Here is a 56,547-nt window from a genome sequence, read left to right as displayed (position 1 = left end):
GCGTTGGCGGCGTTCCGCCATTGTGCCGACGCCCGATGCAGGCGGTCCTGGTGGCCGCGCGGGAACAGCTTGAGGACGGTCGGGAGCGTCATGTCCCACGCGAGTTGTTCCGCGAGTGAGCCGAAGTCGAGGTATCCGCTCCCGGAGGCGGATGCGGGCCGGTGGTAGGTGAAATCGTGGAACTGCGGGACCGGCTTCGTCGCCGGCCCCTCGCCCGCGCCGTGCCGGGAGTGCCACTCGGCCGTGACGAAGTTGTTCGCCGTGACGGTGAGCCCTTCGGTGACGCCACCGAGGGCCATGACGAGCTTCTCCCACGCGATGACGATCTGCTGGGCGATCGGGTCGTAGAAGGCGCCGAAGAATTCGCCGACGTAGTCCTTGCCCGCCATGTCGTGGTTGCCGTGCAGGGCGCGGGAGACGTCCAGCATGGCCTTGCCGAACGCGTTGCCCACGTGGTGCATGGTGTCGGCCGCCGCGTAGACGCGAGGGGGATCGACGTCGAAGACGCCCGTGCGGCCGCCGATCTCACTTGGCGACCGGTAGGTCGGACGCTGCGGACCGTGCTGCTGCGGCGGCCGGGTGGACGGGCTCGGCGATGGCGAGGGGCCCGTGGTGACGGGTGGGTGCGGGGTCTGAGTGGCGGGCGGGTTGCCACCGCCGCTCGGCTGGGGGGACGGTGCCGGTCCGCTCGTCGCGGGCGGGCCGGGGGACGGACCGGTGGTCGCGGGCGGCCCCGGCGAGCCGGGGGGACCGCTCGGTGGTGCCGGGGAGCCCATGGGGCGGTCCTCCGTCGCAGCGCGGATTGCGGGGCGCGATCAACGGGACGGTAGGGATTCCTGACACCGACCGTCAAGGCATTTGCGGCATATGTTTCACGTCAGGGGGAGGCTCCTGGTTGTTGGACTTGCCCTGGGTGAGCTGGTACGGCGGTAGCGGGTCGCTGGAGGAGATTTCGCGAGGCGATTCCGGTTCGTCGGTTTCGGACGGCTCTGGCTTCGGCTTCGGCTGGGCGGTGTTGGTGAAGGCTTGGGTTATGGCTTGGAGGGCGGTGGTCACCTCGCTGGGGATGACCCAGAAGGTGCTGCCCTGGCCCTCGGCCAGCTTCGGGAGGGTCTGGAGGTACTGGTAGGCGAGGAGCTTCGGGTCCGGGTCGGCGGCGTGGATGGAGGCGAAGACGCGCTCGATCGCCCTGGCCTGGCCGTCGGCCTCCAGCACGGCCGCCTGCTGGGCGCCCTCCGCCTTCAGGATCGCCGACTGCTTCTCGCCCTCGGCGGTGAGGATCTGGGAGGCGCGGGCGCCCTCGGCGGTCAGGATCGCGGCCCGCTTCCCGCGCTCGGCGCGCATCTGCTTCTCCATGGCGTCCTTGATAGACGCGGGCGGCTCGATCGCCTTGATCTCCACGCGGGTGACGCGGATGCCCCACTTGCCGGACGCGTCGTCCAGCACGCCGCGCAGCGCGGTGTTGATCCGGTCGCGGGAGGTGAGGGTCGCCTCCAGGTCGAGGGTGCCGATGACGTTGCGCAGGGTCGTCGCGGTGAGCTGCTCGATCGCCTTGATGTAGTTGACGATCTCGTAGTCGGCCGCGCGGGGGTCGGTGACCTGGAAGAACAGGACGGTGTCGATGTGGACGACGACGTTGTCCTCGGTGATGACCGGCTGCTTCCTGAACGACACGACCTGCTCGCGCAGGTCGATGAGCGACTTCACCCGGTCGACGAACGGGAGCACGAAGCTGATGCCGGGTTCGAGGGTGCGGTGGTAGCGGCCGAGCCGTTCGACGTTGCGGGCCCGCGCCTGCGGCACGATCCACACCGACCGCATCACCGCGGTGGTGACCACGGCCAGGACGGCGACGGCGACGACCAGGAGGGCTATGGCGATATCGGTCATGGTGACTCCTCGACCGGCCCGCCCGGGACCGGGTACAGCAGGGCCGTGGCCCCTTCGATGGCGAGGACGTCGGCGGCGGCGCCCGCGGGGATGACGAGGTCGGGGTCGTAGGGGCGGGCCGACCACTCCTCGCCGCCGATCCGGGCGCGTCCGCCTGCGCGGGACACCTCGGTGAGGGTGAGGGCCTCGCGTCCGACGAGGGCGGCGGTGCCGGTGCGCAGCGGGGGCGGCTGCCGGATGTGGCGGTGCGCGATGGGGCGGACGACCGCGATCCCGGCGACGGAGCCGGCGGCGAAGACGGCGAGCTGCCCGGCGAGCGGGAGGCCGAGGGCGCCGGTGAGGCCGGCGGCGAGCGCGGCGACCGCGAGCAAGCCCAGGGCGAACGTGAGCGTCAGCAGCTCGGCGATGCCGAGCAGCGCCGCGATCAGCAACCAGACGGCCCACGCGCCCATAGCAGCTCCCTGAGGCTGCCGGAAGTCCTCATCAACAAAGTAACCCCAAAGACGGGAAATGGCGCCCCCGGCGAGAAAAGGCCAGAATGGAGTTCGGTCCCACAGGAGGAGCGTCTACATGGGCGACCGCACGGCCTTCCGCACCTGTCCCCTCTGCGAGGCCCTCTGCGGGCTCGAGCTGACCCTCGACGACGCCGGCGCGGTGACGCGCGTACGCGGCGACAAGGACGACCCGTTCAGCAAGGGTTTCCTGTGCCCGAAGGGCGCGACGCTCGGGGTCCTCGACGGCGACCCGGACCGGCTGGGCGAGGCGCTCGTCCGCGACGGCGAGGCGCATCGGACGGCCGGGTGGGACGAGGCGTTCGAGACCGTCCGGCAGGAACTGGCCCGGGTCATCGAGCGGTACGGGCGGGACGCCATCGCCGTCTACATCGGAAACCCGACGGCGCATTCGATCGCGGGGCCGCTGTACGCCGCGGCGATCGTGAAGGCGCTCGGCACCCGCAACCTCTACACCGCGAGCACCGCCGACCAGATGCCGAAGCACGTGAGCTGCGGGCACATGTTCGGCGACCCGCTCGCCATTCCGGTGCCGGACCTCGACCGCACCGGGTACCTGCTGATGCTGGGCGCCAACCCGCTGGAGTCCAACGGCAGCCTCGCGTCCGCGCCCGACTTCCCGGGACGGCTGAAGGCGATCCGGGAGCGCGGCGGGAAGGTCGTCGTGGTCGACCCGCGCCGCACCCGGACGGCCGCGCTCGCCGACGAGCACCTGTTCATCCGTCCCGGCACCGACGCGTTCCTGCTGATGGCGCTCGTCCACACGCTGTTCGCCGAGGACCTGGTCACCGTGCGCCTCGACGGGCGGGTGAACGGCCTGGACGACATGCGCGCCCTCGCCGTCGACTTCACGCCCGAGCGCGTCGCGCCGGTCACCGGCGTGCCCGCCGCGACGATCCGCCGGACCGCGCGCGAGCTGGCCGCCGCCGAGCGCGCCGCCGTCTACGGGCGGATCGGCACGTGCACCCAGGCGTTCGGGACGCTCAACAGCTGGCTCGTGGACGTCCTCAACGTGCTGACCGGCAACCTGGACCGGCCCGGCGGCGCGATGTTCCCGCGTCCCGCGCACGCCCCCGTGTACCGGCGCAAGAGGCCGTTCACGACCGGGCGGTGGCGCAGCCGCGTCCGGGACCTGCCCGAGGTGAACGGCGAGTTCCCGGTCGCGACGCTGGCCGACGAGATCGAGGCGCCCGGCGACGGCCGGATCCGGGCGCTGGTCACCATCGGCGGGAACCCGGCGCTGTCCGCGCCGAACGCCGCCCGGCTCGACCGCGCGCTCGCCGGCCTCGACTTCATGGTGAGCGTCGACCCGTACCTGAACGAGACGACCCGGCACGCGCACGTCATCCTGCCGCCGCCGCGTCCGGTGCAGACGCCGCACTACGACATCGCGCTGACCGGGTTGGCCGTCCGCGACTACGCTCGCTACTCGCCGCCGATCGTCCCGCTGCCGGACGGGCGGCCGAGCGAGTCCGGCATCCTGGCGCGGCTCGCGCTGGCCGCGTCCGGCACCGACGGCGACCCCGCCGCGCTCGACGAGATGATCATCACGTCGACGCTGCGGAAGGCGACCGAGATGCCCGCTTCGCCGGTGCATGGCCGCGAGCCCGACGAACTGCGCAAGATGCTCAACGAGAGCGGCACCCCCACTGAGCAGCGGCTCGACATGATGCTGCGGCTCGGCCCCTACGGCGACGGCTTCGGCGCCGACCCCGCCGGCCTGACGCTCACCCGGCTGCGCACCGAGCACCCCCACGGCCTCGACCTCGGCGCCCTCAAGCCCCGCATCGACGAGGTGCTGTGCACGACGTCCGGACGCGTCGAGCTGTGCCCGTCCACGTGCGCCGCCGACGTCGACCGGCTCCACTCCGCGCTGCGCGAGCACCGGCCGCCGGAGTTCGTGCTGATCGGGCGGCGGCACCTGCGCTCCAACAACAGCTGGCTGCACAACGTCCCCGAGCTGGTGCGCGGCTCCAACACCTGCACGCTGCAGCTCAACACCGGCGACGCCGCGCGGCTCGGCGTCGCCGCCGGCGACACCGTCCGCGTCGACTCCCGCACCGGCTCGGTCGAGGCCGTCGCCGAACCCACCGACGCCGTCATGGCCGGCGTAGTCAGCCTCCCGCACGGCTGGGGGCACGACCGCCCCGGCACCCGCACGGCCGTCGCGCGCGAGCACGCCGGCGTGAACGTGAACGCCGTCACCGACGAGCAGGAGATCGACCCGCTGTCCGGCAACGCCGTGTTCAACGGCGTTCCCGTCACCCTGACACCGGTGCGGGCCTGACCTTGTTCCCCTGGGGGGCGACCCCCTGGAGCCGCTGTGCTCGCTCCGCGTGCACGCCCGTTGCACGATGTGTTTAGCCCCGGCGCGTCCAGGTAGGTATCCCTCGCCGCGGGCGGTTCGGGCCGCCTCGAACGTCACTTGGGGGATCGACTAACCTCGCAACCAAGCGTCCCATTACGGCCGTCTCTAACCAGTGGGCCGGACGGAACCGATGGGTCCGGGCGCCGCCCCAGGCGGACCGGCTGCACGCACCCGAGGGAGGGACATGAACCGGCGGTCGAGCAACATCTTCCGGCGCGGGGCACGGGCGCAGGCGTCCCAGCGGCTGGCGGACGCGACGGAGACCCTGGAGCACGCGCGCGGCCTCGACCGCACCATCCGGGTGCTCTCGACCGCGGTCCGGAGGACGCTCCGCCCCGGGCCGCTGAAGGACACCCTGCACGGCGTCCCGTTCGGGCACCCCGCGCACACGCCGCTCACCGACGTGCCGATCGGCTGCTGGATGTCGTCGGCGATCCTCGACCTCATGCCGGGCACGGCGCGCGCCTCCCAGGCGCTCGTCGCCGCCGGGCTCGCCGGGGCCGTCCCGACCGTCCTCACCGGCATCGCCGACTGGTCCGCGCTGCACCGCGAGCAGCAGCGCGTCGGGCTGGTGCACGCGTCCGCGACGGCCACCGCGAGCATGCTGTACTCGGCGTCCCTCGCCGCCCGCTACCAGGGACGGGACGGCGCCGGGAAGGCGTTCGGGTTCGCCGGGCTCACCGTGCTGCTCGGCGGCGCCTACCTCGGCGGCCACCTGGCGTTCCGGCAGGCCGCCGGCGCCAGCCACGCCGACCAGACCGCCCACCTCGTCGGGACCGGCTGGCACGACCTGTGCGCCGTCGACGAGCTCCCCGACGGCTGGCCCGTGCACCGCCGCCTCGGCTACATCAGCCTGTTCGTGCTGCGCGAGGGCGACGACATCAACGTCCTCGCCGACCGCTGCAGCCACCTCGCCGGGCCGCTGCACCAGGGCCGCATCGTCACCGACGACAACGCCGACACCTGCATCGTCTGCCCGTGGCACGGCAGCACGTTCCGCGTCCGCGACGGCTCCGTGGTGCACGGCCCCGCGACCGCCCGCCAGCCCTGCTTCGAGACCCGCGTCACCGACGGCATCGTCCAGGTCCGCCCGCTCGGCTAGCCAGGAGCCCGGCGCCGTCAGGAGCCGGGCGCGGCGTCGTCGGGGTGCGCGTCGGCGTTCGGGTACTCCACGAGGGCCAGGACGCGGCTGGCCATGAAGCGGGCCGTGCGGACGGGGGTCCCGGTGCGGGTGACCTCGCTGACCTCCACCACGCCGCGGCGGGTCGCGACCTCCACGCGGCGGCCCGCCCGGGCGGCGACCACCTCGTACGTCCGCGTCCCCTCGCCGCCGGCGTCGATCACGATCTCCACCCTGTCGCCCTTCATCGGCGCGAACCTCCGGTTGTCGAACGTATATTCGACTTATACCCCGAAACCGCTCGAACGAATCGCCGCGAACAGGGCGAAAACGCTGGTCAGCGCAGCAGATTGACGATCGCGACGACGCCCACGACGACGATGACGCCGCGCAGCACGAGGGGCGGGATGCGGCGCCCCGCCTTCGCGCCGATGAACCCGCCGACCGTGGAGCCGGCCGCGATCAGCAGCACCGCCCACCAGTCGATCCCGGTGTCGGAGAACAGCCAGGTGAGGATGAACAGGATCGCCGCCGTGCCGTTGACGATCGCCGACAGCACGTTCTTGCTCGCGTTCAGCCGCTGCAGGTCGTCGTCCAGCATGATGCCGAGCAGCGCGATCAGGATGATGCCCTGCGCGGCGCCGAAGTAGCCGCCGTACATGCCGGCCAGCAGGACGCCGATCCACAGCCACGGCCCGCCGTGCGCGTGGCCGCCGCCGTCCTCGCGGCGCTCCCGGATCCACTTCTGCAGCCGCGGCTGGACCACCACCAGCACCAGCGCGATGACGATCAGGATCGGGACGATGAACTTGAACGCCGAGGCGGGCAGGCCGAGCAGCAGCAGCGCGCCGATCACCGCGCCGACCAGCGAGGCGCTGCCGAGCCGCAGCAGCCGGGCGCGCTGCCCCTTCAGCTCGGCGCGGTACCCGTAGGCGCCGGTCACCCCGCCGGGGACGAGGCCGATGTTGTTGGACACGTTCGCCACCACGGGCACGTAGCCGAGCGCCACGAGCGTCGGGAACGTGATCAGGGACCCCGAGCCCACGACCGTGTTGATGCCTCCGGCGGCGACCCCGGCCGCGAACACCGCGACCGCGTCCAGCAGGTTCAAGAGGGCCCCATCCCAGCGCTAGCAGTTGGCAACGGCGCTCATGATGGTAGGGACAGTGCAGCTCAGGACGCTAATGGGGGTGGCGGTTCCGTGACGGTTGGTCCGGAAAGGCCGGGTGATCGCGGCGCGAACCGCCGAACGGCCCGGTCAGCGGCAGGGTCAGCGGACCGCGCGCGCGTACCAGCGGCCGTTCTGCCGGTCGATCGCCAGCGGCAGCCCGAAGCAGGCCGTCAGGTGCTCGGGGGTGAACACCTCGTCGACCTTGCCCTGCGCGACGAGCTCGCCCTTGCGCAGCAGCAGCGCGTGCGTGAAGCCGTCCGGGACCTCCTCGACGTGGTGGGTCACCACCACCATCGTCGGCGCCGCCGGGTCGTCGGCGAGCGCGCCGAGCCGGGCGACCAGGTCCTCGCGGCCGCCGAGGTCGAGGCCCGCGGCGGGCTCGTCCAGCAGCAGCAGCTCCGGGTCGGGCATCAGCGCGCGGGCGATCTGCACCCGCTTGCGCTCGCCCTCCGACAGCGTGGTGAACGTCCGCGTCATCAGGTCGGCGCAGCCGAGCGCGTCCAGCAGCGCGACGGCGCGGCTGACGTCGGTGGAGTCGTACTCCTCCTGCCAGCGGCCGAGGATCGCGTACGAGGCGGTCAGCACCAGGTCGATGACCTTCTCGCCGGCCGGCACCTTCTCGGCGAGCGCGGTGCTGGCGAGGCCGATACGCGGGCGCAGCTCGAACACGTCGGTGCGGCCGATCTCCTCCTCCAGGATCTCCACCGCGCCCTCGGTGGGGTGCATCATCGCGGCGGCGATCTGCAGCAGCGTGGTCTTGCCCGCCCCGTTGGGGCCGACGACGACCCACCGCTCGCCCTCGTTCACCGTCCACGTGACATCGCGCAGCAGGGCGGACCCCCCGCGCCTGACCCCGACTCCGCGGAGCTGAAGTACCTCGCCGGCCATCGCGCGCCTTCGTCCCCATTCCCGGTGATCCCACCGGTCCCGGTCCGGACCGGTCCGTTGTCCAGGAAAGAACCTATGCGATACCGGGTCCCCGCCGCCCCCCGGCTCCCCGACGGCACCGCCGTCCCGGCCGCGGGGGGAAGCACGGAACGTCCCGCGCGCCCGATGGCACAGGCGATCCGAGCGCTTATGGTGGATCGCATGCCCATTGGGGAGTGTTGGACGGGATGAGCAAGGACGTGGCGACCGCGCTGGTCGCGTGGGGCAATGCCTGGCTGACCGGAAGCGTCGGCCTGGACGAGGCGGTGGACGCGGTTGAGGAGGCGGCCGGCCCGCAGATCCTCGGCGGCGAGCCCGCCGAGGTGACGCTGCGCCGCGGGCTCGGCGACCTGCGGGTCGGCGGGCTGACCGCGCTGCGGCTGGCGCTGCCCGAGCCGGGCGACCCGCTCGGGCTGACCGGCCCCGCCGAGTTCAACCGGACCGCGATCGACGCCGGTGCGGCGGTGGTCGCGCTGCTCGGCGACCGGGCGATCGGGCTGGTCCCCGAGGAGGACCGGCGCGGCTCGTCCTACGTCGGGGTGCGCTGGACCACGCACGACGCGTCCGCGAACCCGCCGGACGTGCCGGGCCTCGCCGACGCCGACCGGCAGCTGACGCTGGCGATGCGGGACGCGACCGAGGCGCTGCTGACCGTGGACGACGTGACCGGCGTGCCGCCGGAGATCGCCGACGCGCTGGTCGACCTGCGCGACCCGCAGCGCGGCCATCCGCTGGCCCCCGGCTACCCGCCGCGCGCGCACCGGCTGGCGGCGCTCGCGACGCGGCTGTCGATGGTGGTGGACCTGGCGCGGCGGATGGACGAGCGCGGCCTCACCGCCGACCAGATGCACCGCCGCGGCGAGGCGCTGCGGCTGCTCGACCGGGCCGTCCGGCGGGCGCTGGTCGCCGCGTGCAACAGCGCGTTCGACCCCGTCCCGTAGCCGGGGCCGCGGGGCGCCGGGAAACGGAAAACGGGACGTCCCCGGAGGGACGCCCCGCTCAACGCGTGCCGTGCGCTCAGGCGCGGACGACGAGGGTGTTGCAGATCTTGTCGGCGAAGGTCTGCTTGCGCTCGTCCCACAGCGGCCAGAGGAAGCCGACATCGCAGGCGATGCTGTCGGCGAAGTGGGCCAGGCGCCGCACGAAGGCGCCGCCGAAACCGAGGACCTGGCCGGTCTGGGCGCTGACCACCTTGATGCCCATCTGGCGCTTGCCGAGCGTCTGCCCGGTGGTGCCCTCCTGGTAGATCATCCACAGCCCGCCGCCGAAGCCGATGACCACGGCGATCAGCAGGAACAGCAGGCCGATGACGACGCCGCCGCCGCTCCCGGAGCCCATCAGCAGGGCGGCGATGAAGTAGAGGATGCCGACCGGCGCGCCGATGACGAGCCCGTCGATGATGGTGGCACCGGCACGCGAGCCCCACTCGGCCAGCTGGCCGGTCGAGCCGTAGTGGTGGTGGTGCACCTCCTGGTAGCCCGGCTGCGCCTGGGCGGGCACCTGCGGGGCGCCGTAGCCCGGCTGCGCCGCGGGCGGCTGGCCGTAACCCGGCTGCGCGGCGGGCTGGCCGTACCCGGGCTGCTGCTGCCCGTACCCGGGCTGCGCCGGAGGCTGGCCGTAGCCCGGCTGGGGCTGGCCGTACCCGGGCTGGGCGGGCTGCTGGCCGTAGCCCGGCTGCGCCGGAGGCTGGCCGTACCCGGGCTGCTGCTGTTGCCCGTACCCAGGCTGCTGCTGCTGCCCGTAGCCCGGCTGCTGACCGTACGGGTCGTAGGGGTTACCCACACTTGCTCCTTATTGATTGACCCTGTGGATATGTGACGCCCGCCGGACCCGGAGGGCTCCGCAAGTCTGACCGACGACCGACCGCGGCTCAAACCCGCAGAACACCGAACCGGACGAGCCGCCACAGCTCCGACCCGGCGAGGGCGGTGCCGAGCATTCGGGCACGGGTCTTCGGCTGGAGTGCCCACCACCGTCCCCAGGGCCCCGGAGGGGCGAGGGCGACGGCGATCGCACCGGTCAGGGCCGCCGGGTCCGCCTGCGCGCCGCGGGCCGGACGGCCCGTGACGAGGTCGGTGAACGCGGCGGTCCCCCCGCACAGGGGACGCGGGGGACCGGTGAGCGCCCGCCAGGGGCGGAGCACGCCGGGGTCGTGGAGGCGGTGGATCCATGAAACGCCGACGGCCGCAACGGCCATCGCCGCAACGCGCAGCATCGCGCCTCGTGGGCCGCGCCGCGCTGCGGTGAGGGTCCGGCTGACGAGCCTGCCGAGCGCACCGTCCGGTGCGCCGGTGGCCGCCGCCCCGGGCGCTCCCCCCAACGAATCCTCCGCCTCGAAGACATACAGCTGAGTGACCCGTATACCGGGTTCACCCGGAGGCGGGTCAAGTCCGGGCAACGATCCGCGACGGGACCGTTACCGAGGGCATGCTGAGTCCACCTCGGAGCAAGAGTAGGACAAACCGGCAGCTATGCGGGCACGCTTTACGGGTACCGATGCACGAATGACTCCGCGAGGGCACCGGGAGACCCGGCGGAGGCGGCCGCGGACGGAGCCGCGGAGAAGGTTGCGGGCAGGGCCGCGGGCGGGACGGGGCGAGCCGGAATGCGGAGGAGACCGGTTCGGCCGGAGCGGATCCGGATCAGGACTGGGACGACGCGGCGGCGCCCACGACCGCCGGGCCGCCGGCCTCGGAGTGGTACTCCGCCTCGACGACGTCCGCCACCACCGCGGTGATGTTGTCCGGGCCGCCGTTGGCCCGGGCCTCCTCGATCAGTGCGGCGACGGCCCGCTGCGGATCGGCCTCCGCGGACAGCAGCTCGTAGATGCGCTGCGCCTCGACCGGGCCGCTCAGGCCGTCCGAGCAGAGCATGTAGCGGTCGCCGAGCCGCGCCTCCCGCAGCCGCAGGTCGGGTTCGCGGTCGTCCCGGCCGTCCAGCACCCGGTACAGCACGTGCGACAGCCGCGAGGTCTCGGCCGGGTCGGCGGTCTGCCCCGCCTGCTCGGCCTCCGCCTTCAGCAGCTCGTCCATCGTGTGGTCCTGGGTCATCTGGAAGAGCTCGCCGTCGCGCAGCAGATAGCCGCGCGAGTCGCCGATGTGCGCCAGGGCCACCGACTCGCCCGACCACAGCATCGCGGTCAGGGTGGTGCCCATCCGGCTCAGGTCGGGCCGCTCCTCGCGGACGATGCGCAACTTCTCGTTGGCCTCCGCGACCGCGCGGCCGAGGCTCTCGACCAGATCGTCACCATGGGCGCCGGTGTCCAGCGAGCGCAGCGAGCCGATGACGGTCGAGCTCGCGACCTCGCCGCCGGCATAGCCCCCCATGCCGTCCGCGACCGCGATCAACCGTGCACCGGCGTAGCCCGAGTCCTCGTTGTTCTCTCGGTTGCACCCGATGTCACTGCCTGCTGCGTACCTGATTGCTACGTTCATACCGATTTCGATGACGATCCTGTCAGAGGAGTTGTATCACTCACGGGCGGCCTGCCCGGCCCGGTCCGCACCGTCCTCCCGGCCGGCGCCGTCCTGGCCGCCGCCGTTCTGGCCGATGCCGTGCCGGACGGCGTACAGCGCCGCCTGCGTCCGATCCTGCACTCCCAGTTTCATGAGCAGATTACTGACGTGCGTCTTGACCGTCTTCTCCGAGACCACGAGCGCGCGGGCGATCTCCCGGTTCGATCTGCCGCGCGCGATGTGCACGAGCACCTCCCGTTCCCGTTCGGTGAGCGCGGCGAGGCCGCGGTCGGCCGGCTCGCGCCCGGACTCCGAGCGCAGGACCGCCTCCGCCGCGTCCGGCGCGAACAGCACATGACCGTCGTGCACCGCCCTGATCGCCTGGACGAGGGCCCGCGGGTCCACGTCCTTGTACAGGTAGCCGGCCGCGCCCGCCTGCACCGCCGGCAGCACGTACCCGCGCTCGGTGACGCTGGTCAGGATCAGCACCCGCGCCCCCACTCCCCGAGCCCGCAGCTCCGTCAGCGCGGTCACGCCGTCGGCGCCCGGCATCTTGAGGTCCATCAGCACGATATCGGGCTCCAGCGATTCGGCCAGCGTCACGGCCGATGTGCCGTCCGCGGCCTCCCCGACCACCTCGATGTCGTCCTGGATGCTCAGGAACGTGCGCAGCCCCTGCCGGACGACCGGATGGTCGTCGGCGATCAGCACCCGGATCGGCGCCGGGGTCGGCGGGGCCGGCGAGGTCGGCGGGGTCGCCGGGGTCACAGCGGCACCTCCAGCCGGACGGTCGTGCCGCACTCCGGGCCTGCGCCGACCGCGAACGTCCCGCCGATCGAACACGCCCGGTCGCGCATCGACGCGAGCCCGAGCCCGCCCTGCTGCTCGCCGTCGAGCGCGTCGAAGCCGGACCCGTCGTCGGCGACCTCCAGCACGGCGCGGCCGTCGTGCACGGTCAGGCTGACGTCGACCGTCCGCGCCCCGGCGTGCCGCAGCGCGTTGTAGACGGCCTCCTGCGCGATCCGCAGCACGACGGCCTCGTGCTCCTCCGGCAGGACGACCGGTTCGGCGGCGGTGAACCGGACGGCGGTCTCGTGCGCCCGGTCCAGCACCTCGGCGTGCTTGCGCAGCGAGGCGACCAGGCCGTCGGCGAGGTCCGCCGGCCGCAACTCGAAGATCACCGCGCGCAGCTCGGCGAGCGCGTCGGCGGCGAGCCGCTCGACCTGCTCAAGCTCCTGGACCGTCCGCACCGGGTCCTTCTCGGCCAGCGCGGACGCGGTGCGGGCCGTCAGCCGCAGCGAGAACAGCCTCTGGGCGACGGCGTCGTGCAACTCGCGGGCGAGCCGGTTGCGTTCGGCGACGACCGTCAGCTCGCGGTTGTGCTCGTACAGCCGGGCGTTCGCCATCGCGATGGCGGCGTGCGCGGCGAACAGCGCCAGCAGGTCCTGGTCGTCCTGCGTGAACCCGCCGGGCCGCCGCTTGTTCGCCAGGAAGATGATGCCGAGGACGTCGTCGCCGTCCTTTATCGGCACGCCCAGAAAGTCTTTCAGGACGGGATGCGCGACCGGCCAGCCCTCGAACTCCGGCTCCTTGCGGATGTCGGGCAGCCGCTTCGGCGTGTCGCCGTGCAGCATCGCCGCGAGCATGCCGTGCTGGCGGGGCAGCGGGCCGATCCGCTCCCAGTCCTCGTCGGAGACGCCCTCGACGACGAACTCGGCGAAGGACCCCTCGTCGTCGGGCACGCCGAGGGCCGCGTACCGGGCGTCCAGCAGCTGCGCCGCCGCCCGGACGATGACCTGGAGCACCTCGTGCACCGACAGGTGGCGGGTGACCGCGAGCACGGCGGAGCTCACCGCGTGCAGGGTCGCGCCCTGCCCGGTTCCGAGCCCTTCCGCGTCGCCCATCGCGGCTTCTCGCCTCCCCCTTCGCGCGCCGTTCGGCGCGCACATGTGAAGACCGTACTCGGTTTTGCGTCCGCGCCTCCGGACGCGGGCCCCGGCATGGGGGTCCGGGGTCCTACGACCATTTGCGGAGCGGGCTCGGGGGCCGATGGCCGATGCCGGAAACCGTGCGGGTTCCTAACGTCTGAGGCATGAAGACGGCCGGCACGAAGACAGCACTGATCACTGGAGCGTCGCGGGGCCTCGGGCGGGCGCTGGCCCGCGAGCTGGCGGGGGACGGCTGGAGCCTCGTCGTCGACGGGCGCGACGCGGCGGTGCTGGACGCGGCGGCCCGCGAGATCGGCGGCGATGTGACGGCGATCGCCGGGGACGTCGCCGACGCCGCACACCGCGCCGACCTCGTCCGCGCCGTCGCCGGCGGGCTCGACCTGCTCGTCAACAACGCGAGCACCCTCGGGACGACGCCGCTGCCCCGGCTCGCCGACCAGCCCGTCGCCGACCTCGCCGAGACGTACGCGGTCAACGTGCTGGCGCCGCTCGCGCTGATCCAGGCCGTCCTGCCGGCGCTGCGGGAACGGCACGGCGCGATCCTCAACGTCACCTCGGACGCGGCGGTCGAGGACTACGCGACGTGGGGCGGCTACGGGTCGTCCAAGGCGGCGCTGGAGCAGCTGTCCAACGTCCTCGCGGCCGAGGAGCCCGACGTGCGCGTGTGGTGGGCGGACCCGGGGGAGATGCGCACCGACATGCTGCGCGCCGCCGGCGAGGACGCCGACGCCGCGCCGCCGCCCGAGGAGGCCGCCGCCGCGTTCCGCAAGCTGGTCGACGGCCGGCCCGCCAGCGGCCGGTACCGCGCCGCGGACCTGGCCGGCGCACGATGACCACCGTGATCGAACCGGAGGAGGCGGCCGCCGGGGAACGGCCGCGCCAGGGGGTGATGAGCGGCGGGTACCGGGTCGCGACCCTCGGCATCGTCCTCGTCGTCACCCTGCTGGCCTTCGAGTCCATGTCGGTCGGCACCGTCATGCCCGCCGTCGCCGGCGACCTGGACGGCCTGTCGCTGTACGCGTGGGGCTTCAGCGCGACGCTGATCGCGAGCCTGCTGTCCACCGTGCTGGCGGGCGGCTGGGTCGACCGGTTCGGCCCGGCCCGCCCGTTCATGGTCGGGCTCGCCGTGTTCGTGGCCGGGCTCGCCGTCGCCGGGGCCGCGCCGACCATGTGGCTGTTCGTCGCCGGACGCGCGATCCAGGGCCTCGGCTCCGGCGTCCCGATGGTCGCGCTGTACGTGGTGATCGCCCGCGTCTACCCCGAGCACCTGCGGTCCCGGGTGTTCGCCGCGCTGTCGGCCGCCTGGGTGCTGCCGTCGCTGATCGGCCCCGCCGTCGGCGGCGCGGTCGCCCAGCACATCGGCTGGCGCTGGGTGTTCCTCGGCCTGATCCCCCTCGTCATCCCGCCCGCGCTGCTGCTGATGCCCACGCTGCGCGGCGTCCGCCGATCCGGCGCCGCGCCGGACGCGGCGGGCCGCGCCCGGTACACCGCCGCCATCGCCGCCGCCGCGGGCGCCGGGCTGCTGCTCTACGGCCTCGGCCGCACCGGCTGGACGATGGTCCCCGCCGCCCTGGCCGGCCTCGCCGGGCTCGGCTACGGGCTCCCCCGGCTGCTGCCCGCCGGGACGCTCCGGTTCCGCCGCGGGCTGCCCAGCGTCGTCCTCGTCCGGGCGCTGCTGTCCGGCGCGTTCTTCGGCGCCGACTCCTTCGTCCCGCTGACCCTCACCTCGCTGCACGGGTTCAGCGCGACCACGGCCGGCGTCGTGCTGACCGTCGGCGGGCTCGGCTGGTCCGCCGCGTCCCAGATCCAGGGACGGTCGGAGCGGTCCCGCGCGTTCTTCACGCTGCTCGGCGCGGTGCTCGTCACCGTCGGGATCGTGGCCGTCACCATCGCCCTCCAGCTGTCCGGCTGGGCGGCCGTGCCCGCCTGGATCGTCGGCGGCGCCGGGATGGGCTTCTCGATGGGCAGCCTCAGCGTCCTGATGCTGGACCAGTCCCCCGAGGACGAGCAGGGCGTCAACTCCTCCGCGCTGCAGATCGCCGACACCCTCGGCTCCTCCCTCGTCGTGGGTGCCGCGGGGGCGCTCGTCACCGGCTTCGGCGCCGGCCGGCTCCACCTGGGGCTCGGCGCCGCCGGAGCGATGTTCGCCGCGATCGCCGCCGTCGGCGTGATCGCCGCACTCCGCCTGGAGGCCCGGAAATGACCGACATCATCGACTTCACCCTCCCGCGCGACCTCGAGGCCCACGAACCGCCCGAAGCCCGCGGCCGCACCCGCGACGGCGTCCGCCTCCTCGTCGGCCGCCGCGCCACCGGCGAGGTCTCCCACCACGCGTTCCGCGACCTGCCGTCGCTGCTCGACGCCGGCGACCTCCTCGTCGTCAACACCTCGTCCACGCTGCCCGCCGCCGTCCGCCTCGACCGCATCAGCGTCCACTTCTCCACGCCCCTGCCCGGCGCCGACGACCGCCACTGGATCGTCGAGCTCCGCCGCATGTCCGGGAAGGCGAGCCTCCCCTACAGCGGCGGCAGCCCCGGCGAATGGATCCCGATGCCCGGCGGCGCCACCCTCACCCTCATCCGGCGCCGCACCGACCGGCTCTGGCAGGCCCGGCTGAGCACCGACGTCGTCCCCTACCTGCGGCGCCACGGCGTCCCCATCCGGTACGGACACGTCGACCGCGACTGGCCCACCGCCGCCTACCAGACCGCCTTCGCCCACGACCGCTCGGTGGGCGGCGCCGAAATGCCGAGCGCCGCCCGCCCCTTCACCCCCGAACTGGTCACCCGGCTGGTGTCCCGCGGCGTCCTGATCGCCCCGATCACCCTGCACACCGGCGTCGCGTCCCCCGAGGCCCACGAACCGCCCTACGCCGAACGCTACGAGGTGCCCGCACCCACCGCCGCGCTGGTCTCCCACGTCCGCTCCCGCGGCGGCCGCGTCATCGCGGTCGGCACCACCGCCGTCCGCGCCCTGGAAACGACCGTGGACGCCTCCGGAACCGTCCAGCCCTCCTCAGGCTGGACCGAGCACGTCGTCACCCCCGAACGCGGCGTCCGAGCCGTCGACGGCCTCCTCACCGGCCTCCACGAGCCCCGCTCGTCCCACCTGATGATGCTCACCGCCATCGCCGGCCCCGACCTGCTCGCCACCACCTACCAGGCCGCCCTGGACGAGCACTACCTCTGGCACGAATTCGGAGACCTCAACCTCATCCTGAGCCACTGACCGTCACCCCCCACCACTACCGTCCGGCCATGCGGAGGAGAACGGCCTCAGGGGCAACCAGCGCGCCGACATCCCGCCCGAAGTGGAAGAACTGTTCAGGCGTCACCGCTGATCGCTTGAGGCGGGAAAGGGGTGGCCTGATCCGGCGCGAACCGGGGGGTGGGGCGTTCCGTCCCATTAGGGTGCTGCGCAAGCTCCCGGACCGGTCAGGATCGCGATGACTCTCGATGCGGAACGCCACGCCGAAGCCTTGCGGCCGGACGATCCGGAGCGCATCGGGCCGTACCGGCTGCTTGGGCGGCTCGGGCAGGGCGGGATGGGGACGGTCTTCCTGGCCGAAGGCCCTGGCGGGGACCGGGTGGCCGTCAAGGTGATCAACCCCGAGCCGGCGGGGGAGGGCGACGCGCTCCGGCGGTTCCGGCGGGAGGTCGAGGCCGCGCGGAGGGTCCGGCGGTACTGCACCGCGCCGCTGATCGACGCCGACCTCGACCGGCGCCCGCCCTACCTCGTCACCGAGTACATCGACGGCCCGAACCTCGACCGCGCGGTGGCCGGGCGGGGGCCGCTGGCCGGGTCGGCGCTGGAGGGCCTCGCGGTCGGCGTCGCGACCGCGCTGGCCGGGATCCACCGCGCGGGCATCGTGCACCGCGATCTCAAGCCGGCGAACGTGCTGCTGTCCCCCACCGGGCCGCGGGTGATCGACTTCGGCATCGCGCGGCCCCTCGACGACTCCGGCGGGCCGACCCGCAGCGGGCAGGTCGTCGGCACGCCGTGCTACATGGCGCCGGAGGTGCTGCTCGGGGAGCCCGCCGGGCAGGCGTCCGACGTGTTCACCTGGGGGTGCGTGGTCGCCTTCGCGGGGACGGGGCGGCCCCCGTTCCAGGGCCGGACGATCGCCGAGACGTTCCATCTCATCCAGACCAGGGAGCCGGTGCTGGACGGTCTCGATCCCGAACTGCGCGGGCTCGCTCTGGCCGCGCTCGCCAAGGACCCGCGCGACCGCCCGTCCGCCGGGGAGCTGCTCGACCGGCTGGTCGGCGAGGCGCGTCCCGACGACCCGGCGACGCTGGAGGCCACCGTGCGCGCCGGGTGGACGGAGAAGCGGACGCTGGTCGCGGAGCGCGCCGGGCCGGACCGGCGTTCGCTGACGGTCGGGGCGGTGTCCGCCGCCGTGATCGTCGCGGTGGCGGCCGGGGCGCTCATCGCCCGCGGCGTGGGCTCCGGCTCGGACACCGGGCCGCCCGGCGACGTCACCCGGGTCTGGGGCGACGACTTCACCGACACCAACGCCGGCTGGCCCGGCGCCCTGGACCACATCTCCGACGAGGCCGAGGGCTCCGGTTACGGCGGCGGCTACTACGTGGTGGATTCCGGCACGACCGGCGGCAACTGGGTCCCGGCTCCCCTGGACGTCGCCAAGATCCCGGCGCACGCGCTCGTGACGGTCATGGCCAAGGGGCAGGACTTGCCGGGGACGGGCAGCGGCCGGTACGGGCTCGACTGCCGCGCCGTCGCCGACGCGCCCGGAGTGACGGGCCAGCGGTACGCGTTCCTGATCCGCAGGGACGGTCGGCAGGCCACGCTCACCAAGTCCAGTCCCGACCAGGGCGTCCAGGAGCTGGCGGAGAGCGGCCCGATGCGCAGCCTCGGCCAGGACAAGGCGAACAAGGTCCAGATCGCCTGCGAGGACGAGGCCGACGGCACGAAGGTCCGCCTGCGGCTCTGGGTGAACGGGCACCGGCTGATCGACACGACCGACGCCCGCCGGCCGCTCGGACCCGGTCGCGTCGGCCTGGAGGCCGCGCCGGGACGGGGCGACGAGCCGGCGATGTCCGCCGCGTTCGACGACCTCGCGGTCCACAAGATCGGCTGACTCGGGGCGCGTGCCGTCTCGCATGCCGGACCGGGCGCGCGAGGGGTGTCCCGCGGCCGGTACCGTTGTGGACAGCTATGGACGGGTCAGCACAGCGAACGCTGCTCATCACACTCACCGGACGCGACCGCCCCGGCGTGACGTCGCGGTTGTTCCGCACACTCTCCCAGTTCCCGCTCACCGTCGCCGACGTCGAGCAGGTCGTGATCCGCGGGCGGCTCGTCCTCGGCGTCCTGCTCGCCTACACCGAGGGCGCCGACATCGGCCGCGTGTGGAACGCCGCCGAGAAGGTCGCCAACGATCTCGACATGGAGATCGAGCTGTCCACCGGCCGCAACAAGCGGATGCCGAAGCGCGGCGGCCGGCTGCACGTCACCGTGCTCGGCGCCCCGCTCAAGCCCGCCGCGATGGCCGGGATCGCCGGGCGGATCTCCGCGCACGGCGCCAACATCGACCGGATCGAGCGGCTCGCGCAGAACCCGGTCACCTGCATCGAGATGGACGTCTCCGGCGCCGACCCCGACACACTGCGCGCCGGGCTCGCCGTCGAGGCCGCCGAGCAGCAGGTCGACATCGCCGTCCAGCACGGCGGGCTGAGCCGGCGCGCCAAGCGGCTGATCGTCATGGACGTCGACTCCACGCTGATCCAGGGCGAGGTGATCGAGCTGCTCGCCGAGCACGCCGGCTGCCTCGACGAGGTCGCCAAGGTCACCGAGGCCGCGATGCGCGGCGAGCTGGACTTCGAGGGCTCCCTGCGCGAGCGGGTGGCGCTGCTCGCCGGGCTCGACGCGGCCGCGATCGACGACGTCCGCGACAAGCTGCGGCTCGCCGCCGGCGCCCGCACGATGGTCCGCACGCTGAAGCGCCTCGACTACAAGTTCGCGATCGTCTCCGGCGGCTTCACCCAGGTCACCGACGCCCTCGTCGACGACCTCGGCATCGACTACTCCGCCGCGAACACCCTGGAGATCGAGAACGGCAAGCTCACCGGCCGCGTCACCGGCCCGGTGATCGACCGGGCCGGCAAGGCCGCCGCGCTGCGGCGCTTCGCCGCCGAGGCGGGCATCCCGGTCAGCCAGACCGTCGCGATCGGCGACGGCGCCAACGACCTGGACATGCTCCAGGCCGCCGGGCTCGGCGTCGCCTACAACGCCAAGCCGGTCGTCCGCCAGGCCGCCGACACCGCCGTCAGCGTCCCCTACCTCGACACGATCGTCTTCCTCCTCGGCATCTCCCGCGAGGAGGTCGAGGCCGCCGACGCCGCCGATGCGGCGCAGGGCGTCTGAGCCCCGGCCTGGTGGAGCGGTACGAGCTCGAGACCTTTCTGGCCTTGGCCGAGGAGCTCCATTTCTCGCGGACGGCCGAACGCCTGCACGTCTCGCCGGGCCGGGTCAGCCAGACGATCAAGACGCTGGAGCGCCGCATCGGCGGCGCGCTGTTCGAGCGCAGCAGCCGCCGCGTGGCCCTCACCCCGGTCGGCCGGCGGCTCCGCGACGACCTGCTCCCCGCCTACCGGCAGATCCAGGAGGCCGTCGCCAGTGCGACAGCGGCCTACGAGGGCATCAGCGGTGTGCTGCGCGTCGGCTTCACCGCCCCCTGGTCCAGTGACCTCGTCCTGCGGGCCGCCGATGCCTTCTCCTCGCGTCATCCCCGCTGCTCCGTCGAACTGAAAGACGTGACGTACAACGCGGCCATCGCGACGCTCCGGGACAAGGACCTCGACCTGGTGGTCGCCGAGCCGCCCGTCGACGAGCCGGGCATCACCGTGGGCCCCGTCGTGTTCTCCGAGCGCCGCGCCCTCGTGGTGCCCGCCGCGCACCCCCTGGCGGCGCGGGAGACGGTGTCGCAGGAGGACTTCGCCGCCCTGCCGCTCATCACGGCGGCGGGGGTGTCCCAGGTGTGGCGCGACGCCTTCTTCCCGCGCCGCACGCCCCAGGGCCGCCGCATCGAGCAGGGCCCGAGCGCCGCCGGCTGGCAGGCGGTGCTCACGCTGGTGGGCGCGGGCAAAGGGGCCACGGTGGCCACCGTCAGGGCAGGGCACTACCACGCCCGGCCCGACATCGCGTACGTCCCGTTCGACGACGCGCCGCCCGTCGAGTACGCGCTGATGTGGCGGGACGCGGGCGAAACGGCCGGGGTCCAGGCCCTCGTCCGGACGATCCTCGAATTCGCTCCGCGTCCCGACGGCGGGTCCTGACGCCGTCCCGGCCGTGACGTTCCCCGGTATGGCCGTCTCAGGTCGGCTCGCCCCGCGGCAGCGTCAGCGTCGCACCCGCCGTCAGCACGAGCCCTGCCGCCGCGATCAGCATGCTCCAGCGCATGCCGGTCAGGAACGTGTCCGCGCCGGCCAGCAGGGCCCCGAAGACCGCCACCGCGATCGCTCCGCCGACCTGTCGGCCGGTGTTGAGCACGGCGGACGCGGTGCCCGCCCGGTCCGCGGGGACCGCGTCGAGCAGCATCGCCGTCAGCGCCGGCACCGTCAGCGCCCCGCCGAGGCCGACCGGCACCATCAGCGCCGCCACCGTCCACACGCCGGTGTGCGCGCCGACCGTGAGCAGCGCCACCAGCCCGGCCGTCCCGACCAGCTGACCCGCCACCATCGGCACCCGCGGGCCGAACCGCCCGGCCAGCCTCGCCGAGGCCAGGTTCACGACCGCGACCAGCGCCGTCATCGGAATGAACATCAGCCCCGCGTGCAGCGCGGACTGGCCGCGCTCCTGCTGCAGATAGAGGCTGAAGATGAACACCCCGCCGTAGTAGGCGGCGTTCAGCATGAAGCCGACCACCAAGGACACCGCGACCACCCGCGAGCGGAACAGCGGCAGCGGGAGCATCGGGTGCGCGCCCCTGGCCTGCGCGGCGAGGAAGGCGGCCGCCGCAACGGCGGCCACCAGCAGCGACACCACCACGAGCGGCCGCCCGAAGCCCTGGTCGCCGCCCTCGATCACGCCGTAGGTCAGCGCGCCCATCGCGACCACCGCCGTCACCTGCCCGACCGCGTCGAGACGCGCGGGCAGCCGCGGGGAGGCGGGCACGCGGGCGAGCAGGACGAGGGCCAGCAGGCCCGCGGGCAGGTTGACGAAGAAGATCCACCGCCAGCCCACCGACGCGGTGAGCGCCCCGCCGAGCACCGGCCCGGCCGCCACCGCGACCGCGCCGCCCACGGTCCAGACGGCGATCGCCCGCGCCCGCTTCGCCTGGTCGGGGAAGCCCTGCCGGACGAGGGCCAGCGACGCGGGCATCATCACCGCCGCCGCGGCCCCCTGCACCAGCCGCGCGGCCACCAGCACGCCGAGCCCGGGCGCGAACCCGCACGCGGCCGAGGACAGCGCGAACAGCACCAGCCCGCCCCCGTACGCCCGCTTGGCGCCGATCCGGTCGGACAGCCCGCCCGCAGAGAGCATCAGGGCGGCGAACATCAGCGTGTACCCGTCCACCACCCACTGCAGGCCGGACATGCCGCCGCCGAGGCTGCGGCCGATCTCGGGCAGTGCGACGGTGACGATCAACGCGTCCAGCGAGATGAGGAAGAAGCCCAGCAGTGCCGCGCCGAGCACCACGGGAGACCCGTCTTCCCGGGCCGGCGCCGGGACCACTGCTGGCTTGGGCGGGGATGTCATCGGGACTCTCCTCACGTGCCGTCAGCCTGCCGCCCGTGCGGGCAGGTCCTTGTTGCCGTCGCCCCAGGTCGCCTTCATCGCCACGGAGTCGATCAGCCATCGGCCGCCGGTCCGGGCCAGCTCCCAGCGGTAGTCGCCGCCGAGCGTCCAAAGCGGTGCCCCATAAGGCGTGGCGAGACGGTGCGTGGCCTGGAAGGACGCCGTGCAGACGGCCCGGTCCCCATCGACCTCCACCAGGTGGTTGGCGATCAGGTGCTGGGTGGCGTCGAAGCCGCCGAGCGTCGCCGCCCAGGCATCGACGATCTCCTGCGGCGTGAGCCGGGCCGGCTCGCCGCCGTTGAGGCTCGTGTAGTCCAGAAGGACGCTGTCGGCGAACAGGCCGCGCAGGAGCGCCCATTCACGGCGGTCGGCGTGCACGGCCATCCGGGTGCAGGTCTCCGCGATCTCGATCTTGGTCTCGGACGGGGACGGCACGGCGGCCTCAAGCGGGTCGGACATGGCGAGGTGGTCTCCTGTCGGGGCGATGTGCGGGGGGTGCGAGGGGCTCACAGCGTGCGGGCGAAGTGCTCGGCCGCCGCGTCCGCGGCGAAGCCGACCTGCGGTGCCTGGTCGTAGAAGTCGAACTGGACGCCCTCGGTCCACAGGAATTCCTTCGGCCCGGCGAGGGCCTCATGGAAGCGGCGGGCACCGTCCGGGATGGCCGCGTCCTCGCTGTGCACCAGCAGCACGGGCGCGGTCACCTTCGGCGCGAGCGCGACGGCGTCGAAGTCCAGCCAGCCGGTCCAGGCCATGACGGCGAACCGGTTGGGCCACTGCGGGATCCCGCCGCGCTCCGGGTTCAGGTAGAAGTCGATGTCGAAGGGCATGGCCGCGTCCGGGTCACTGCCGCTGACCACCGGCACGTAGGCGACCTCTCCGGTCTCCTCGTACCGGCGCCGGGCCTCGGCCGCCGCGGCCTTCTTCGCCTCGACGCCCTCCGGGCCGCCGTAGTTCTCCTCGCAGATGCGGCGGTCGTGCAGCCACGGCGCCACCAGGGCGAGCGACCGCACCCTCGGGTCCGCGGCGGCGTAGGCGCTCGCGTACATCGCGCCGGCGCACACGCCCAACGCGCCCAGTTGCCCGTCGCCCACCGCCGGATGCCCGGTCAGGAAGTCGGCCGCCGCACGCATGTCCCGGACCTTCAGCTCCGGCGACTCGCAGTCCCGCGGCCGGCCTTCGGACTCGCCGTATCCGGTGAAGTCGAACGACAGCGCCGCATAGCCGCGCCGGGCCAGCTCCTCGGCGTACCGGTCGGCCATCTGCTCCTTGACACTGGTCCAGGTCCCGGCGACGACGACGGCCGACACCGGGCCGGCCCCGCCGGCGGAGTCCGGCAGAAAGAGATGCCCGGCGAGCTCGGCCTCATCGCCGGCGAAACGGACGCGTTCAGGCAGGGGCATGGCAGGACTCCTTGGGCATGGGCGGGCACCGGGCGGCGTGGGACCGATCGACGGAAGGTGAGCTCGCGATGTCCGGCGTTGATCGCTCACCGGCCTCCACGCTGGCAGCGCGCGGAGCATCGAACAACGCCCGATGCGTAACACGAGGTTGAGCGGAGCTAAACGATCCCGCCGATCAGCGCGGCCGTCCCGGACGCCCGGGCCTGCGCGGACGCCCGGGCCTGCGCGGACGCCCGGGCCTGCGCGGGCCGGAACGATCACTCTGGGGGTTTCGGGGTAGGAGTGGCGTTGTGCGGTCCCCGCAACCCGCCGGGGCCGGCGGGACGAGTCGAGAAGGCGAGCCGGAGCGGTGCTGAAGCGCGCGCGGACGGCGTACGCCCAGATCAACGGGCAGACGGCGCCGTTCTACGGGCTGGCCGCGGCGCTCGCCATGGCGATCCCGCTGCTGGCCGGGTCACTGACCGGGCGCGCCGCGCAGGGCTCGATGATCGCGCTCGGCGCGTACCTGGTGGCGCTGCGGGCGCCGGAGGGGCCGTACGGGAACCGGGCGCGGGACCTGACGAGCGGCGTGCTGATGGTCGCGATCGGCTCCGCGGTCGGCGGGCTGCTGAGCGGGCACACCTGGCCGGCGGTCGTCGTGGTCCCGCCGCTGATCGCGCTCGGCGTCGCGGTGCCGCGGATCGGGTCGACGGCGGGCCTCGCGGTGCTGCTGAGCGCGATCCGGCCGCCGTCGGCGGACGTCATCGGGGTCGGCCTGCTGGAGCTGATCGGCGGGCTGCTCACCATGGGGCTGCTGCTCGTGCCGTGGCCGGTGCGGCGGCTCCGGCCGCTGCGGGAGGCCCTCGCCGAGGCCGCCGACCGGGTCGCCGAGGCGCTCGACGCCGTCGCGCAGGACGTCGCCGCGCCCGACCCGAGCCCGCTGGACGCCGTCGAGCTCACCAACCCCGACCTGCTCGCCGTCACCCGGATGCCCGACTGGGAGGAGCGGCGGCGCGCCGCGTCCGAGGCGCTCACCGACGCCCGCGCCACCTACGGGCTGTACCGGTCGGGACGGGGCCGCGGCGAGCCCACCCGGCCGGAACGGCTGATCGACGCGCTGGGCCGCGTCCTGCACGAGACGGTCACGCTGCAGGCCGTCCTGGAGGCCGCGAAGAACTACCCGCCGGACCGCGAGTGGACGCTGGAGACGCAGACCGCGGTGTCCGCGCTCGCGGCCCGGCTGCGGCTGCTGGCCGGCGCGATCGCCACCAACGGGGAGGCGCCGCTCGGCGGGGAGGAGTCCGCCGCCGTCCGCCGGATGGGGCGGCTCGCCGAGCAGATCCGGCGCGCCGGGCTGGCCGGCGACGAGGACCTCATCGCGGTGTCGCTGATCGGGCAGGTGCGGCGGTCCATCGACCGCATCGCCGGTGAGACGTCCTCGGCGCGCCGCGTCATCGCCGGGGGCCTGCGGATCGGGATCGGGCCGCCGCGGATGCCGGGCGCCCCGCACCCGAGGACGGCACTGGACCGGGCCCGGCGCGCCGTGCACACGCGCTCCCCGCTGTTCCGGCAGGTCACCCGGGTCTACGTGACGGCCGTGGTGTCGATGGCGCTGGCCGCCGGGCTGCACATCCCGCACGGCCACTGGCTGACGATCACCGCGATGCTGAGCCTGCGCGCGACCTACGGCGAGACCGTCGAGCGGCTGATGCAGCGCGTCGGCGGCACCGCCGCCGGGTCGGTGGTCGCCGCGGTCGTGCTGACGCTGGCGCCGGTCCAGCCGGTCGTCGCGGTGATCGTCTTCGTGTTCGCGCTGGCCGGGTTCGCGCTGCGTCCGATCAACTTCACCTACTGGGGGCTGTTCGGCACGCCGCTGGCGATGATGCTGCTCGACTTCTCCGCGCCCGCCGACTGGCGCGTCGCCGGAGAGCGGATCGGGCTGGTCGCCGGCGGGACGGTGCTGTCGTTCCTCGCCGTCCGGCTGCTGTGGCCCGCCGGGCACCTGGAGCGGCTGCCCGTGCAGCTTGGCCGGATGCTGTCGGTGCACGCTGACATCGTCCGGGCGGCGGCGGACGTAGCGGGCGGCGAGCAGGTCCGGCTGCCGCAGGAGAAGGTCGTCACCGCGGAGCGGTCCGCGGAGGCGGTCGCCGAGACCGGGGACCGCCTCGGGCACGAGCGGGTGCCCGACACCGAGCTGATCAGGCGGCTGCGCGACGCGGTCCGCGCCGCGCACCGCGTCCGCGACCACCTCATCGCGGTCGCGCGGGTGACCCGGGAGGAGGCCGTCGACGCCGGGCCGGTTCCGGAGATCCTGGACCGGCTCGCCGACCAGCTTGAAGAGGCCGCCGCCATGCTGGAGGACCCGGCGGACGCCGAGGACCTGAAGGCCCGCTCGCCCGCCGAGGAGCTGGAGGAGGAGCTCGCCGACCTCGACTCCTACCTGGAGAAGCTCACCAAGCGGCGCCGCGCCGAGATCAAGTCGGGCGTCGGGCGGGAGGAGTTCACCCCGCTGCGGCACGCGCTGCTGCAGGTGTCCGGGACCCGCTACACGATCAGGTCGCTGCGCCGCGACACCGGCCGCGTCATCAACGCCTCCCTGGCGGCGGCCGGGCAGAGCTCGTGACCGGACGCGGGACCGCTCAGTCCTTCGGGGTGCGGAAGGCGGCCAGGGTGCCGAGGCCCGGCCGGACGTCCGCCCACGGCCCCGGCAGGTCGACGACCGCAAGCGCGCACGTGGGGAACTGCTCCGGCGCCCGCCCGGTCAGGTCGTGGACGAACTGGTGCACCGACGGGTTGTGCCCGACCAGCAGGAGCGTCCCGACGCCGTCCGCCGTCTCGGCGACGAGGGACATCAGCACGCCGGGGTCGTTGTCGTAGATCCCGCCCTCGAAGGCGGTGTCGGCCCGCACCGCGAGCAGGCCGAGCGTCTCGCGCGTGCGCGCGGCGGGGGAGCACAGCACCCGCCCGGGGACGAGCCCCTCGGCGCGCAGCCACTCGCCGGCCGCGGCGGCGTCGCGCCGCCCGCGGTCGTTGAGGGTCCGTTCGATGTCGGGCGTCCCGAATCCCGCGACGGCCTTGGCGTGGCGGAGCACGATGAGCGTCGGCATGCCCGCCACCTTAGTGCGGCATCCGAACGAGCTGCGCCCCGTCGCACCAGCTCACGCCGCGTGCCCGGCGCACGCCGTGTGGTGGGTCACGGCGCGACGAGCGCCGCCAGCCCCCACAGCAGGAGCAGGATGCCGAGCATCCCGCAGAGCACCAGCGCGAACCCCTTGCCCCCGGACAAGGCCGGCTTGTCGCCGCTCGCCACAGCGCCTCCCGTTTCCACTCCCGATTTCCCGCGTACAGCGTACGACCGGTCCCGCGTGCTCCGGACACCACCCGGGGTGAACGCGAAAGGGGCCGGTGGCGCGATGCCACCGGCCCCTCGGATTCCGCAGGGTCAGGACGCCCCGGCGGGGGACTCGTCGGCCTTCCCGGAGGTCGCCGCGCCGTTCGCCTCGGCGCCGACCGCGGCCCCCTCGGGCCCGGTGGCCTCCTGCTCGGGAGCGCCGGCCTGCTCGGGCGCCGTGGCCTCGATCGCGCCGCCCTCGGGCTCGTCGCCCTTGACGGCGGGCGGGGCGGGCGGAGCGGCCGCCGCGTCGCCGCCCGCATCGACCGACGGGGCGATCGGGTCGGCGCGGCGCTTGGAGACGACGATCGCCGCGACGACGATGCCGACCGCCACGACCGTCACGCCGATCCGCAGCGCGTAGTTGTCGGCGTAGGTCACGACCGCGTCCGCGATCAGCAGCGCGACCAGGTTCATCACCTTGATCAGCGGGTTGATCGCGGGGCCGGCGGTGTCCTTGAACGGGTCGCCGACCGTGTCGCCGATGACCGTCGCCTCGTGCGCCGGGCTGCCCTTGCCGCCGAGGAAGCCCTCCTCGACGACCTTCTTGGCGTTGTCCCAGGCGCCGCCGGCGTTCGCCAGGAACACCGCCATCAGCACCCCCGCCGCGATCGCGCCGCCCAGGAACGCGCCGAGCGGCGCGTACCCGAGCCCGAAGCCGACCGCGATCGGCGTCAGGATCGCCAGCAGTCCGGGGGTGGCGAGCTCGCGCTGCGCGTCCCGGGTGCAGATGTCCACGACCCGGTCGTAGTCCGGCTTCTCGGTGTAGTCCATGATCCCGGGCTTGGTGCGGAACTGCTCGCGCACCTCCACCACGACGCGTCCGGCCGCCCGGCCCACCGCCATGATCGCCAGGCCGGAGAACAGGAACACCACGGCCGCGCCGATGATCAGCCCGATCAGCACGTTCGGGTTGTCGATCGACAGGTTGATGCCGTGGTTGAACTGCGACCCGATCGCGTCCTTGGCGCTCTTGGACGCGTCCGCGAGGGCGGAGTTGACCGCCGTCCCGAACGAGCCGAACAGCGCGGTCGCCGCGAGCACCGCCGTCGCGATCGCGATGCCCTTGGTGATCGCCTTGGTCGTGTTGCCGACACCGTCCAGCCGCTCCAGGACCTTCGCGGCCTCGCCCTGGACGTCGCCGGACATCTCCGCGATGCCCTGGGCGTTGTCGGAGACGGGCCCGAAGGTGTCCATGGACACGATCACGCCGACGGTGGTGAGCAGCCCGGTGCCGGCCATCGCCACCGCGAACAGCGCGACGGTGGTGTTGCCGAAGCCGAGCAGGAACGCGCCGTAGACCGCCGCGGCGATGACGAGCGCGGTGTAGACGGCCGACTCCAGGCCCAGCGAGATGCCGGACAGGATGACGGTCGCCGGACCCGTCCGGGAGCTTTCGGTGACCTCGCGCACGGGCTTGCGGTTGGTCTCGGTGAAGTAGCCGGTCAGCAGCTGGATCGCGCTCGCCAGCACGATGCCGATGATCACCGAGCCGAGCGCCACCCAGCGCGGGTCGGCGTCCACGTTGTGGATGCCGCCGTCCAGGTCGGCGAAAGACGAGGGCAGGTAGGCGAACGCGGCGATCGCCACGAGCACCGCGGAGATGATCGCGGAGACGAAGAAGCCGCGGTTGATCGCCGTCATCCCGGACCGGTCGCCGTCGCGCGGCATCACCGCGAAGATGCCGATCACCGCAGTGATGACGCCGATCATCGGCACCAGCAGCGGGAACACCAGGCCCTGCGTGCCGAACGCCGCGGTGCCCAGGATGAGCGCGGCGACCAGCATCACCGAGTACGACTCGAACAGGTCCGCGGCCATGCCGGCGCAGTCGCCGACGTTGTCGCCCACGTTGTCGGCGATCGTCGCCGCGTTGCGCGGGTCGTCCTCCGGGATGCCCTGCTCGACCTTGCCGACCAGGTCGGCGCCGACGTCGGCGGCCTTGGTGAAGATGCCGCCGCCGACCCGCATGAACATCGCGAGCAGCGCGGCGCCGAAGCCGAAGCCCTCCAGCACCTTCGGCGCGTCGCCCTGGTAGGCCAGCACGACGATCGCCGCGCCGAACAGGCCGAGGCCGACGGTGAACATGCCGGCGACGCCGCCGGTGCGGAACGCGATCCGCATCGCGGTCTTCTCGCCGCCCTCCTCGCGGGCGGCCGCCGCGACCCGGACGTTGCCGCGGACCGCGAGCCACATGCCGGTGAAGCCGGTGACGGCGGAGAACACCGCCCCGATGACGAAGAACACCGACCGCCCGATGCGTTCGCTCCAGGAGTCGGCGGGCAGGAGCAGCAGCACCAGCGGAATGAGCACCACGAAGACGCCGACCGTGCGGAACTGGCGTTTCAGGTAGGCGCTCGCGCCGACCTGGACCGCGTGCGCGATCTCCTGCATCTTCTCGGTGCCCTGACCCGCGGCCAGTACATCGCGTACCAGGCCCGCGGCGACGGCCAGTGCCAGCAACGCGACCACGGCGACGACGACGACCAGTGACAGGTCGCCGCCGCCGAGATCCACGTCCGCTGCTGCAGTGGCCGGGCTTGACAGGGAAAGCCCAGACATCCGTCCTCCTCGACAGGGGTGTTGCGACTCGACCGTCAAAAGACGATCTTTACCGCCTACCCCGCGAGTCCTGATTTCGAACGCCTCGCACGGCAGCGCGGGTGCCGGGAGTCTACGCAGGCGAACGGCGAATGAGAAGGCCGCCAGACCCTTAATGAGGATGTCATGGAAAAGCAATCCGCATTACGCCGTAATTTGACCTTTGAACCTGGTCGTCAGCTATTTCCGCAGGTCGGTCCCGGTAAGCACGGTCTTACCCCGCGGCCACCTTGACAGGGTCGCGGCAGGCATCGTCGGACGGCACCGGGTACGGCGTCCGGTAATTAAGCTAGGCATTAACACGGAATATGTCCAGACCCAAATCCGGCATTCCAAGATCATTCCCCGGAGAGAATCTCACACGCCCTCGCCCCCTCCGTCCCAGGGGCCCCACAAACCCCGGAACTGCGGTGGCCGCCGCCCAGCAAACCGAACCCACACCCGCCCCCGGCAAACGCAAACGCCGCCCGAGCGCCTCGACCGTCCAACGCCGCCCCGACTCCCCATGAACGGCCCGCAGAGCCCGCGAGATGCCCGTGTACGCCGGCGCCGCGGCCCAGTCGTCCGGCGCGTCCGCCTCGTCCAGGCAGCCCCGCAGGACGGAGAACAGCAGCACATCGGTCACCGGCGGAACAAGCCGGCAGGAGCCCTCCAGGATCACGTGGAACCCGGCGGGCAGAGCCGCAGCGCCCAGGTGCCCGCGCGTCAGCGCGCGTCCTCGTGGACGCCGCGGGAGGGCGGCCGGGTCCCCTCGCGGGCGGCGGGCTCGGCGCGCGGTCGCTGTGCGTACTGCGGCCGGGCGGCCTCCTCGACACCGCCGTGGAGCGTGAGAGCACCGCCCCCGCGGCCGCTGCTACGGGCGGGCGCCGCTTCACCGGCATCACGGTCGAGCCCGACCACACGGCCCTCGAAGCGTTGAAGGCCCTTCACGGAGGCCGCGAAGGCGCACGGGCTCGTCGAGTCGGGGCGCGCTCCCTGGCTGTGGCGCGGGTCGGGTACGGCGAAGGCCCCGCCGGAGCGGGGCCTTCGCCTGCGGTCTGGGGGACGGGCCGGTCAGTGCGCCTCGAGGGGACCCCGACCCGGCTATGCCGGGCTCAGATGGTCGCCTCCGCCTCTGCCGGCCAGCTCATCCGGATCTGGACGCCCTTCGGCGTGGTCGCGATCTCCACGTCGTCGGCGAGGCCGGCGATGACGGCCAGCCCGAGCTCGGCGGTGCCCTCGCCGAGCCCGAACTCCAGATCGTCCTCGTCCGGGGGAGCCGGTGGTCCGCCCGCCGCGTCGTCCCCGGGAACGGTGTCGCTCACGGTGACCTCGAAGCGGCGGCCGGCGCCGGTCAGCTCGAGCCGGACCGGTTCGTCCGGGCAGTGCAGGCGGTGCGCCTCCACGGCCCGCGAGCACGCCTCGCCCACCGCCAGCCGGACCTCGTCGAGCAGCGCCTCGGCGACGCCGCTGCGGCGGGCCACGGCGGTCACGATCAGGCGGGCGGTCCGGACATGGACGGGCAGCGCACTGAAGGACAGTTCAACGGTCGCCATCGTGGTGTCAGGCCGCCTATTTCGCGCCCTTGCGCTTCTCCTCGGCCTCCGCGATCGAGTCGTGGATGCCGAAGACCTTGGTCAGCCCCGTGATCCGGAAGATCTTGAGGATGCGCTCCTGGGTGCAGACGAGCTCCAGCGAGCCGTCGTGCGCGCGGACCCGCTTCAGCCCGCCGACCAGGACGCCGAGGCCGGTCGAGTCCAGGAACTCGACCTTCTCCATGTCCACGAGCAGGTGGAACTTGCCCTTGTTGACCAGGTCGATGAGCTTCTCGCGAAGCTTCGGCGCCGTGTAGACGTCGATCTCGCCCTCCACGTTGATGACGGTGAGGCCATCGTCGGTGGTGTAGTCGTTCACCTTCAGGTCCACAAATCCTCCAGCGCCGTGCAGCACAATCCGATCCCGCCCTCCGGGCTCCGCGGCGGCGGCCCGGGCGGCGAGACATCGCCGTGATTCAACCACGCTCCGGCGCGGCGCACGCACGTTATCGACCAGTCGGGCGAAAGTTCGCGCCGTCCCGTCTGACCTGCTGATCCACAGATGAGCACAGGGGGAGCGGGCCCACCGGCGCCGGGGCGTTCCCGTAGTTTTGCCCCGGCTGGCAAACTGAAAACCTGATGGCCGCCCAAAGATCTTCAACCCCTCTCGACCGGCTGCTCGCCGACCCGTCCCGGCGGGACCGCATCACCCATGTGGAGCGCGTTCCCGCACGTGAGGGCCGCCGCGCGCCGTGGCCGGCGTGGTCGCCCCCGCTGCTGGTGGACCGGCTGGCCGCCGCCGGCATCGAAGCGCCGTGGGAGCACCAGGCGGCCGCGGCGGAGCACGCCCGCGCCGGCCGGTCTGTGATCATCGCCACAGGCACCGCGTCCGGAAAGTCCCTCGCCTACCTGCTGCCCGCCATCGAGGCGATCTATGCGGGCGAGGAGGACCACCACCGCGAGGGGACGGTCCTCTACCTGTCGCCGACCAAGGCGCTCGCCGCCGACCAGCTCCGCGCGCTGCGGGCGCTGCGCCTCACCCGGGTCCGCGCCGCGACCTACGACGGCGACACCCCCCGGGACGAGCGTTCCTGGGTCCGCCAGCATGCCAACTATGTGCTGACGAATCCCGACATGCTGCACCGGTCGATCCTGCCCGGGCACTCCCGGTGGTCGTCGTTCCTGCGCCGGCTCCGCTATGTCGTCGTGGACGAGGCGCACGGATACCGAGGGGTCTTCGGCTCGCACGTCGCGCACGTCCTGCGCCGCCTCCGCCGCGTCTGCGCCCGCTACCACGCCTCGCCCACCTTCATCCTGGCGTCCGCCACCACGTCCGAACCGGCGTCCACCGCGTCCCGCCTCACCGGCCTCGACGTCGTCGCCGTGGACTCCGACGCCTCCCCCCGCGGACCCGCCACCTTCGCGCTCTGGGAACCGCCCCTCACCGAACTGCGCGGCGAGCAGGGCGCGCCGGTACGCCGCACCGCCACCGCCGAGGCCGGTGATCTCCTTGCCGACCTCGTCGTCGAAGGTGTCCAGACCCTGGCGTTCGTCCGGTCGCGGCGCGGCGCCGAATCCGTTGCGCTCGGCGCGAAACGGGCCCTGCACGAGGTGGCCCCCGCCCTCGCCGACCAGGTCGCCGCCTATCGCGCCGGCTATCTGCCCGAGGAGCGCCGCGCTCTCGAAGCCGCGCTCCGCTCCCGCTCCATCGTGGGCCTGGCCAGCACCAACGCCCTCGAACTCGGGGTGGACGTGTCCGGGCTCGACGCCGTCCTCGTCTGCGGCTGGCCGGGCACCCGCGCGTCCCTCTGGCAGCAGGCCGGACGCGCCGGACGGTCCGGGCAGGCCGCCCTGTCCGTCCTCGTCGCCCGCGACGACCCCCTCGACACCTTCCTCGTTCACCACCCCGAGGCGATCTTCGGGACGCCCGTCGAGGCCACCGTCCTCGACCCCGACAACCCCTACGTCCTCGAACCGCACCTGTGCGCCGCCGCGTCCGAGATTCCCCTCACTGAGGACGACGCCGCGCTGTTCGGGCCGTCCACCGCCGACCTGCTGCCCGACCTCGTCCGCCGCGGTTTCCTGCGCCGCCGCCCCGCCGGCTGGTTCTGGACGCGCCGCGACAAGGCCTGCGACCTCGCCGACATCCGCGGCGCCGGCGGCGCGCCCGTCCAGGTCGTCGAAGCCGCCACCGGACGCCTCCTCGGCACCGTCGACGAGGCGTCCGCGCACACCACCGTCCACGACGGCGCCATCTACATCCACCAGGGCGACTCGTTCGTCGTCCAGACCCTCGACCTGGACGACTCCGTCGCCCTCGTCGAGGCCGCCGACCCCGACTACTCCACCACCGCCCGCGACGTCACCGACATCACCATCGCCGAACGGCTCCGCTCCACCTCATGGGGCGACGCGACCCTCTGCTACGGCACCGTGGACGTCACCAGCCAGGTCGTCGCCTACCAGATGCGCCGCGTCCAGACCGGCGAGATGCTCGGCGAGAAGCCCCTCGACCTGCCGCCCCGCACCCTGCGCACCCGCGCCGTGTGGTGGACGCTGTCCGAATCACAGGTGGAGGGGCTCGGCGACCTCGACCTCGCGGGCGCCGCGCACGCCGCCGAGCACGCCTCGATCGGCCTGCTCCCCCTCTACGCCACCTGCGACCGCTGGGACATCGGCGGCGTGTCCACCGCCGTCCACCCCGACACCGGGCTGCTCACCGTCTTCGTCTACGACGGCCACGAGGGCGGCGCGGGCTTCGCCGAACGCGGCTACGCCGACGCGTCCGCCTGGCTGCGCGCGACCCGCGACGCGATCGCGTCCTGCGAATGCGAGTCGGGGTGCCCGTCCTGCATCCAGTCCCCCAAGTGCGGCAACGGCAACGAACCGCTCGACAAGCAGGGCGCCCTGACCCTCCTGGCCGTCCTGCTGGAGGCGGCCCCCTAGTTCGGGGCGACGCGCTGGGCGGGAACGGGCGGCGGGTCGTCGAGGCCGCGCCGGGCCTGCGCCAGCGCCTGCTGCAGCTTGCGGCGCTCCATCTCCAGCGTCTGCAGCGACTCCTCGTGCTCCTCCCGCAGATCCCTCAACTCCCTGCGCATGCCCATCGTGCGCCGGAACCCCAGCGCGGCGACCCCGGCGCCCGCCATGAAGACGATGGCGACGACGGCGCCGGCCAGGAACAGGTGCCACTCCTGCGTGACGCCGGGCACCTCGTGCCCGAAGGCGGTCACGTGCACCTCGCCGGTGTTGCCCAGGATGACGGCCACACCCGCGACGATGGCGGCGAGCGTGACGACCAACCCCAAGATGATCATGCGGAGGGTCTCCTCTCCCGTGCCGGGGAAACTGGCAAGGCAGCCTAGACCCCCACCAAACCAGTCGCCACCCCCACAAACCCCAGACACCCCAGAAGAGCACGCCGGCCCGGGCGCCGCGCGGTACGCGACGCAGCCGGCCGCGACGCCCGCCATGCAACTCCTCGCCAGAGCGCCCGGCCGGCACGCAAGGCGGTCAGTCCACCGCCTCACCGGCCACCGGCGCGATCGGCTACCTGCGGCGGCGGCCTCGGCCGCAGCCGTGCAGCTCGACGGACGCCGGCGTCCCGTTGCACTACATACACGCTCGGAGCACCGGCCACGTCGCCCACGTCGGGGCAGGGGCGCCTATTTGCGCCGTCGAGTTTGGTTGATGGCCGGAGCACTGAACACGTCACCCACGTCGAGGCGTGGTCGCCGCCTTCCGGCGACGATCCGGGCCAGGGCAATCCCCCTGGTGAACACAGCGAGAAACGAAAAGCCCCGTGAACACGCCGCGCACGGCGTTCCTCGGTGACCAGGGCAGCGCGCCAACACCGGCACCAGGACACGGCGCCGAGCTACCGCGCCGCCCACTTACCGCGGCCATCACCGCGGCGTCGAGTTACCGCGGCGTCGAGTTACCGCGGCGACCGCGGCCGACGACCCTCGCCAGAGTGCTCGGCCCGTGCCCGACCGGGGCGCACGGCGGTCAAGACCCCAGCCTCACCAGCCGCCGGCTCGTTCGCCTACTTGCGGCGGCGGCCTCGGGTGGTGGAGCGGTGCTTGGTCGCGGACTTGGCGGACGCCGGCCTGCCGATCTGGACGTCCACGCCGCCGCGGGGCTTGCCGACGGTGGCCGGACGCCGGCCGGTCCGGCTCTTCGGCTTCGCCTTCTTCGCCGGGCCGATCACCATCGTGTCGCCGGCGTTCGCGCCCTTGCCTGCCGGCTTCACCGGGCCCGTCTTCGCGATGGCCTCCGCGCGTGCGATCTGGGCGCGCGCGTTCTTGACCCGCCTGCGTCCGGTTCCGCCGCGTGCGATCCGGGCCGCGGTGCCGAGGCTGCTCGCTCCCACCTGGGCGACCCGCAGCCGCCGCGTCCACATGCCGAGGTGGGCCGCGACGATCAGCAGGATCAGCGCGATCCCGACGCTCTTGCCCCACTGCAGCCGGTCGGTCGACGCGACGTTCACCGCCTTCGGCGCGTCCGTCGCGATCTTGGGCGCGGGGTAGGTGAAGCCCGGCGTCGCGCCGTCCGGCTGGACGGACGGCAGCGTGACCGGCGACTCGTTGTTGAACGGCGTCAGCGGGGTGGACGTGCTCGGCGCGGACGTACCGGACGGCAGCGACGGCGCGCTGCCGGAGGGCAGGCTTCCGGTGCCGCTCCCCGCCACGGCGCTGGCCGACGACGTGGACGAGTACAGCGAACCGCCCGTGCCGGTGGATCGCCTGGCCCGCACGCCAACAGAGACCGTTCCGCTCGACTTCGTCAGCGACAGGCTGGCGCTGCACTCCGTGCCGGAGCAGAGCGAGGCCAAGGACCCGGACTTGGAGCCGACACCGGAACCCGAGAGGGCGTAGCCGAGGAGGTCGTCCTCATAGCCACGGTTCCACTTCACCACCGCCTTGCCGCCCGACACGCTCGCGGACACACCGGTCGGCGCAGCGGGAGCGATCCGCACGGTGAAGGTGTTGGAGTCGTAGACCTGGTTGGTGATCGAGCCCTTGAGGTAGGCCTTGTACTTGCCGTTGCGGCGCAGCTCGAGCGGGGCCGAAAGGTCGCCCGCCCAGCTGCTCTCCTTGAGGAAGGTGTCGCCGATCCCGGGACCGTCGACGCGCAGCTGCATCTTGAGCGCGAAGTCGTAGTGCGCCTTAATCGTCACACTCGACCCGCTGCTGATGACCGCGCCGTTCGCCGGGCTGATCACGGCCGTCGTGGCGGCGCCCGCAGGCGCCGCACCGAGGACCGGGATGCTCATCGCAAGGGGCGCCGCAAGCGCGACTGCACCGATCCTGCGAATGATGGTCACGGCCTCAATCCCTTCGACAGCGTCCTGCATCTCCACCCGCCGAGAACGACGCTCGCGGGGCGCACTGTGCCGAGTGATGACTATGGGCTCAGGGCAGCGTAACGTACCGCACGGTAGGAAAAGTCACAGGAAGGTGACAAAGCGGTAGCAGGAACCGGCCCCACCTCAGCCACCTCCCTATTGACATTCAGTGCAACGAGTCGCACCGCGTCAGGTTACGCCGTCCCGCCCCGCGGGGCCAGCCCGGGCCTTGGACTCGACACGGAGGGCACCGCCCCCGACCGGCGCTCGCAGCGCGACCGTCACGGAGACATCGACGATCTCTCCGTGCACCACGCACCCCGCCATCCGCGCACCGGACCGGCGCGCGATCTCCCGCGCCACCCTGCACGCGGCGGCGGGCCCGTCGGCCACGCGCGCCGCTCCCGCCAGCGCGGCGAGGTCCGCGGCGGCATCGCCCCGATGCCGTGCCGCCCGCACTCCGCCCACCCCCACGGCCACCACGCCGCCGACCCAGATGACGGCCATGAAGGCCACCACCCAGACCGTCCCCGAACCCCGATCGCTCCGCCATCCCCGGCGCCACCGCCCCCAACGCCCCTCGCACATCCGCACCTCACCTCCCTCCGATTTGCCCTCGCCCACCCGACGGCCCATGTCCGCCTGCTCCTTCCTGCCGCCGTTCCCGTGCGCTTTCCACAGGGCACTTCCCGTGTCGTCCGGTCGGCGCTCGTGGCCCGGCCTGTCAGCCGTTGCTCGCGGCGCCTGGTTCCGTTGCGGCGGCGACGTGGGCGTGGACCGTCAGGGCCGGGAGCCGGGACGCCGCCGGAGCTTCGACAGGCGCGGAGACATCGACCTGCACGGTCGCGGCGTCGCGCTGGACCTTCACGATCGCGCCGGCCGGTACCGCCTTGACCACCAGCTCCCGCACGGCGGTGAGGGACTCTCCTCGTGCCGCCGCCCGGGCACCGGTCCGCGCGGCGTCGGTGCAGGTGAGCTGGGCCGACGCGACCGCCACGCCCCACAGTGCGATGGCCGTGACCAGCACCAGGCTCGGCAGTGCTACCGCGATCTCGGCCGTCACCATGCCCCGGTCTCCGCTCAGCCGGCCTGTTGCAGGGCCTTCTTGATGATTCCGGTGAGCATCGTGTGCACCTCCGGACTCTGGACGATCTTGAAAAGCAGGGCCGCGAACGCCGCGGCGGCAATGGTGCCGACGGCGTATTCGGCGGTCGACATCCCGCGGTCTCCGGAAAGGGCGCGCCATCTCCGCACCACCATCTGTATCGCCCGCATGGGGCCTCCTCGTTCTCCTCGTGGACGCCCGATCGCGTCCATTCCCAGGCTCGGGCGCACCGCGTCCGACCACCAGGCGAACCGCGTTCTGTGGATAACTCCGCTGGCGGATCACCGCCCGCGCCCTACAGGGCCGCTCTTCGTCCTGGCCCTAAGGGCCAAGATGGCGACCGACCCCATCCGGCAGACTTGCGCGCGACGCTTCGCCCATGAGCGCGGAGATCGACGTGAACGCCTGGGCCGACCGCTCCGGCGAGCGTGGATGGGCAAGGACGACGAGGGCCATCGTGGACCTGTTCACACCCGATGCCGCCTACCGGTCGACCCGCTGGCCGATCCCCACGTCAGCCGCGTCTTCGTCGCCGCGTACTGGCGGAAGGTGACCCGGACGCAGGAGGACTTCGACCTTCGGTTCGGCGTGCCCGTCTTGCCGGACTGTCGCGCGACGGTGGAGTGATGGGTGACTATGCGCGACGACGACTGGTACCCGGCCCAAAAAGCCCGCCCGAAGGCGTGACCTTGCCGGGTTGTGGTCCTGGCCTTCACGCCCGACGGCCGGTGCGCTGCACTGCGCAAGCACTACAACCCAGGCTTCGGACCCCTTCAGGCCGCACCGGACGGCTGGGGCGGTGGAAGCCGCCGGATGCGGCCGACCGCGGCGCGTTCACCTCTACATGGCCCGGCACTTGGTAGTCGTACGCACGCTGACAGCACGGGGCACTACGGCAGGAGGATCGTCGATGCGATTCCGGCGATCGCAGGGACCACTCCGAGCAGGACGAACGCGGGCAGGAAGCACAGCCCGAGCGGAGCGAGCACGCGGATGCCCGCGGCCCGGGCGCGTTCGGCCGCCGCCGTGCGGGCGACCCGCCGCTGGTCGCGGGCGAGACGTCCGAGGGACGGGGCCAGGGCCGCACCGCTGGAGACGGCGCGAACGGCCGTGCGGGCCAGCGGCGCCAGGCTCGGCTCTGCGGTGAGCGCGAGCCACGCCTCCACCGGATCGGCACCGAGGCGGATCTGGACGGCCACACCCCGCAACTCGTCCCCGAGGGGACCGGCCACTGCGTCCGCGACCGCTTCGACCGCGTTATGCCATGGAGCGCCGCCGCGCAGGCACGCGGCCAGAAGGTCCACCGCGACCGGAAGGTCCGCGATGAGACGGGCCCGGCGCCGCCTTCGATCGGCGTTACCGAGTCGGCCGAAGGAGTACCACACGGCCGCTGCGACCACGGCACCGATCACCCCGCCGACGAGGCCGCCGAAGATCACCCAACACATGACGCCGGCCAGCAGGGACGCACCCCGCCGGAGCACCTTCTCGCGCCGTCCGCTCTCCGCTTCTCCTTGGCCGCGCTCACCCGCCCGTCCGGCGGTCCGCTTGTGCAGAGGAGGGGCGCCACCCGAGTGGAATTGCCGATCAAGTGCACGACCGGGGCTCGTGTCGTGGAGCGGATGCACGGCCTCGGCCGACTGCAGGGCCTCTCGCCGGTCCGCTCGAAGTCGGGCCGGGTGTCCGCGTGGCGCGGCATGCCTCGGTGATGCCTTGGAGAACTGGTCGTCCAGCCTACGTCCGGCCGGGTTCGCGCCCTTCGGCAAGAGAAAGGCCGCCACTGCCGCGCAGAGCACCGCCATTGACGTCACCATCATTCCTCCATGTCTCTTCGGGGCCCCTTCAGCCCGTCGTCGCCGTCCCTGGTGGCGCAACTCCCCCGCGCCCCGCCTGCATGGCCGGGAGAGACCGCCGCCCGTGTTAGCCCAGGTAGGGCCGACGGCTCAGCCCGCCGGCTTCCGCGCCGCTCCCTGACGCACCGCGGGAACCTTCGGAGCAGCCCGCTTGGTTTCCGCGCCGCGCCGGACGAGCCGCGGGCCCGCCTCCCCTCAAGCAACAGCTGGCGGGGCGGCCTGCCACCTTCTGCGGCGTGCCGGAACGCACCGCAGGGCCGCCTTCCCCATAGCAACAGCCAGCCGGGCGGCCTGCCGCCTTCCAGCGGGGCATCGGGACGGGACCCGTAGTCCGCAGCTCCGACCGGCGCGAGCAGCGAGGCACCTTGCCGATTCCGAGCCGCGTCAGGACGAACCCGCAAGCCCGTGCTCGGCCAAGTGCCGCCGCTGAGAGGGCCGCTGGTTTCCGCCCCAGGACGGGACAGACCGCTGTCCCGTCCCCGTCAAGCAACCGCCAGCTCGGCGGCCCGCCGCTCTGCACGGCGCGCCGGGATGGGCTCCGTATTCCTAAGCGGCGAGGCGGCCTGCCGCTTCCGGGACGGCCCCAAGCCAGTGCTCTGTCAAGGCGCCGGGTGCCACGTTGCATCGGGTCGGGACGGGAGGCCCGTGCGCCGTCACATCTGATGGCGCGGCCTTGTCGGATTCAGGGGCACGCTGGACGGGCCGCAGGCCCGTCTGCCGCCGAGGGGGCTGTGGGGCTGGTTTCCGCCTTGCGTGCTGGTTCGGACGGGTGTCGCGGGGTTTTGTTGTCAAAGGTGGGCGAGGCCGGGCGGTGGGTCGGATGCCGCCTGGTGGGTCGGGTTGCCGCCTTGCGTACTGGGTCGGGCGGGTGTCGGGGACTGTGTTGTCAAAGGTGGGGTGGGCAGTTTTCGCCTTGCGTGCTGAGTTGGGGCGGGTGTCGCGGGCTGCGTCTGTCGGGGCGGTCGGTTCATTGGGCTCGTGGGTTTGGTGAGGTCGGTCAGGTTGGGGTCTTGGCGGATTCGGCTAGGCGGTGGGTCCAGTAGAGGCCGGTCGCGTTGAGGGCGATGCCGGTGCTGAGACAGGCCAGCCCGGGGAGAGAGCCGCAGAGGAAGGCGAGGGGGTGGGCGCCCAGGGCGGCGGCCATGCCGGTGCCGAGCAGTGGCAGCGCGGCGAGCAGGCGCGCGGTCGCGCGGGGGCCGGCGAGTTGGACCGCGACGTCCTGGCGTTGGGCCTCTTCGTCGCGGAGCGCGGCGGCCAGACCGTCCAGGACGGTGGCGAGGGTGCCGCCGCGTTCGCTGCCGATGCGCCAGCAGGCCGCGAGGAGGCGCAGGCCCTCGGCGCCCGGCTTGCTCGCCAGGTCGGCGAGATGGGCGGGGAACGACGGGGGCGCCCGCTTCGGGTCGAGGATTTCCGCGGACACGTGCGGGTCGAGGACGGCGGCGGACAGCGCGAACGCCTCCTCCGGCGTCCGACCGGCGGTCAGTTCCGCGGCCATCCCGTCGCAGAGTTCGATGACCGAGGTGCGGCGGCGGCCAGGACGGCCCCTGCGCTCCTTGATCGCCTCGACGCGGGACCTGAGGGCGGGAAGTGGACCGCCGGGTGCAGGTTCGGGGCCGAGGAGGCGGTCCAGCCGACGGCCGGCGGTGGACGGCCCGAGCAGCAGCCAGGCGGAGGCGGCGCAGCAAAGGGCGGCGGGCGCAATGACGTCGATCATGGCGCCCACCGGTTCTGGAGCCGGGCCGCGAGGGCGCCGGCCCCCTCGGCAGCGATCATCCGTCCGGTCGTGGTGAAGGTGACCGCGGGCAGCACGCCGACCAGGCCGTCTGCGGCGCGGCGCAGCAAGCAGACCTCGGCGACGCGGCGGCGCCCGCCGCCCGGTTCGCGGACGAGGTGGACGACCACGTCGAGGGCGGCGGCGAGCTGGCTGTGGACCGCCTCGCGGGACAGGCCTGCCGCGCAGGCCAGTGCCTCCAGGCGCGCCGGGACGTCCGCGGCGGCGTTCGCATGCAGGGTGCCGCAGCCGCCTTCATGTCCCGTGTTGAGGGCTTGGAGCAAAACGACGACTTCCGGGCCTCTGACCTCGCCGACGACGAGGCGGTCGGGGCGCATGCGGAGGGCTTGGCGGACGAGGTCGTTCAGCGTGACGCCGCCCGCGCCCTCCACGTTGGGCGGGCGGGCTTCGAGACGGACGACGTGGGGGTGCGTCGGACGCAGCTCGGCCGAGTCCTCGACGAGGAGAAGCCGTTCCCCTGGATCGGCGAGCGAGAGAAGGCCGCTGAGCAGGGTGGTTTTGCCGGTGCCGGTGCCTCCGGTGACCAGGAAGGCGGCGCGGGTCTCGATGAGGGCGGAGAGCAGGGCGGCGCCCTCGGGAGGGACGGCTTCGGCCGCGACGAGTTCGTCGAGGGTGAAGGCGCGGCGGCGGGGAAGGCGGAGCGAGAGGCAGGTGCCGTTCGCGGCGACCGGCGGGAGGATGGCGTGCAGCCGGACGCCGCCGGGGAGCCGCGCGTCGGCGTAGGGGGACGCGTCGTCGAGGCGGCGGCCCGCGGCTGCGGTGAGGCGCTGCGCCAGGCGGCGCACGGCGGCCTCGTCCGGGAACCGCAGCTCGGTGCGGACGAGACCGGAGCCGGCGTCGACCCAGACCTCGCCGGGGCCGTTCACCAGGACGTCGGTGACCTCGGGTGACCGCAGCAGCGGTTCGAGGGGGCCCGCACCCACGAACTCGGCGCGCAGCTCGTCGGCGAGCGCGAGGACCTCGCGGTCGCCGAGCAGCCTGCCCTCGGCGCGCAGCGCCGCCGCGACGCGTCCCGCGGTCGCCTCCCCGCCCGCGTCCGCCAGCCTGTCGCGAACGGCCGACGAGAGCCGCGTCATGTCGGCTCCAAGCTGATGGGCCACTTTCCGTCGTCCGTGGCGACGGTGGCGACCGCGACTGTGGCGACGGCGAGGACGGTGACCGCGACGGCGACCACGGCGGTGGTGCTGGCGACGATCTCGGTGGTGGCGACGACTGCGGTGGCGGTGGCGACGACCGCGGGGGTGGCGGCGGTAGTGGCGGCGCCGGCGGTGGCGGGGGTGGCGGTGGCGGGGGTGGCGACCGCGACGGCGACCACGGCGGTGGTGGGTGGGGGGTTGGGGGTGGAGGGGTTCATGCTGCTTCCTCGCGGTGGGCGTAGGGCTGGAGGGAGAGGTCCGCGAGGAGGCGGGAGCAGAAGTCGGCGAGGGGGCCGCGGCGGCAGGCGCGGGCGAGGGCGCCCTCCTCGACCGCGGCGGGGAGGCGGCGGTCGCGTTCGAAGACGCCGGCGACGGGGAGGCCGAGGGCCTGGGTGACCGCCCCGGGCGTCAGGCCGCCCGGGGACGGGCCCTGCACGATCAGGCGCAGGTCGCCGGTCTCGCGGCGCAGGGCGGCGGCGAGGCCGTCGGCGGCGACGGTGGCGCGGACCTCGGCGGGGACGAGCAGGAACGTGACGTCGGAGGCGCGCAGCGCGGCGCGGCCGATGTCGCCGGGAAAGCGCGGCACGTCGGCGATCACCAGGTCGAAGCCGCGGGCGGCGGCGTCGAACAGCGACTGCACCGCCGCGCCGGCGATCGGCGCCGACTCGCCGCGCCGCCAGGACAGGACCGACAGGTCGCCGGTGCACGGGAGGGTGTCGCGGAGCGTGGCGGCGTTCAGCCGGCCGTGTCGCTCGGCGAGGTCGGGCCAGCGCGCGCCCTCGTGTCCCTCCAGGCCCAGCATGAGGTCGACGCCGCCGCCGAGCGGGTCGGCGTCGACGAGGAGGGTGCGCAGGCCGCTCCCGGCGGCGGTGACGCCGAGCGCGTCGGCCAGGACGCTGGCGCCCACGCCGCCGCGCGACCCGGCGACGCAGATCGTGGTGGCCCGCCCGCCGTCGGGTTCGCTCGCGGCGGCGAACGCGTCGATCAGCCACTGCTCGTGGTCGGGCAGCACGGCGACGTCCTGCGCGCCGATCTGGACCGCCGTGCGGTACGCCTCGGCGGAGGCCGCGCCGGCGACCAGGACGACGCCGCCCCGGCGGGGCAGGCCGGCGGCCGTGATGTCCGCGGCGGCGTCCTCGCCGACCAGGACGAGGGCGGGCCAGGCCCAGGCGGTGCGGGCCTCGTCGGGGCCGGACGCGACCTCGGCGTGCGCGTCGGCGGCCGCGGCGAGGCGGAGCAGGGCGTCGGCGACGGCGGGGTCGGCCGTGATGATCAGTGCCGCGATGTTCATGGATCCTCCCGTGCGTTCGGAGGACTCCAGCCTGCGGCGCCGCCCCGGCCGGGCGAAAGCGTTCCGTGAATTGTGGATAACTCTCCGCGTCCGCAGGTCAAGGGGGACGCGGTGAAGGGGGAAACAGCACGGCGGGCGGACGGTTCTGACGTGCCACCGTCCGCCCGCCGCATGCTTGGGCGACCCCCGCCGGGGGGGAGAGCGGGGGTCGCCGAACGGTCCGGCTCCGGGGGGGTAGAGCCGGTCCGTTTTCCCAGGAAAGTCTCGGGAAGATCGGCTGAGCCGTTAGCAAGGCCGGTCTATAGGAGAGGCAAAGTCGCTGTCTCCAGTCTAAGCAGATACAACTTATGCTGCCCGGCCGCCGCGAGTTCCGTCGAGCCGTAAACTCGCCCGGAGAACGGTGTTTATCCTCATCTGTCGAAGGCGTACCGCTCCGGATCCCCGCGCCGCAGGGCGGAGCGGGGGCCGCGGGGGGCCGTCCCGCCCCATACGGACTGCAACGGGACGGAAGTGGGAGCGTACCGGAGAACCAAAGATTTTTCCGGTCGAGCGTGCGATCGGCGGCCAAAAAGAAACGATCACACTGCGTGATCGTTTTGGCGGCCGAAGGTCCGGTTACGGATAGCCCGAAATTGCGCATTTCGTCCCTTACCGGATGAAGAAGGGGCGGCGACCGGGGCGCGCGGCGCCGGTCCAAGGCCGCCCGGGTTTCCGTTCCAGGGCTTGTCAACTGGGCAAATGAGGCGTAGACAGGATTTACGGACCACAGGTCCGGGCACGGCACCCGGGCACCCACGCGCGACCAGCCGCGGGAGGCGCGTCGAGACGGGCTTGACCCGATCCGACGATAGTGAGGTGCACGCTTGGTAACCCGGTGTGACGTGATCGGCGGCGGCGCTCCCAGCGGGCGCCGTTCGCCATGTCCGCCGCCGCCCCGGCGCCGCCCCGAATCTCTCCGTCAGTCGCTTCGGACCTCCAGGCCCAGCGCAGTCGCGAGCACGACCGCCTGGTAGGGGTCGATCACCGCTCCCCGCAACTCCACGGTGTGCGGGTCGATCGAGGAGATGTCGCTTCCGCGCAGGTCGCAGCGGGACAGGTCGGCCTTGTGCAGCCAGGCGCCCGACAGGTCGAGGCCGCGCAGCGTCGCGCCCGCGCACCGCGCGCCCGTAAGGTCGGCCTCGCGCAGGCGGACGTCGGTGAACGACGCGCGGCGCAGGTCGGCGCCGGGCAGCCCGGTGAAGGACCAGTCGCCTCCGATGACCTTCATCAGGTCGTAGGTGCAGCCGTCGAACATCCCGCCGACGACCTTGCAGCCCGCGAAGGTCGCGTCGAAGAAGCCGCAGCGGACGAACGTGCAGTTCAGGAACGCGGCGTCGGTGTGCGTGGAGGCGTTGAAGCGGACGCCGCGGAAGGTGCACTCGGTGAACACCGCGCCGGTGCCGGCCGCCTCGGTCATGTCGACGTCCACGAACAGGACGCGCTCGTGCCGCTCGCCGGTCAGGTCGCGCGAATCCCAGTCGGCGGACGCGATGGTGGTCTCGGTGGGCGCCGCCGGGCGCCCGTCCTTCCGTTCGGCCATCGACACAGCATGGCGGCCGCCACCGACAGAAGGCGTCAGCCGCGCATGAAGGCTTCGCAGATGGCCTGCGAGTCGCGGGCCGCGGCGGCCACGGCGGCCGAGCAGTGCCCGACCCACTGGGCGACGCCCTCGGGCGTCCCGGACGCATAGGCGCGCAGTGCCTCGGCGTAGTCGCCGGCCAGTTCCGCATGGCCGACCTCAGGAGCGACCAGCGATTTCGGGTCGAGGCCGCGGGCGACGAGGGTGAGGCGCTGTGCGCCGCGGGCGATGATGCCGTCTCCCCAGCCGAACGTCCGCAATGTCAGCAGCTCGCCGTGCACGATGGCGGCCACCACGAGCGCGGGGGCCTTGGTGGGCTGGGTGAGGAGCCCGCTAAGGGCGTCCAGGCGCGCCGCCACCTCGGCCGCGGACGGCGGCTCGCCCAGCCCGAGCACGTCCTTCACGGGGTGGTCGTCGCTACGGGGACGTCCGAGATCGGCACTGTCGACGGCGTCGGCCGCGGCCAGTACGTGCAGGCGCGCGAGGACCTGGCGGGGCGCCTGCCGCCACGTCTCGGCGAGGGTGCCGAGTTCCGCCGACACCCGCAGCGCCCCTTGGACGACCGGGTCCGTGGGGTTCTCGGTGGTACGCAGGTCCTCCAGAGTGACCGATGCGCCTTCCAGCACGGCGGACGCGCGCGCGCCGCGCAGCGCCGACTCGGTGGACACCTCGGCGCTGCGGCGCCGCAGGATGCGGTGGCCGAGCAGCCGGTCCACGGCGGACCGCGCATCGGCGACGGCGTCCGGGACGCCGGGCAGGTTCGCAATCTGTGCAAGGGCATCGGTCACGCGCCCGACTTTATGCGGTCGCCGGTAACGCTCGCGCACACGCCCCGCGCGCGCGTAGAACGGAGGCGGTTCCCGAGGCGCGGCATTGGGAAGGCACTGTGTGTCGGGCATCACACATCATCCGGAGCCTCGGGCGCCGGTCGCGCTCTTCCCCGACACTCGGGAATGCGGCCTTGTGGGGACGGGACCTTCCTGGTGGAGTGGGGATACCGGGCGACCCCCGTTCAGCTAGCAAGGAGTACGCGTTGAGCCAGAGCCACGAGACACTGTCGAACCTTCTGCAGGAGACGCGGAGCTTCCCCCCGCCCGCCGAGCTCGCCGCAGCGGCGAACGTCACGGCCGAGGCGTACGACGAGGCCGCCGCGGACCGCCTGGGCTACTGGGCGAAGCAGGCCGAACGGCTGGCCTGGTCCAAGCGCTGGGACGAGGTCCTGGACTGGAGCAAGCCGCCGTTCGCCAAGTGGTTCGTGGGGGGCGAGCTGAACGCCGCCTACAACTGCGTCGACCGGCACGTCGAGGCCGGCCTCGGCGCGAAGATCGCCTACCACTGGGAGGGCGAGCCCGGGGACACCCGCACCATCACCTACGCCGACCTGCAGCGGGAGGTGAACAAGGCCGCCAACGCCCTGCTGGAGCTCGGCGTCCGCAAGGGCGACCGGGTCGCGATCTACCTTCCGATGATCCCGGAGCTGCCGATCTCGATGCTGGCGTGCGCGCGGATCGGCGCCACCCACTCGGTGGTGTTCGGCGGCTTCTCCTCCGAGGCGCTGCGCACCCGCATCGACGACGCGCAGGCCAAGCTGGTCATCACCGCCGACGGCGGGTACCGGCGCGGCAAGCCGTCCGCGCTGAAGCCGACCGTGGACGAGGCGGTCGCGCAGACGCCGACGATCGAGCACGTCCTGGTCGTCCGCCGCACCGGCGAGGACGTCGCGGAGAACGAGCGCGACGTCTGGTGGCAGGACATCGTGGAGCGGCAGAGCGACGAGCACACCGCCGAGCCGATGGACGCCGAGCACCCTCTGTACATCCTGTACACCTCGGGTACGACGGGGAAGCCGAAGGGCATCCTGCACACCACCGGCGGATACCTGACGCAGTGCGCCTACACCCACAACGCGGTGTTCGACCTCAAGCCGGAGACGGACGTCTACTGGTGCTCGGCCGACATCGGCTGGGTGACGGGCCACTCCTACATCGTGTACGGGCCGCTCGCCAACGGCGCCACCAGCGTCATGTACGAGGGCACGCCGGACACGCCCAACAAGGGCCGCTGGTGGGACATCATCCAGAAGTACAAGGTGTCCATCTTCTACACGGCGCCCACCGCGATCCGCACGTTCATGAAGTGGGGCGACGACATCCCCGCGCAGTACGACCTGTCGTCGCTGCGCGTACTGGGGTCGGTGGGCGAGCCCATCAACCCCGAGGCGTACATCTGGTACCGCGAGAACATCGGGGCGAGCAAGACGCCGGTGGTCGACACGTGGTGGCAGACCGAGACGGGCGGCATCATGATCAGCCCGCTGCCGGGCGTGACGGCCGGGAAGCCGGGCGCGGCGATGCGCCCGCTGCCGGGCGTCTCCGCCGAGGTGGTGGACGACCAGGGGCAGCCGGTGCCGAACGGCGGCGGCGGGTTCCTGGTGCTCACCGAGCCGTGGCCCGGCATGCTGCGGACGATCTGGGGCGACGACGAGCGGTACATCAAGACGTACTGGTCGCGCTTCGAGGGCAAGTACTTCGCCGGCGACGGCGCGAAGAAGGACGCGGACGGCGACATCTGGCTGCTCGGCCGGGTCGACGACGTGATGCTGGTGTCCGGGCACAACATCTCCACCACGGAGGTGGAGTCGGCGCTGGTCTCGCACCCGAAGGTGGCCGAGGCGGCGGTCGTCGGCGCGACCGACCCGGTGACCGGGCAGGCGATCGTGTCGTTCGTGATCCCGCGCGGCAGCGCCGGCGAGGAGGTCGAGGGCGCCGAGTTCCTGGCCGAGCTGCGCGACCACGTGTCCAGGACGCTCGGCCCGATCGCCAAGCCGCGGCAGATCATGATGGTGCCGGAGCTGCCGAAGACCCGGTCCGGCAAGATCATGCGGCGGCTGCTGCGGGACGTGGCGGAGAACCGCAGCATCGGCGACGTGTCGACGCTCGCCGACAGCACGGTGATGGACCTGATCTCCGAGAAGCTGCCGAGCACCAAGTCCGAAGACTGATCGGGTCTTTCTCCTGGTCGGTGCAGGTACACCGGATCCAAGGAGCGGGGCTGGGACGGCCCGTGCGGGAGCGTTGTTCGGCGCTCCGGCGCGGGCCGTCGCCGTTCGCGGTGCGGGCGAGCGGGTAGCCTGGTGATCAGGTGCGCCGGGAAGTCTGGTCGGCAGGGGACGCCCCATTCCCGCAGGTAGGTCGGGGCCCGCGAGGTGCGGGCGGGGCTCCGCGTCCGACCGTCCGCCGCCTTCCCGGGGGTATCGCATGCCGCGCCCGTCCGCCGCGCCCGAAAAGCGCCGCATCGCTCATGTCTGGCCGTTCCGTCCGACGGTCCGGTACAGCGGCCAGGTCGCCGAGGCGCTGCGCACCGAGACGGTCGGCGGCGTGGTCATGCTGCTGGCGACGGTGGTGGCGCTGGTCTGGGCGAACACCCCGTGGGCCGACGCCTACAGGAGCCTCCAGTCGCACGAGCTGAGCCCGCACTGGCTGCAGCTCGGGCACATGGACGTGCAGCACTGGGCGTCCGGCGGGCTGCTCGCGGTGTTCTTCTTCATCGCGGGCCTGGAACTGCGCGAGGAGCTGACGCACGGGGAGCTGCGGGATCCGCGGGACGCGGCGCTGCCGGTGATCGCGGCGGCCGCGGGCGTGGCGATGCCGGCGCTCATCTTCGTCATCGTGAGCGCGGGCGAGCCCGGCGCGCTGCGCGGCTGGGCCGTGCCGACGGCGACCGACATCGCGTTCGCCCTGGCCGTGCTGGCGGTGACCTTCTCGGCGTGCCCGGCGTCGCTGCGCGCGTTCCTGCTGACGCTCGCCGTGGTGGACGACCTGATCGCCATCACCATCATCGCGTTGTTCTACACCGAGACACTGCACTGGACATGGCTCGGCATCGGAGTCGTGCTGATCGTGGTGTACGGGCTGCTGCAGTCCAGAGATGTCCGATCTCCGTGGCTCTACGTGCCGATCGCCCTGCTCGCCTGGTACTGCGTGCAGCGCAGCGGGATCCACGCGACCGTCGCCGGTGTGGCCCTGGGAATGCTGACGAGTTCCAAGGAGACGGCGGACGACCGGCCCACGAACGCCGAGCGGGCCGACCGCGTCCTGCGGCCGCTGTCGGCGGGGTTCTGCGTGCCGGTGTTCGCGTTCCTGTCGGCGGGCGTCGCGCTCAGCGGGCCCGCGCTCGGCGCCGTTCTCGGCGACCGGGCGGCCCTCGGTGTGATCTGCGGGCTGGTGATCGGTAAGTTCGTGGGAGTCTTCGGCGGCGCCTGGACGGCCGTGCGGCTCGGCCTGGCGACGCTCGGGGAGGACCTGCGCTGGCGGGAGATCGCGGGGGTCGCGATGCTCGCCGGGGTGGGATTCACCGTTTCCCTGCTGATCGGCGGTTTGGCCTATACCGACCCGTCCCGATTCGAGAGAGTGACGACAGCGGTCCTGATCGCGAGCATCATCGCGTCGGCGGCCGCCGCCGTCGTCTTCCGGAGAAGGGCGCGCCCGCGCCCGGCGGAATGACGGCCGACTCTGGAAGGAGAGGAGCGCTATGTCCGAGGCACTACCGGGGGAGAGTGTCGAGGAGAAATCCCTCGGCGAGCTCGTCGCGCTGGCGTCGAGCAACGTCTCCGCGCTGGTCAGGGCGGAGATGGACCTGGCCAAGCTGGAGCTGAAGGCGGACGCGAAGAAGGCCGCCTACGGCAGCGTGATGTTCACCATCGCCGCACTGATCGGCGGTCTGATCGTCATCCTGCTGTCGATCGCGCTGGCCTACGGGCTCGTCGCGGCCGGGCTCTACCACTGGGCCGCGTTCCTGGTCGTGTCCGGCATCTACCTGGTCCTCGCGGCCGGCCTGATCGCCTTCGGCTACCTGCGCATGCGCAAGATCGACGGGGCGAAGCGCACGCGCCGGACGCTGAAGGACGACTTCACCGCGCTCCGGCACCGCGGCGGCTCGGACACCCCCGCCCTGACGGACTGACGCCCGCCATGTCGGGGCACGAGGCGTCCCTGGTCGAGCTCGACGGGCCGTGGACGCACCGCGCCGTCAGCGCGGGCGGGACCCGGTTCCACGTCGCCGAGGCCGGGGAGGGGCCGCTGGTCCTGCTGCTGCACGGCTTCCCGGAGTTCTGGTGGGCGTGGCACCACCAGCTGGTGTCGCTGGCCGGCGCCGGATACCGGGCGGTCGCCGTCGACCTGCGCGGGTACGGCGGCAGCGACAAGCCCCCGCGCGGCTACGACCTGATCACGCTGGCGGGGGACGCCGCCGGGCTGGTCCGGGCGCTCGGCGAGGCGAACGCGGTGGTGTGCGGGCACGACTGGGGCGGGCTGCTGGCGTGGACGATGGCGGTCTACCACCCGAAGATCGTCCAGCGGCTCGCGGTGGTCGGCGCGCCGCATCCGCTGCGGCTGCGGCGGTCGGTGCTGGGCGATCCGCGCGGGCAGGGGTGGGCGGCGCGCCACACGTTCGGCTTCCAGGTCCCCATGTGGCCGGAGCGGCGGCTCGTCCGCGACGACGCGGAGCTGGCGGGCCGGCTGCTGCACGACTGGTCCGGTCCGGACTGGCCGGATGAGCGCACGGAGCGGTTCGTCCGCAAGGCGGTGCAGATCCCCGGGACGGCGCACTGCGCGCTGGAGTACCACCGGTGGCTCATCAGGTCGCAGGCCCGTCCGGACGGCATCCGCTACGCGCACCGTATGCGCGCCCCGATCCAGGCGCCCACGCTCCAGTTGCACGGTGCCCTCGACACCTGCATCCTTCCGGCCAGTGCACGGGGCTCGGGACGCTATGTGGCGGCCCCCTACCGGTGGAAGCTCATCGAAGGCGCGGGGCACTTCCCCCACGAGGAGCGTCCGCGCGCATTCGACGCGCAGCTCCTCGGATGGCTGGCCGACCCGGAACCCGACAGCTGACCCCACGCGGCCGGCCGGGGCCGTCTCCCGCTGAGAAATGCTGCGGCGCGTACCGTAGAGGGATGCGGGATCGGGACGAGGCGGGACGCCCACGCAACGCACGGCCACGTGATGCGTACGGTCGTCCGCTGCCTCATGGCACCACCGGCATCCCCACGATGCCGGACGACCTCGACATGCCCGTCGCAGAGGCATTGGTGGAAGCGCAGCGTCTCCTGGACGAGGACCGCCCCTTCCATGCGCACGAGGTGCTCGAAGCCGTCTGGAAGGCCGCTCCGGAGGCGGAACGGGAGCTGTGGAGAGGCCTCGCCCAGGTCGCCGTAGGCATCACCCACCTGCGGCGGGGAAACCAGCGCGGTGCGACAGCACTGCTGAGCCGCGCCGCCGATCGCATCGAGCCCTACGGGGAAACGCCGCCGCACCGCGTCGACGTGCGCGGCATCGTCGAGCGGGCGCGCGCGCTGGCGGAACACCCGGAGGACACCCCGGTGAAGCTCCGCCTCACCGCGCCGTAAGCGGGGGTCAGTCCGAGCAGCTCTGGGTGAAGACCGCCTTGGTCAGCTCGACGCCCGCCTTGGCGTCCGGCGCGACCTCCTCGGCGGTCAGCGCGTACCCCGTGGAGGGGGTGTCGAGCGCCGCCGCGAAGATGACCCCGTAGACGCGGCCGTCGGTGGACAGCAGCGGCCCGCCGGAGTTGCCCGGCTCGACCTTCCCGCGGATCGCGTAGATCTCCCGGCTGACCTGGCCGGCGTGGTAGATGTCCGGGCCCCGCGCGGTCTGCCGGGCGCGGATCCGGGCGGCACCCGGCGTGAACGGCTGGTTCTTCGGGAACCCGGCGATGATCGCGCTGTCGCGGACCCGCGCCTCCCCGGCGAACTTCAGCGGCCGCGCCTCCAGCCCCGGCACGTACAGCACCGCGATGTCGCGCTTCGGGTCGTACAGCACGACCCGGCCGCGGGTCTTGCCGCCGGTGCGGGTCTCGACGACCGACGTTCCCCGGGCGCCCGCGACGACGTGCGCGTTCGTCATGATGTGGTGCGGCGCGAACACGAACCCGGTGCCCTCGATGCGGCGCTGGCACTGCGGCGCGGTGCTGACGACCTTGACGATGCTGTTCTTGGCGCTCTGCAGGCCCTCGGTGTTGAGCACCGACTCGTCCGGCGGCGGCACCTGCACCACCGACTCGCCGCCGAGCCCGTTGAAGACCTGCGGGAACTCGCTGTTCTTCACGAACCCCTGGAACGAGGTGAACCAGGTCTGCGCCTGCGCGGGCATCACCCCGTTGATGCCCTTTATGATCGCCGAGCCCTTGACCTGCGTGCGCACCGGCCTGAACTCCGAGTTCGCCACCAGGTTCCCGAAGAACCAGGCGACGACCAGCAGCGACAGCGCGCTGACGACGGTGCCGCCGACCGCGTCCGCGGTGCGCGCGTTCAGCCCGGTGACCCGGTTGCGCAGCACCGCGCCGACCGACGAGGCGATCAGCTGCCCGAGGGTGGCGGCGAGGAACGCGACCACGATGGCGAGCAGCGCCTGCTGCGCGGCCCCGTTCACGGTGGCCTCCGCGATCGGCGGCGCGATGAGCACCCCGATCACCCCGCCGCCGACGAAGCCGACGAAGCTCAGCAGGCTGACGATGAACCCCTGCCGGTACCCCGAGACTCCGAACAGCACGACGAGCACGAGCAGGATGAGATCGAGAACGTGGTCGTGCAGCACCGCTTCACCGTATAGTGCGCCGGGGCCGCTTCACGTCCCCTCGACGGACCAGTTTGCCCTGGCGCGAGTGACCGTGCAGGGCGACGACGGGCGGCGCGGATCCGCGCCCAGGATGACGCCGCGGCCGTGACCTGCGCGGATCCGGGAGCCTCGGCGGGGCCGCCGCGCGGTCGCCCGGCGGGTCAGCCGCGGGAGGCCAGGGTCAGCACGTCCGGCGGCAGGTCCTCGACGTGACCGGTGTCCCAGGGGCGGTCCCAGCCGCCCGCCACCAGCACCTGCGTCAGCACCGCCGCGGTGAAGCCCCACACCAGCATGCCGCCGGCGCGGAACGCCGGGCCCATCCTGAACCCGGACGGGTGCTTGACGGTCAGCCGGTTCGCCGGGTCGGCCAGGTCGCGAATCGGCACCCGCGCGACCGTGGCGACCTCGCCCGGATGGCCAGGCGCGATCTCCGACGGCTCCCGCCACCAGCCCGCGACCGGCGTGACCCGGTGCCGGCTGTGCGACAGGTACAGCTCGGGCAGCGTGCAGAGCACGTCCACGCCGGACGGCTCGACGCCGGCCTCCTCCCACGCCTCCCGCAGCGCCGCCGCGACCGGCCCCTCGTCGCAGTCGTCGATGCGGCCGCCCGGGAAGGCGGGCTGCCCGGCATGGTTGGACAGCGTCGCGGCCCGCTCGGTGAGCAGGACGTCCGGGCCGTCCGGGCCCTCGCCGAACAGGATCAGCACGGCGGCGGCGCGGGCGCCGGGCTCCGGCTCGAACATCGGCGGCACCGGCATCCGCGGCGCCTCGGCGCGGAAGCGGTCGAGCCACGGCGGGCAGGTGGATGCGGTCTCGGTCACGCCACTCCCAACTCCGGAACGCCCGCGTTCCTTCCCGATGGGAACCGTTCCAGCCTCCGGCCGTCCCCCGTACCGGGGCGGATCACGAGAACGGGCCGGGCTTGACGAGCTTGCCGGCCGCCTCGGCGTCGACGGGCCCGGTGCCGTAGGACGGGCAGTCCTTGGCGAGCGGGCACGCCCCGCAGGCGGGACGGCGCGCGTGGCAGATCCGGCGGCCGTGCCAGATCAGCCGATGCGACAGCATCGTCCAGTCCTTGCGGGGGAACATCTCGCCGATCTCCTTCTCGACCTTGACCGGGTCGTCCTCGGCGGTCCAGCCGAACCGGTTGACCAGGCGACCGAAGTGGGTGTCGACGGTGATGCCCGGCACGTCGAACGCGTTGCCCAGCACGACGTTGGCGGTCTTGCGGCCGACGCCCGGCAGGGTGACGAGGTCTTCCAGCCGTCCGGGGACCTCGCCGCCGAACCGGTCGCGGAGCGCGACCGACAGCCCCATCACGGACTTGGTCTTGGCCCGGAAGAACCCGGTCGGCTTCAACAGCGTCTCGACGTCCTCGGGGTCGGCGGCGGCCAAGTCCTCCGGGGTGGGGTACTTGGCGAACAGTGCCGGGGTCGTCAGGTTCACCCGCTTGTCGGTGGTCTGCGCCGACAGGACGGTCGCGACCAGCAGCTGGAACGGGGTGCCGAAGTCCAGCTCGCAGTGCGCGTCGGGGTAGGTCTCGGCCAGCACCCGGTTCATCCTGCGCGCGCGCCGCACCAACCCGGTCCTGGTCTCGTCGCGGAACCTGCGCGCCCGCGCCGCCCCGCCCGGCTGCGCGCCGGCCTTCCCGCCCCGCGCCGCGCCCTCCTTCTCGCCTCGCGCGGCGCCCGCCTTATCGCCTCGCGGCGCGCGCGCCTTTCCGCCCTGCGTCTTGCCGTCCGCCTCCGCGGTCATGCCGGCTCCGTCGTCATACGCCAAGCCTAGAACCTCGCCGGCAGCGGTACCGGCGCGGAGAAATCTCCGGAGAAAGTCCGTAATCGCGGGCGGTTCCGGCCGTCTCTTGTGTACCTCGTCCCCCGCGAAGGAGATCTCATTGTCTGACTTCAGCCAGGTGGTTCCCCTTCCCGTCCGCCGCATCGAGCTCGGCCTGTCCTTCGACGGCTCCGCCGGGCTGGCCCGTGAGCTGCGCGGGCAGGTGCCCGCCGTCGCCGTGGAGGCGACGCGCCGGATCGAGAAGCGGCTGCCGGAGTTCGTCCGGCCCCACGACCCCCGGTACACCCGGGGGCTGGAGGCCGCGGTCGAGTGCGCCATCGGCCACTTCCTCGACCTGCTGGCCGATCCGGGCGTCTCCTCCGCCGACGTCCTGGACTTCTGGCGGCGGATCGGGGCCGGCGAGGCCGGCGAGGGACGCACGCTGGAGTCCTGGCACGCGGCGACCCGGATCGGCGCCGGCGTCGCGGTCGAGCAGCTCACCGAGCGGGCGGGACGGCTCGGCTACCGGGCCGGCGCCCCCACCATGGCGGGGATCGCGAACGCGGTGTTCGACTACATGAACCAGCTCGCGTCGGCGGTCGCCGCTGGCCACGCCGACGCCGCCGCGCGGGCGGCCGGCGCGCAGCAGGACCACCGGCGCCGGCTGCTGGACCTGCTGCTGGACGAGCCCGTCCCGGCCCCGCGGCACCTGCGGGAGGTCGCCGGCGAGGCGTCCTGGCCGCTGCCCCGGACGGTCGCGGCCGTGGCGCTGCGCGAGCGCGGCCCCGAGACCCGGCGGCCGTCGCTGCGCACCGACGTGCTGCTCGGCCTGCACCGCGCCGAGCCGTGCCTGATCGTCCCGGACCCGGAGGGCCCCGGCCGCGCCCGGCTGCTGGAACGGCGGCTGGACGGCTGGACCGCCGCGATCGGCCCGGCCGTCGAGCCGACCGGCGCGGCGCGGTCGCTGCGCTGGGCGCGGGACGCGCTGGACCTCGCCGACCAGGGCCTGATCGACGAGGACCCGGCCGCGCGGGACACCCCCATCGCCGCCGAGATGCACATGCCGATCATCGTGATGATGCGGGAGCGGGAGCTGGTCGAGAAGGTGATCGAGCGGCGGCTGGCGCCGCTGCTGGCCGCCCGCCCGGCGCAGCGGCACCGGCTCGCCGAGACCCTGCTGGCGTCGCTGGAGTGCGGGTTCAACGCCACGGCGGTCTCCGGCCACCTGCACGTCCACCCGCAGACCGTCCGGTACCGGTTCCGCCAGCTCGAGGACCTGTTCGGCGACACGATCCACGCGACGTCGGACCGGCTGGAGCTGCACATGGCGCTGCGGGCGTGGCTCGCGCTCAACCCCGAGCCGTCCGCGCGCGACCAGCTCCGCTACGGCTGACCCCGGTGAGCGGGGACGGTCAGCTCACGGCCCAGCCCTGGGCGGCCATCCCCGCGTACGAGGACGGCTTCAGCGTCACCGGCACCAGGCCCGACCAGCTGGCCTGCAGGTACCAGCCGTCGCCGTTGGCCAGCCGGTAGACGCCGCCGAACCGCACCAGCTTCCACACCTGGTCGGACCCGCCGCAGGGCGCCATGACGACGGAGTACTGCTGGCCGCCTTCCCACATGGGCCCGGCCGACAGCTGCCCGCGGGCCATGCATTTCCCGGTGGAGACGCTCGTCAGGGTGAAGCCGCCGGAGGTGTTCTTGCGCCGCCACTCCGTCGAGGAGTCGGTACAGGACCGCTGCACGACGTCGGTACCGGAGGGGGCCAGGCAGGACTGCAAGGTGGTGTTGCGCACGCGGTTGGCACTGCCCGCCCCCGAGCCGCCGCCGCCTGCGGGCGCGCCGTTCGAGCCGCCGGGCGCTGCCTGCCCGCCGCGCTTCTGGCCGCGGGCGTGGTCGGGCTTGTCGGGCGCCGCCGGCTCCTTCGCCGCCGCGGCCGTGCTCGCGGTCGCCGCCGGCGCGAC

52 protein-coding genes (1 of these 52 only partly in view) are annotated in these 56,547 nt (G+C 73.2%); 18 read left to right on the top strand and 34 right to left on the bottom strand.

Going from position 1 to position 56,547, the window contains the following annotated elements:
- From ABD296_RS27310 to ABD296_RS27300, 3 genes are all read right to left on the bottom strand, one after another.
- Positions 1–452: the 5' portion of an RNase A-like domain-containing protein gene (locus ABD296_RS27310; RefSeq protein WP_344272996.1), read on the bottom strand. 1,027 nt of this gene lie to the left of the window's left edge; only the first 452 of its 1,479 coding nucleotides appear in the window; it begins with the start codon at positions 450–452; its stop codon lies beyond the left edge, outside the window.
- A gap of 397 nt (positions 453–849) precedes the next feature.
- Complete coding sequence (locus tag ABD296_RS27305; RefSeq protein ID WP_344272993.1) at positions 850–1,890, bottom strand: SPFH domain-containing protein; 1,041 nt, start codon at positions 1,888–1,890, stop codon at positions 850–852.
- Positions 1,887–2,342, bottom strand: a complete 456-nt coding sequence (locus ABD296_RS27300) for an NfeD family protein (RefSeq protein WP_344272990.1) — start codon at positions 2,340–2,342, stop codon at positions 1,887–1,889. The genes ABD296_RS27305 and ABD296_RS27300 overlap by 4 nt, the downstream gene beginning before the upstream one ends.
- Before the next feature lie 118 nt (positions 2,343–2,460).
- Between ABD296_RS27300 and ABD296_RS27295 the strand changes: the two genes are divergently transcribed.
- Together ABD296_RS27295 and ABD296_RS27290 are read left to right on the top strand one after the other, a co-directional pair.
- Positions 2,461–4,689 (top strand): molybdopterin oxidoreductase family protein, encoded by a 2,229-nt coding sequence (locus ABD296_RS27295; RefSeq protein ID WP_344272987.1) that lies wholly within the window; start codon positions 2,461–2,463, stop codon positions 4,687–4,689.
- 265 nt (positions 4,690–4,954) lie between these two features.
- Positions 4,955–5,872 (top strand): Rieske (2Fe-2S) protein, encoded by a 918-nt coding sequence (locus tag ABD296_RS27290; RefSeq protein WP_344272984.1) that lies wholly within the window; start codon positions 4,955–4,957, stop codon positions 5,870–5,872.
- 17 nt (positions 5,873–5,889) lie between these two features.
- Here the strand turns inward: ABD296_RS27290 and ABD296_RS27285 are convergent, their stop codons facing one another.
- From ABD296_RS27285 to ABD296_RS27275, 3 genes are all read right to left on the bottom strand, one after another.
- Positions 5,890–6,138, bottom strand: coding sequence for a hypothetical protein (locus ABD296_RS27285; protein WP_344272981.1), 249 nt, complete (start codon positions 6,136–6,138; stop codon positions 5,890–5,892).
- An 89-nt stretch (positions 6,139–6,227) separates the two neighbouring features.
- The gene (locus ABD296_RS27280) at positions 6,228–7,001 is read right to left on the bottom strand and encodes a sulfite exporter TauE/SafE family protein (RefSeq protein WP_344272978.1); all 774 of its coding nucleotides are present in this window, start codon (positions 6,999–7,001) and stop codon (positions 6,228–6,230) included.
- 159 nt (positions 7,002–7,160) lie between these two features.
- A complete protein-coding gene (locus ABD296_RS27275; protein WP_344272975.1) occupies positions 7,161–7,949 on the bottom strand; it encodes an ABC transporter ATP-binding protein in 789 nt (262 codons plus the stop codon).
- Positions 7,950–8,176: 227 nt separating this feature from the next.
- On the opposite strand from ABD296_RS27275, the gene ABD296_RS27270 reads away from it, so the two are divergent.
- Positions 8,177–8,929: a hypothetical protein gene (locus tag ABD296_RS27270; protein WP_344272972.1), complete on the top strand. Its 753-nt coding sequence runs from the start codon at positions 8,177–8,179 to the stop codon at positions 8,927–8,929.
- 76 nt (positions 8,930–9,005) lie between these two features.
- Here ABD296_RS27270 and ABD296_RS27265 read toward each other — a convergent pair whose 3' ends face one another.
- The 5 genes from ABD296_RS27265 to ABD296_RS27245 form a co-directional block, all read right to left on the bottom strand.
- Positions 9,006–9,770, bottom strand: a complete 765-nt coding sequence (locus ABD296_RS27265) for an RDD family protein (RefSeq protein WP_344272969.1) — start codon at positions 9,768–9,770, stop codon at positions 9,006–9,008.
- A gap of 88 nt (positions 9,771–9,858) precedes the next feature.
- Entirely contained in the window at positions 9,859–10,308 is a 450-nt protein-coding gene (locus tag ABD296_RS27260) for a DUF2752 domain-containing protein (RefSeq protein ID WP_344272965.1), read from the bottom strand.
- A 322-nt stretch (positions 10,309–10,630) separates the two neighbouring features.
- Positions 10,631–11,422 (bottom strand): PP2C family protein-serine/threonine phosphatase, encoded by a 792-nt coding sequence (locus tag ABD296_RS27255; protein WP_344272962.1) that lies wholly within the window; start codon positions 11,420–11,422, stop codon positions 10,631–10,633.
- A 36-nt stretch (positions 11,423–11,458) separates the two neighbouring features.
- Entirely contained in the window at positions 11,459–12,211 is a 753-nt protein-coding gene (locus ABD296_RS27250) for a response regulator transcription factor (protein ID WP_344272958.1), read from the bottom strand.
- Positions 12,208–13,347 (bottom strand): GAF domain-containing sensor histidine kinase, encoded by a 1,140-nt coding sequence (locus ABD296_RS27245; RefSeq protein ID WP_344272955.1) that lies wholly within the window; start codon positions 13,345–13,347, stop codon positions 12,208–12,210. The genes ABD296_RS27250 and ABD296_RS27245 overlap by 4 nt, the downstream gene beginning before the upstream one ends.
- A 188-nt stretch (positions 13,348–13,535) precedes the next feature.
- On the opposite strand from ABD296_RS27245, the gene ABD296_RS27240 reads away from it, so the two are divergent.
- The 6 genes from ABD296_RS27240 (at position 13,536) to ABD296_RS27215 (ending at position 20,690) form a co-directional block, all read left to right on the top strand.
- The gene (locus ABD296_RS27240) at positions 13,536–14,225 is read left to right on the top strand and encodes an SDR family oxidoreductase (protein ID WP_344272952.1); all 690 of its coding nucleotides are present in this window, start codon (positions 13,536–13,538) and stop codon (positions 14,223–14,225) included.
- Positions 14,222–15,595, top strand: a complete 1,374-nt coding sequence (locus ABD296_RS27235; RefSeq protein WP_344272949.1) for an MFS transporter — start codon at positions 14,222–14,224, stop codon at positions 15,593–15,595. The genes ABD296_RS27240 and ABD296_RS27235 overlap by 4 nt, the downstream gene beginning before the upstream one ends.
- Positions 15,592–16,620 carry an S-adenosylmethionine:tRNA ribosyltransferase-isomerase gene (locus ABD296_RS27230; RefSeq protein WP_344272947.1) on the top strand — a complete coding sequence of 343 codons (1,029 nt, stop codon included), beginning with the start codon at positions 15,592–15,594 and terminating at the stop codon, positions 16,618–16,620. Before ABD296_RS27235 ends, ABD296_RS27230 begins: the two co-directional genes overlap by 4 nt.
- A gap of 217 nt (positions 16,621–16,837) precedes the next feature.
- The gene (locus ABD296_RS27225; RefSeq protein WP_344272944.1) at positions 16,838–18,493 is read left to right on the top strand and encodes a serine/threonine-protein kinase; all 1,656 of its coding nucleotides are present in this window, start codon (positions 16,838–16,840) and stop codon (positions 18,491–18,493) included.
- Between the two features lie 77 nt (positions 18,494–18,570).
- Positions 18,571–19,779 (top strand): phosphoserine phosphatase SerB, encoded by a 1,209-nt coding sequence (serB, locus tag ABD296_RS27220; protein ID WP_344272941.1) that lies wholly within the window; start codon positions 18,571–18,573, stop codon positions 19,777–19,779.
- Positions 19,780–19,790: 11 nt separating this feature from the next.
- Positions 19,791–20,690 (top strand): LysR family transcriptional regulator, encoded by a 900-nt coding sequence (locus ABD296_RS27215; RefSeq protein ID WP_344272938.1) that lies wholly within the window; start codon positions 19,791–19,793, stop codon positions 20,688–20,690.
- A gap of 37 nt (positions 20,691–20,727) precedes the next feature.
- Here ABD296_RS27215 and ABD296_RS27210 read toward each other — a convergent pair whose 3' ends face one another.
- The 3 genes from ABD296_RS27210 to ABD296_RS27200 are packed head-to-tail and all read right to left on the bottom strand — an operon-like array spanning position 20,728 to position 23,552.
- Positions 20,728–22,113 (bottom strand): MFS transporter, encoded by a 1,386-nt coding sequence (locus tag ABD296_RS27210; RefSeq protein ID WP_344272934.1) that lies wholly within the window; start codon positions 22,111–22,113, stop codon positions 20,728–20,730.
- Between the two features lie 21 nt (positions 22,114–22,134).
- Positions 22,135–22,611, bottom strand: coding sequence for a nuclear transport factor 2 family protein (locus ABD296_RS27205; protein WP_344272931.1), 477 nt, complete (start codon positions 22,609–22,611; stop codon positions 22,135–22,137).
- A gap of 47 nt (positions 22,612–22,658) precedes the next feature.
- Entirely contained in the window at positions 22,659–23,552 is an 894-nt protein-coding gene (locus ABD296_RS27200) for an alpha/beta hydrolase (protein ID WP_344272928.1), read from the bottom strand.
- A gap of 349 nt (positions 23,553–23,901) precedes the next feature.
- Between ABD296_RS27200 and ABD296_RS27195 the strand changes: the two genes are divergently transcribed.
- Entirely contained in the window at positions 23,902–26,154 is a 2,253-nt protein-coding gene (locus ABD296_RS27195) for an FUSC family protein (RefSeq protein WP_344272925.1), read from the top strand.
- Between the two features lie 16 nt (positions 26,155–26,170).
- Here ABD296_RS27195 and ABD296_RS27190 read toward each other — a convergent pair whose 3' ends face one another.
- From ABD296_RS27190 to ABD296_RS27175, 4 genes are all read right to left on the bottom strand, one after another.
- On the bottom strand, positions 26,171–26,638 hold the full coding sequence (locus tag ABD296_RS27190) for a SixA phosphatase family protein (RefSeq protein ID WP_344272922.1): 468 nt from the start codon (positions 26,636–26,638) through the stop codon (positions 26,171–26,173).
- A gap of 335 nt (positions 26,639–26,973) precedes the next feature.
- The gene (locus tag ABD296_RS27185) at positions 26,974–29,484 is read right to left on the bottom strand and encodes a sodium-translocating pyrophosphatase (protein ID WP_344272919.1); all 2,511 of its coding nucleotides are present in this window, start codon (positions 29,482–29,484) and stop codon (positions 26,974–26,976) included.
- 1,133 nt (positions 29,485–30,617) lie between these two features.
- The gene (locus ABD296_RS27180) at positions 30,618–31,058 is read right to left on the bottom strand and encodes an ATP-binding protein (protein ID WP_344272916.1); all 441 of its coding nucleotides are present in this window, start codon (positions 31,056–31,058) and stop codon (positions 30,618–30,620) included.
- 16 nt (positions 31,059–31,074) lie between these two features.
- Complete coding sequence (locus tag ABD296_RS27175) at positions 31,075–31,428, bottom strand: STAS domain-containing protein (protein WP_021597910.1); 354 nt, start codon at positions 31,426–31,428, stop codon at positions 31,075–31,077.
- 248 nt (positions 31,429–31,676) lie between these two features.
- On the opposite strand from ABD296_RS27175, the gene ABD296_RS27170 reads away from it, so the two are divergent.
- Positions 31,677–33,983 (top strand): DEAD/DEAH box helicase, encoded by a 2,307-nt coding sequence (locus ABD296_RS27170; protein ID WP_344272913.1) that lies wholly within the window; start codon positions 31,677–31,679, stop codon positions 33,981–33,983.
- Here ABD296_RS27170 and ABD296_RS27165 read toward each other — a convergent pair.
- From ABD296_RS27165 to ABD296_RS27145, 5 genes are all read right to left on the bottom strand, one after another.
- Entirely contained in the window at positions 33,980–34,351 is a 372-nt protein-coding gene (locus ABD296_RS27165) for a hypothetical protein (RefSeq protein WP_344272909.1), read from the bottom strand. The two genes, ABD296_RS27170 and ABD296_RS27165, sit on opposite strands and share 4 nt — an antisense overlap.
- Before the next feature lie 728 nt (positions 34,352–35,079).
- Entirely contained in the window at positions 35,080–36,309 is a 1,230-nt protein-coding gene (locus ABD296_RS27160) for a hypothetical protein (RefSeq protein WP_344272907.1), read from the bottom strand.
- Positions 36,310–36,570: 261 nt separating this feature from the next.
- Complete coding sequence (locus tag ABD296_RS27155) at positions 36,571–36,969, bottom strand: Rv3654c family TadE-like protein (RefSeq protein ID WP_344273046.1); 399 nt, start codon at positions 36,967–36,969, stop codon at positions 36,571–36,573.
- Between the two features lie 136 nt (positions 36,970–37,105).
- Entirely contained in the window at positions 37,106–37,447 is a 342-nt protein-coding gene (locus tag ABD296_RS27150; RefSeq protein ID WP_344272904.1) for a TadE family type IV pilus minor pilin, read from the bottom strand.
- Positions 37,448–37,461: 14 nt separating this feature from the next.
- Complete coding sequence (locus ABD296_RS27145; RefSeq protein WP_344273043.1) at positions 37,462–37,641, bottom strand: DUF4244 domain-containing protein; 180 nt, start codon at positions 37,639–37,641, stop codon at positions 37,462–37,464.
- 277 nt (positions 37,642–37,918) lie between these two features.
- Here ABD296_RS27145 and ABD296_RS27140 point away from each other — a divergent pair, with 277 nt between their 5' ends.
- Complete coding sequence (locus ABD296_RS27140; protein ID WP_344272901.1) at positions 37,919–38,113, top strand: hypothetical protein; 195 nt, start codon at positions 37,919–37,921, stop codon at positions 38,111–38,113.
- 263 nt (positions 38,114–38,376) lie between these two features.
- Here ABD296_RS27140 and ABD296_RS27135 read toward each other — a convergent pair whose 3' ends face one another.
- The 7 genes from ABD296_RS27135 to ABD296_RS27105 form a co-directional block, all read right to left on the bottom strand.
- Positions 38,377–38,970, bottom strand: a complete 594-nt coding sequence (locus ABD296_RS27135) for a type II secretion system F family protein (protein ID WP_344272898.1) — start codon at positions 38,968–38,970, stop codon at positions 38,377–38,379.
- A gap of 1,366 nt (positions 38,971–40,336) precedes the next feature.
- On the bottom strand, positions 40,337–41,053 hold the full coding sequence (locus ABD296_RS27130) for a type II secretion system F family protein (protein WP_344272895.1): 717 nt from the start codon (positions 41,051–41,053) through the stop codon (positions 40,337–40,339).
- A complete protein-coding gene (locus ABD296_RS27125) occupies positions 41,050–42,207 on the bottom strand; it encodes a TadA family conjugal transfer-associated ATPase (RefSeq protein ID WP_344272892.1) in 1,158 nt (385 codons plus the stop codon). Before ABD296_RS27125 ends, ABD296_RS27130 begins: the two co-directional genes overlap by 4 nt.
- Complete coding sequence (locus ABD296_RS27120; RefSeq protein ID WP_344272889.1) at positions 42,204–42,485, bottom strand: hypothetical protein; 282 nt, start codon at positions 42,483–42,485, stop codon at positions 42,204–42,206. The genes ABD296_RS27125 and ABD296_RS27120 overlap by 4 nt, the downstream gene beginning before the upstream one ends.
- Entirely contained in the window at positions 42,482–43,558 is a 1,077-nt protein-coding gene (ssd, locus tag ABD296_RS27115) for a septum site-determining protein Ssd (RefSeq protein WP_344272886.1), read from the bottom strand. The genes ABD296_RS27120 and ssd overlap by 4 nt, the downstream gene beginning before the upstream one ends.
- Positions 43,559–44,516: 958 nt before the next feature.
- The gene (locus ABD296_RS27110) at positions 44,517–45,137 is read right to left on the bottom strand and encodes a pentapeptide repeat-containing protein (RefSeq protein ID WP_344272883.1); all 621 of its coding nucleotides are present in this window, start codon (positions 45,135–45,137) and stop codon (positions 44,517–44,519) included.
- A 35-nt stretch (positions 45,138–45,172) separates the two neighbouring features.
- Complete coding sequence (locus ABD296_RS27105; RefSeq protein WP_344272880.1) at positions 45,173–45,964, bottom strand: Fic family protein; 792 nt, start codon at positions 45,962–45,964, stop codon at positions 45,173–45,175.
- Positions 45,965–46,209: 245 nt separating this feature from the next.
- On the opposite strand from ABD296_RS27105, the gene acs reads away from it, so the two are divergent.
- The 5 genes from acs to ABD296_RS27080 all read left to right on the top strand — a co-directional run bounded on the left by acs (position 46,210) and on the right by ABD296_RS27080 (position 51,585).
- A complete protein-coding gene (gene acs / locus ABD296_RS27100; RefSeq protein ID WP_344272877.1) occupies positions 46,210–48,177 on the top strand; it encodes an acetate--CoA ligase in 1,968 nt (655 codons plus the stop codon).
- 256 nt (positions 48,178–48,433) lie between these two features.
- On the top strand, positions 48,434–49,678 hold the full coding sequence (gene nhaA / locus ABD296_RS27095) for a Na+/H+ antiporter NhaA (RefSeq protein ID WP_344272874.1): 1,245 nt from the start codon (positions 48,434–48,436) through the stop codon (positions 49,676–49,678).
- Positions 49,679–49,706: 28 nt separating this feature from the next.
- A complete protein-coding gene (locus ABD296_RS27090) occupies positions 49,707–50,138 on the top strand; it encodes a phage holin family protein (protein ID WP_344272871.1) in 432 nt (143 codons plus the stop codon).
- A gap of 8 nt (positions 50,139–50,146) precedes the next feature.
- A complete protein-coding gene (locus tag ABD296_RS27085) occupies positions 50,147–51,070 on the top strand; it encodes an alpha/beta fold hydrolase (protein ID WP_344272868.1) in 924 nt (307 codons plus the stop codon).
- Between the two features lie 158 nt (positions 51,071–51,228).
- Positions 51,229–51,585, top strand: coding sequence for a DUF309 domain-containing protein (locus tag ABD296_RS27080; protein WP_344272865.1), 357 nt, complete (start codon positions 51,229–51,231; stop codon positions 51,583–51,585).
- 7 nt (positions 51,586–51,592) lie between these two features.
- Here ABD296_RS27080 and ABD296_RS27075 read toward each other — a convergent pair whose 3' ends face one another.
- The 3 genes from ABD296_RS27075 to nth all read right to left on the bottom strand — a co-directional run bounded on the left by ABD296_RS27075 (position 51,593) and on the right by nth (position 54,565).
- Complete coding sequence (locus ABD296_RS27075) at positions 51,593–52,789, bottom strand: MarP family serine protease (RefSeq protein WP_344272862.1); 1,197 nt, start codon at positions 52,787–52,789, stop codon at positions 51,593–51,595.
- A 182-nt stretch (positions 52,790–52,971) separates the two neighbouring features.
- Positions 52,972–53,631 (bottom strand): NUDIX hydrolase, encoded by a 660-nt coding sequence (locus ABD296_RS27070; RefSeq protein ID WP_455363866.1) that lies wholly within the window; start codon positions 53,629–53,631, stop codon positions 52,972–52,974.
- 82 nt (positions 53,632–53,713) lie between these two features.
- The gene (gene nth, locus ABD296_RS27065) at positions 53,714–54,565 is read right to left on the bottom strand and encodes an endonuclease III (RefSeq protein ID WP_344272859.1); all 852 of its coding nucleotides are present in this window, start codon (positions 54,563–54,565) and stop codon (positions 53,714–53,716) included.
- Between the two features lie 139 nt (positions 54,566–54,704).
- On the opposite strand from nth, the gene ABD296_RS27060 reads away from it, so the two are divergent.
- Positions 54,705–55,976, top strand: coding sequence for a PucR family transcriptional regulator (locus tag ABD296_RS27060; RefSeq protein WP_344272856.1), 1,272 nt, complete (start codon positions 54,705–54,707; stop codon positions 55,974–55,976).
- A gap of 19 nt (positions 55,977–55,995) precedes the next feature.
- On the opposite strand, the gene ABD296_RS27055 is transcribed toward ABD296_RS27060, so the two are convergent.
- Positions 55,996–56,547 (bottom strand): RICIN domain-containing protein (locus ABD296_RS27055; RefSeq protein ID WP_344272853.1); only part of this gene is annotated, 552 nt, incomplete at its 5' end.

The sequence above is a fragment of the Actinomadura napierensis genome (assembly GCF_039529375.1).
GTDB lineage: Bacteria > Actinomycetota > Actinomycetes > Streptosporangiales > Streptosporangiaceae > Spirillospora > Spirillospora napierensis.
This window is presented reverse-complemented; position numbering and strand designations above follow the sequence as displayed.

Coding starts and splice junctions, on each gene's coding strand:
- ABD296_RS27140 (WP_344272901.1), top strand. CDS start 37,919: ATGGGCAAGGACGACGAGGGCCATCGTGGACCTGTTCACACCCGATGC.
- ABD296_RS27170 (WP_344272913.1), top strand. CDS start 31,677: ATGGCCGCCCAAAGATCTTCAACCCCTCTCGACCGGCTGCTCGCCGAC.
- ABD296_RS27125 (WP_344272892.1), bottom strand. CDS start 42,207: ATGACGCGGCTCTCGTCGGCCGTTCGCGACAGGCTGGCGGACGCGGGC.
- ABD296_RS27110 (WP_344272883.1), bottom strand. CDS start 45,137: ATGGCCGAACGGAAGGACGGGCGCCCGGCGGCGCCCACCGAGACCACC.
- serB (WP_344272941.1), top strand. CDS start 18,571: ATGGACGGGTCAGCACAGCGAACGCTGCTCATCACACTCACCGGACGC.
- ABD296_RS27080 (WP_344272865.1), top strand. CDS start 51,229: ATGCCGGACGACCTCGACATGCCCGTCGCAGAGGCATTGGTGGAAGCG.
- ABD296_RS27210 (WP_344272934.1), bottom strand. CDS start 22,113: ATGACATCCCCGCCCAAGCCAGCAGTGGTCCCGGCGCCGGCCCGGGAA.
- ABD296_RS27190 (WP_344272922.1), bottom strand. CDS start 26,638: ATGCCGACGCTCATCGTGCTCCGCCACGCCAAGGCCGTCGCGGGATTC.
- ABD296_RS27305 (WP_344272993.1), bottom strand. CDS start 1,890: ATGACCGATATCGCCATAGCCCTCCTGGTCGTCGCCGTCGCCGTCCTG.
- ABD296_RS27230 (WP_344272947.1), top strand. CDS start 15,592: ATGACCGACATCATCGACTTCACCCTCCCGCGCGACCTCGAGGCCCAC.
- ABD296_RS27255 (WP_344272962.1), bottom strand. CDS start 11,422: ATGAACGTAGCAATCAGGTACGCAGCAGGCAGTGACATCGGGTGCAAC.
- ABD296_RS27270 (WP_344272972.1), top strand. CDS start 8,177: ATGAGCAAGGACGTGGCGACCGCGCTGGTCGCGTGGGGCAATGCCTGG.
- ABD296_RS27290 (WP_344272984.1), top strand. CDS start 4,955: ATGAACCGGCGGTCGAGCAACATCTTCCGGCGCGGGGCACGGGCGCAG.
- ABD296_RS27085 (WP_344272868.1), top strand. CDS start 50,147: ATGTCGGGGCACGAGGCGTCCCTGGTCGAGCTCGACGGGCCGTGGACG.
- ABD296_RS27235 (WP_344272949.1), top strand. CDS start 14,222: ATGACCACCGTGATCGAACCGGAGGAGGCGGCCGCCGGGGAACGGCCG.
- ABD296_RS27160 (WP_344272907.1), bottom strand. CDS start 36,309: ATGAGCATCCCGGTCCTCGGTGCGGCGCCTGCGGGCGCCGCCACGACG.
- ABD296_RS27285 (WP_344272981.1), bottom strand. CDS start 6,138: ATGAAGGGCGACAGGGTGGAGATCGTGATCGACGCCGGCGGCGAGGGG.
- ABD296_RS27145 (WP_344273043.1), bottom strand. CDS start 37,641: ATGGTGGTGCGGAGATGGCGCGCCCTTTCCGGAGACCGCGGGATGTCG.
- ABD296_RS27240 (WP_344272952.1), top strand. CDS start 13,536: ATGAAGACGGCCGGCACGAAGACAGCACTGATCACTGGAGCGTCGCGG.
- nth (WP_344272859.1), bottom strand. CDS start 54,565: ATGACCGCGGAGGCGGACGGCAAGACGCAGGGCGGAAAGGCGCGCGCG.
- ABD296_RS27120 (WP_344272889.1), bottom strand. CDS start 42,485: ATGAACCCCTCCACCCCCAACCCCCCACCCACCACCGCCGTGGTCGCC.
- ABD296_RS27180 (WP_344272916.1), bottom strand. CDS start 31,058: ATGGCGACCGTTGAACTGTCCTTCAGTGCGCTGCCCGTCCATGTCCGG.
- ABD296_RS27090 (WP_344272871.1), top strand. CDS start 49,707: ATGTCCGAGGCACTACCGGGGGAGAGTGTCGAGGAGAAATCCCTCGGC.
- ABD296_RS27130 (WP_344272895.1), bottom strand. CDS start 41,053: ATGATCGACGTCATTGCGCCCGCCGCCCTTTGCTGCGCCGCCTCCGCC.
- ABD296_RS27155 (WP_344273046.1), bottom strand. CDS start 36,969: ATGTGCGAGGGGCGTTGGGGGCGGTGGCGCCGGGGATGGCGGAGCGAT.
- ABD296_RS27185 (WP_344272919.1), bottom strand. CDS start 29,484: ATGTCTGGGCTTTCCCTGTCAAGCCCGGCCACTGCAGCAGCGGACGTG.
- ABD296_RS27150 (WP_344272904.1), bottom strand. CDS start 37,447: ATGGTGACGGCCGAGATCGCGGTAGCACTGCCGAGCCTGGTGCTGGTC.
- ssd (WP_344272886.1), bottom strand. CDS start 43,558: ATGAACATCGCGGCACTGATCATCACGGCCGACCCCGCCGTCGCCGAC.
- nhaA (WP_344272874.1), top strand. CDS start 48,434: ATGCCGCGCCCGTCCGCCGCGCCCGAAAAGCGCCGCATCGCTCATGTC.
- ABD296_RS27275 (WP_344272975.1), bottom strand. CDS start 7,949: ATGGCCGGCGAGGTACTTCAGCTCCGCGGAGTCGGGGTCAGGCGCGGG.
- ABD296_RS27300 (WP_344272990.1), bottom strand. CDS start 2,342: ATGGGCGCGTGGGCCGTCTGGTTGCTGATCGCGGCGCTGCTCGGCATC.
- ABD296_RS27205 (WP_344272931.1), bottom strand. CDS start 22,611: ATGTCCGACCCGCTTGAGGCCGCCGTGCCGTCCCCGTCCGAGACCAAG.
- ABD296_RS27225 (WP_344272944.1), top strand. CDS start 16,838: ATGACTCTCGATGCGGAACGCCACGCCGAAGCCTTGCGGCCGGACGAT.
- ABD296_RS27245 (WP_344272955.1), bottom strand. CDS start 13,347: ATGGGCGACGCGGAAGGGCTCGGAACCGGGCAGGGCGCGACCCTGCAC.
- ABD296_RS27295 (WP_344272987.1), top strand. CDS start 2,461: ATGGGCGACCGCACGGCCTTCCGCACCTGTCCCCTCTGCGAGGCCCTC.
- ABD296_RS27200 (WP_344272928.1), bottom strand. CDS start 23,552: ATGCCCCTGCCTGAACGCGTCCGTTTCGCCGGCGATGAGGCCGAGCTC.
- ABD296_RS27165 (WP_344272909.1), bottom strand. CDS start 34,351: ATGATCATCTTGGGGTTGGTCGTCACGCTCGCCGCCATCGTCGCGGGT.